We start from the raw sequence: 56,800 nt of genomic DNA, 5'->3' as shown, positions 1-56,800 counted from the left end.
GCGCCGGGAGGTTGACGGATTCGCTCATCGGGTGGACTCCTTCTCGCAGGCGTGGTTCTGGGTTGTGGTGTTCGTGGTGCGCACGACGGTGCTGCTCACAGCGCGTGGAGCGGCTTGCCCGCGAGGTGCAGGAAGGCTTCGCCGAGGGCTTCGTTCTGCGTCGGGTGCGCGTGCACGAGCGGCGCGACGTCCTCCGGGTGTGCTTCCCAGTTGACGGCGAGCTGTGCTTCTCCGATGAGCTCGCCGACGCGGGCGCCGATCATGCTGACGCCGACGACGGGGCCGTCGATGACCCGCACGACCTTGACCGCGCCGGACGTCCCGATGATGTGGCTCCTGCCGTTGCCGGCGAGGTTGTACTCGTACGTGTCGACCTTGTCGGCGCCGTACTGCTCTTCGGCCTTCGACTGCGAGAGACCGACCGAGGCGACCTCGGGGTCGGAGTAGGTGACCTTCGGGATGTTGTTGTCCGAGATGACGACCGGGTTGAGACCGGCGATCTCCTCGGCGACGAAGATGCCCTGCTGGAAGCCGCGGTGGGCGAGCTGCAGACCGGGGACGATGTCACCGACGGCGTAGACGTTCGGCAGGTTGGTGGCGAGCCGCTCGTTCGTCGTGACGAACCCGCGGTCCATGGCCACACCGACCTCGTCGTAGCCGACGTTCTGCGTGAGCGGGCCACGGCCGACGGCGACCAGGAGGACGTCGCCGTCGTAGGTCTTGCCGTTCTCGAGCGTCACGACGACGCCGTTCTCGTGCTGGTCGACGTGGTCGAACCGGACACCCAGAGAGAAGTCGATGCCGCGCTTGCGGAACGCGCGCTCGAGCTGCTTGGACATCGACTCGTCCTCGGCCGGGATCAGGTGCGGCAGGCCCTCGACGATCGTGACCTCGGCCCCGAACGACTTCCACACGCTGGCGAACTCGACGCCGATGACGCCACCACCGAGGATGACGACCTTGTTCGGGACGTAGTCCATGCGGAGGGCGGTCTCCGAGGTGATGACCCGGCCGCCGATCTCGAGACCGGGCAGCGACTTCGAGTACGAACCGGTGGCGAGCACGACGTTGCGACCGGTGACGGTCTGGTCACCGACCTGCACGGTGTTCTGCGAGGTCAGACGGCCCCAGCCCTCGACGACGGTGATCCCTCGCGCCTTGATGAGACCCTGGAGGCCCTTGTACTTCGAGTTGATGACGCCCTGCTGGTACTCGATGACCTTCGGCACGTCCACGCCGGCGAACTCGGCGACGACGCCGTACTTCTCGGCGTCACGGGTGGCGTCGGCGACCTCGGCCGAGTGCAGCAGTGCCTTCGTCGGGATGCAGCCGCGGTGCAGGCACGTCCCTCCGAGCTTGTCGCCCTCGATGAGCGCGACGCTCATCCCGAGTTCAGCGGCTCGGAGCGCTGCGGCGTAACCGCCGCTGCCGCCACCGAGGACCACGACGTCGTAAGTCTGTTCCGTCACCTGGTGCAACTCCCTCGTGCGTGTCGGGGGCGGCTTCGTGTCTCTTGGACGCCGTCCCGGTGGACACCGCGCGGCGGCGTCCGGCGGTCGGACCGTCTGTACCGGTCCCGTCCCGTCAGTTCCGGCGGGGGAGCGCGCGCGGACGCGGCGGCCCCGCCGGAACCCAACCTACTACTTGGACTGCAGGTCTTCTGCGAGTGCGACCAGGGTGCGGACCATCACACCGGTCGCGCCCTTGCCGAGCCAGCCGTACCCCGCGCCGCGGTTCTCCGACGGTCCGGCGATGTCGAGGTGCGCCCACGGGATCGTGGTGCCCTCGGCGGTCTGCCCGACGAAGCGCTCCAGGAACTTCGCGGCGAGCAGCATGCCGCCCGCGGTCTGTCCGACGGTGGCGTTCACCATGTCGGCGACGTCGCTGCTGAGACGGCCGTCGAGCTCCTCCGGCAACGGCATCGGCCAGATCGGCTCCGCGACCGCGTCGGCGAGCGCACGGACCTGTGTGACCAGGTCGTCGCTGCCCATCAGGCCGGTCGTGCGGTCTCCGAGGGCGACCATCTGCGCTCCGGTGAGGGTGGCGATGTCGACGATCGCGTCGGGCTGCTCGAGCGACGCGGCGGCCATGCCGTCACCGAGGACGAGTCGGCCCTCGGCGTCGGTGTTGGTGACCTCGACGGTCTTGCCGTTCTTCAACGTCAGGACGTCACCCGGGCGGATGGCCGACCCGGACGGCATGTTCTCGGCGAGGCAGAGCCAGGCGGTGACCTTCGTGTCGAGGCCCAGGCGAGCAGCCGCGACCGTCGCTGCGAGGACCGTCGCCGCACCGGTCATGTCGGTCTTCATACCGAGCATCGACGCTGCCGGCTTGAGGGACAGCCCGCCGGAGTCGAACGTGATGCCCTTGCCGACGAGCGCGAGGTGCTTGGTCGCGCCGGCCGGCTCGTACCGGACGACGACGAGTCGCGGCGGACGGACCGACCCCTGGCCGACGCCCGCGATCCCGCCGAAGCCCTGTTCGGCGAGAGCGGTCTCGTCGAGGACCTCGACGGTGAGGGGCAGTCCCTCGGCGATCGATCCCGCGACGTCGGCGACGTCGGACGGACCGAGGTCCCCGGCGGCGGTGTTCACCATGTCGCGGACCAGGGCCGCGGCGTCGGCGACAATCGCCGGGCGCACGGTGGCGTCGGCGCTGACAGAGGCCGGAGCGACGACCGTGATGCGCTGGTCACCACGGGTCGGGCCCGTGGTGCCGGCGCCCTTGTGTCGCGTGAACGAGTAGGCGCCGAGTGCGGCGCCCTCGAGTGCCGCGGCGACGGCGGAGTCGTCCTCCGTGGGCAGGGCCAGGGCGATGGCGGCGACGTGCGGCAGCTGGCGCACGGCGCTGCCGGCGGCGGTGCGGACGGCAGCCGGTCCGGTCGCACTGCCGAGACCGATGAGGGCGATGCCCGCGGCGGCGACGCCGACGGACGCCCCGCCTGGGATCCGGACGAGCTGGTCCTTCGCACCGGTCGCTCCGACCGCGGCGAGGTCGAGATCGGCGAGTCCGTCGACGGGGCCCGTGGCGGACGGCACGAGGGTGGCCGGGGCGCCGTCGGTGCCCGGGCGTACGCCCAGCACGAGGACGTCGGCGTCGACGGAGGAGGGGGACGAGGAAGAGGTGGAGAGCGTCGGTCGGACCATGCGATCAGCCTACTGACGGCCCACTGACGGCCCACCGACGGGCGGTGGACGGGCCTCCCGTCGGCCGGATGACGGGAGGCTCTGCACCTGTTCGCTGTCGGCGTCGCCGCCCGACCATGTGGCGTCGGCGGCCCCGCCTAGCATTGACCCGATGAACCACCCCGAGGACCTCTACACGCTCGACGTCTCCGCCCCGACGGTGCCTGCCGGGCTGCACCTCGTCGCTGCCCTGACGGGCTTCGCGGACGCGGGCTCGGCGGTGGCGCAGATCACGGCGTCGATCACCGGCTCGCTCGAGACCCAACTCGTGGCCGAGTTCGACCCGGACATCCTGCTCGACTGGCGCGCCCGTCGTCCGGTGATCACGTTCGAGCACGACCACATCACGGCCGTCGAGCCGCCGCGGCTGACGTTGCACCTCGTCCGTGACGAGCTCGGGCAGCCCTTCCTCTTCCTGTCAGGCTACGAGCCGGACTTCCAGTGGAACCGGTTCGTCCAGGCGGTCGTCGACCTGGCCGAGGACCTGCAGGTCGCCGACACGACGTGGGTCCAGGCGATCCCGATGCCGGTGCCGCACACGCGGTCGATCGGCGTCACGGTGTCCGGCACCCGTGCTGACCTCGTCGAGTCGATGAGCGTCTGGAAGCCCGAGACCCAGGCGCCGGCGAACGTCCTGCACCTGGTCGAGCACCGTCTGGCGGGGCTCGGACAGCAGGTCACCGGCCTGGTGCTGCTCGTCCCGCACTACCTCTCCGACACGGAGTTCCCGGACGCCGCGGTCGCGGCGCTCTCGGGCATCTCGGCCGCCACGGGTCTGATCTTCCCGACGGACGCGCTGCGTGAAGAGGGGCGCGAGTTCCTGGCGCGCGTGGCCGAACAGGTCGCGGGCAACGCCGAGCTGCAGCGCCTGGTCAGCACGCTCGAGCAGCGGCACGACACGTACATGGAGGGCAACCCGGTCGCATCGCCGCTCACCGGGGCGGACGGGCAGGTGCCGACCGCGGACTCGATCGCCGCGGAGCTCGAGCGGTTCCTGGCGGACCGCCGCAGCGCAGCTGAGGACGACTGACCGCAGAGCCTCCACCCGCGCGGGTACCCGTCGGCCGCTCGCTAGCCTGGTCGGGTGAACTCCCGCCGAGCCTTCGTCGTCTGGGGCGTCGCCGTCCTGGCCTACGTCCTGGCGGTCATGCAGCGGTCGTCCCTGGGGGTCTCCGGGGTGGACGCGCAGGACCGCTTCGCCGTGTCCGCTGCCGTCCTGTCCACACTCGCGGTCGTGCAGATCGCGGTGTACGCGGGGCTGCAGATCCCGGTGGGCATCGCCCTCGACCGGGTGGGACCACGTCGCCTGGTGCTCCTCGGTGCCCTGCTGCTGACGATCGGCCAGGCCGTCGTCGCGCTGTCGCCGACGATCGGGCCGGCGATCGTCGGGCGGGTGCTCGTCGGTGCCGGCGACGCCATGACGTTCATCTCGGTGATGCGTCTGCTGCCGATGTGGTTCAGCGGGTCCCTCCTGCCGCAGATCTCGCAGTGGACGGGCAACCTCGGGCAGGTCGGACAGATCGTCTCGGCGTTCCCGTTCGCCCTGCTCCTGCACACCGTCGGGTGGGACGCGGCGTTCGGGTTCGCGGCGATCGCCAGTGCCGTGGGGCTCGTCCTGGCGGCGGTGTTCGTGCGCGCGGGTCCGGTCGTGGTGCGCACCGACACGATCCCGCTCCCGCACTCGTGGGGCGCCGCGTTCCACACCTTCGGCCACGCCCTCCGCCGGCCAGGCACACAGCTCGGCTTCTGGTCGCACTACGTGACGCAGTCCTCCGGCACGGTGTTCAGCCTGCTCTGGGGCGTCCCGATGCTCCGCGGTCTGGGCTACTCGGCGACCGAGGCAGCCACTTTCCTCACCGTGATCGTCGTCGTCGGGTTCGTCGCCGGCCCGGTCCTCGGCCTGCTCTGCGCGCGGTTCCCGATGCGGCGTTCCAACCTGGTGCTCGGCATCGTCGCCGCGCTCGGTGTGGTGTGGACGGCGGTGTTGCTCTGGCCGGGCCAGCCGCCGACGTGGGTCCTCGTCCTGCTGGTCGTGGCGATGGGGGTCGGCGGGCCGGGCTCCCTCATCGGGTTCGACTTCGCCCGGTCCTTCAACCCGGTCGGCTCACTCGGGTCCGCGAACGGCGTGGTGAACGTCGGCGGGTTCCTCGCGGCCTTCGTGATGATGTTCGCGATCGGGTCGCTGCTCGACGTGCTCGCGGCGGCGTCCGGCACCGACACGTTCGCCTGGCAGAACTTCCGCGTCGCGATGACCGTCCAGTACGTGGTCGTCGGGTTCGGAGTGGTGATGCTGCTCCTGGCACGCCGTCGGACGCGGGCACGGCTGCACGCGGAGGACGGAATACGGGTGGCTCCACTGTGGGTTGCACTCGTTGCACGGTTCCGGAAAGGACGCGTGCAATAATGATCACGGACCCTTTCGGGTTCCCCGCGTTCAGCGTCGGGGGACTTGACATGGGTCCTAGTGCTGCCCGGAACGGTAGGACCAGACGACGCGGGGTACCGCGGCGGTGGCCCTGGGCGGCGAGGGAAGGCCACGACCCCAGGAACGTGGCACGACGAGGAAGGTGATCGCATGGCTGCCCGGAGCACGACGGTCGATCCCACGAAGGACACCACGCCCGACGGCGTCGTGGCGGAAGACGCCACGGACACGACGGAGGGCACGGCCGCGCCGAAGAAGCGCGCCACCAGGACCACCGCCGCCGCCAAGAAGGCCGCCCCGAAGAAGGCGGCTCCGAAGAAGGCGAGTGGCAAGAAGGCCGCCGCCTCGGAGGACGACGAAGAGGGCGCCGAGGACGAGACGCCGGTCGAGGTGGCCGAGGACGCCACCGAGACGACCGACGACGCGACCGAGGACTCGGACGACGACTCGGCTGCGAAGCCCGCGACGGACACCGCCGCGGTCGCCGCCGGCGCGCTCGTCATCTCACAGACCGACGACGACGAAGCGCCGGTCTACTCGACGACCATCACGGGTGCCACCGCCGACCCGGTGAAGGACTACCTCAAGCAGATCGGCAAGGTCGCGCTGCTCAACGCCGAGCAAGAGGTCGAGCTCGCGATGCGCATCGAGGCCGGCCTGTTCGCCGAGGACAAGCTGCAGCACTCGACGGGGCTGTCGAAGCCGGCCGAGCGCGAGCTGCGCTGGGTCGCCCGCGACGGTCAGCGCGCGAAGTCGCACCTGCTCGGTGCGAACCTCCGACTGGTCGTCTCGCTCGCGAAGCGCTACACGGGCCGTGGGATGCAGTTCCTCGACCTCATCCAGGAGGGCAACCTGGGCCTGATCCGTGCCGTCGAGAAGTTCGACTACACCAAGGGCTTCAAGTTCTCGACCTACGCGACCTGGTGGATCCGTCAGGCCATCACCCGCGCGATGGCCGACCAGGCCCGCACCATCCGCATCCCGGTGCACATGGTCGAGGTCATCAACAAGCTGGCCCGTGTCCAGCGGCAGATGCTGCAGGACCTCGGTCGCGAGCCCACGCCCGAAGAGCTCGCCCGAGAACTCGACATGACGCCCGAGAAGGTCGTCGAGGTCCAGAAGTACGGTCGCGAACCGATCTCCCTGCACACCCCGCTCGGTGAAGACGGCGACTCCGAGTTCGGTGACCTCATCGAGGACACCGAAGCGGTCGTCCCGGCCGACGCGGTGGGCTTCACGATGCTGCAGAAGCAGCTCGAGAGCCTGCTCGACTCCCTCTCCGAGCGCGAGGCCGGCGTGATCCGGATGCGTTTCGGCCTGGGCGACGGCCAGCCGAAGACCCTCGACCAGATCGGCGACACGTTCGGCGTCACGCGTGAGCGCATCCGCCAGATCGAGTCGAAGACGATGGCGAAGCTCCGCCACCCGTCCCGGTCGCAGTCGCTCCGCGACTACCTCGAGTAGGCCGACCGGTGCGTTTCGTGGTCCCGATCCTGGTCGGGCGGATCCTCCGTGCCCTCGCGCGAGCGCGGGGCGGCGGGTCCGCCTACCCGGGCTACATCGTCCTCAAGCTGGTGCCGGACTTCCTGCAGCACGTGACGCGGCAGTTCCCCAACGGTGTCGTCTTCGTGCTGGGGTCGAACGGCAAGTCGACGACGACCCACATGATCTCGGAGATCGTGCGGGCGCACGGTCTGCGGGTCTTCACGAACCCGTCCGGTGCCAACCTGCCGCAGGGCATCGCGTCGGCCCTGCTTTCCCAGGTCTCGCTTGGCGGCAAGCTCAAGGCGGACATCGGGATCCTCGAGGTCGACGAGGCCTTCGCCGTCGAACTCGCCGGCATCCTGTCGCCGTCCACGGTGACGATGCTCAACGTCCAGGTCGACCAGCTCTACCGGTTCTTCGAGACCGAGCGGGTCGCGACGATGATGCTCGACACGGCCGCGCTGTCGACCGCGAACGTCATCACGAACCACGACGACCAGTTCCTCGACGCCTACCTGGCCGTCGACGGGCAACGGGTCCTGCGGTTCGGCGCGAGCACCGAGGTGGTCGCTGCCGCCCCGAACGGCCTGCAGAACGCCGACGACTTCGTCGCCGCTGCTGACCGGGCACGGACGACCGCCGACGCCGAGGTCGTGGCCTTCACCGGGGACGGCGCCACCATCGCGTTCGCGGGTTCCGAGATCCCGGTCCGCCTGCCGGCCCGCGGCCTCCACTACGCGGTGGACGCCGCCGCTGCCGCTGCGACGGCCAGTGCCGCACTGGGCGACCAGTTCCGTCCGGCCGCCGTCACCAAGGCGTTCGAGCGGATGAAGCCGGCCTACGGTCGTGGCGAGCGACTGCCGATCGCCGGTGAGTCCGCCGAGTTCACGATGTTCAAGAACGCCGCGAGCCTGCAGCTCAACCTCGACGCCCTGCCGGCGCACCCGGAGCAGGTCCTCATGGCGATCGACGAGGGCACGCCCGACATCTCCTGGATCTACGACATCGACTTTTCGAAGCTCGACCACGTCGACGTCGTCTCGGGCGACAAGGCCTGGCAGATCGCGATCGCCCTCGAGCACACCGGTGTCCGCATCGGTCGTGTCGAGCCTGACGTCGAGTCGGCGATCCGGCACATGCAGGGCCTCGGCGCCACGACGACGGGCACGAAGAACTTCATCGTCAACTACGAGATCATGATGATCGCCCGGAAGGCCCTCGGCCACCCGGACATGGAGAAGACCGCATGACGGCCGATCGCCTGACCATCCTGCACGTCTACCCGCGGCAGATGGGGGTGTCGGGGGACCGCGGCAACGTCGCAGCCCTCGTCCGTCGCGCCGCCACCGCCGACATCGTCACCGAGGTCGTCGAGTACGCCCCGGGCGACGAGTTGCCCTCGGCGGCCGACGTGGTGGTGGTGGGCAACGGACCGCTCAGCGCGATGCGCTCGCTCGGTACGGACGTCACCCGGGTCGGTCCGGTCCTGCGCGACTTCGCGACCGCCGGGGTGCCGGTGGTGGCGGTCGGCGGCGGGTTCGACCTCGCCACGAACCAGGTCGTCCCGACCGACGGCGCCCCGATCGACGGCTTCGGCGTGTTCGACGCCCGAGCCGTTCGTGGGGCAGAGCGCCGTGTGAACTACCTCGTCCTGGAGTCGCGGTACCCGCTGCTGCCGGGAGCGTCGACCCGGCTGGCCGGCTTCGAGGACCACGCTGCACGCATCGAGCTCGCCGACGGCGTCTCGCCGTTCGCGGACGTCGTCTCCGGTGGGGGCAACCAGGCCGGTTCGCCGGTCGAGGGTGCCGTCACCGGCAACTCGTTCGGCACGCACACGCAGGGGCCGATCCTGCCGCTCAACCCGCAGCTGACCGACGCCGTGCTCGCCGCGGCGACGGCCCGACTCGGCCGCGACTACAAGCCGGACCCGGGTCGGACGGCGACGATCGACGAGTACGCACGTGAAGCCCGCGCCACGATCGACCGGTACGTCGACAAGGCGTTCAAGCGCATCGCGTAGCCGGTGGTCGACGGCGGCCGCCTGGAGGCCCGGCATCGGTGCGGGAGACCGGGGCCGGGCCTCCAGGCGGTTTCGTCCGTCACATGACGGATGCCAGGACGACGACGGGCCCGGATCCATGTGGATCCGGGCCCGTCGTGTGGTGCGTCGCGCTTACTTCGACTCGTGGAGTCGGCTGCTCTCGTCGTGCCACTCGATCGCGGTGGCGGCGAGCTTGTCCTTGAACTCAGCTCCGTGGTGGGCGCAGAAGAACAGTTCGCCGCTCGCCATGGTGGCTCGGATGTACGCCTGCGCTCCGCAGCTGTCACACCGGTCGGCAGCGGTGAGCTGGTGGTTGCTGACTTCGTCGATGGAGAGGTCCTGCACGGTCTGGGTCATTGCTGTGCTCCTCACGGATTGCAGGTGGTGCTTCTTGGTTGCACCATCTCAACACGTCCTGCCTGGATGTGCGGCATCCGGGGCGCCCATTTCGCTCAGCGCGGACCGATCATCCCCAGTACGAGTGTCGGGACGGCTGCGGAGCTGTTCGTGCTGCACCGCACGGCGCAGGCGGCGCGCCCGCGCCCGACGTTGCGCCGGTCGCTCGACGAGCAGACTGGACAGGTACCCCAAGCCGAGAGTCGACAGGATCTGCAGGATCAACAGGAGTGGGAACGGCAGCACCGGACCGAGTGCGAGGCAGGTGAGTTGTTGCACGGGCCAGGCGTAGACGTAGAAGCCGTACGAGGCGTCGAACCGTGACCCGAACCGATGCAGGGGTACTGCCGTGCTGAGCGGGAGCAGCAGGATGATGAACGGGAGCGGAGCGATGTCCGCACTCGTCCCGGTCACGACCGACGCCGCGATCACCGTGAGCAGCGGCATGACCGTGACTGCCGAGACACGGATCGCGCCGGCCCAGAAGTATGCGACGGCACCCGCTGCGAACGCGACACAGACGTCGATGGCAGAACCGAGGCCGGGGTACTCGATGATCCCGAGGGTGTTCGGGAGCGCCGCGATCGTCGCGACGGCGAGGGCGACGACCGAGGTCACGCGTCGGACCCGTACCGGGACCAGCGAGAAGGCGACAGCGACCACGACGTAGCAGGCGGCCTCCCAGAAGAGCGTCCACAGTGAGCCGTTCCAGATGCCTTCGTACGGCACGCCGACCAGGGTGTCGTCGATGCCCTCCTGCAGGAACCTCGGCGGGTAGAGCGGCGCGTTGTGGAGGACGTACCGGACGGCACTCGACGGGTCCCACCTCGCGTCGGGTTCGTAGCCGACCGAGATCGGGGCGAAGACGAAGGCGGTGACGAGGAGGGTGGCGAACAGTCCGGGGAGGATGCGAGCCGCGCGGGCCTCGGCGAAGTCGAGCATCGACCGCGTGTTGTCGCGACTCCGGCAGATGAGGTACCCCGACACGGTGAAGAAACCCATCACCCCCCAACGTCCCACGGTCATCCCGCCGAGCTCGGGCTCGGCGGACACCCCGGTCATCCCCACCGCATGCGACACGAGCACCAGTCCGGCGAACAGCAGTCGGGCGGCGTTCAAGGAGTTCGCGGCTGGGTCGAAGGTCGAGGCAAGCGTCCGCGGCGCCCGTGGCGGTTCCATACTGAAGTACTACATGATCTCCGCTTCTGCTGGTGAGCCATGTGTATTTCGCCCGCGCCTCCGTGCCGTGTCGGACATGCTCGGTACGCTCGTCAGGTGAGCTCCGACTACTCCGCACGGCATCTCTCCGTCCTCGAAGGACTCGAGGCGGTCCGGAAGCGTCCCGGCATGTACATCGGCTCGACGGACTCCCGCGGCCTGATGCACTGCCTGTGGGAGGTCATCGACAACTCGGTTGACGAAGCCCTCGCGGGGCACGGTGACGAGATCGGTGTCACGTTGCACGCGGACGGGTCGGTCGAGGTCTCCGACGTCGCTCGTGGCATCCCCGTCGACGTCGAACCGAAGACCGGCCTGACCGGGGTGGAGGTCGTGTTCACGAAGCTGCACGCCGGCGGCAAGTTCGGCTCGGGGTCGTACGCGGCCTCCGGCGGGTTGCACGGGGTCGGTGCCTCCGTCGTGAACGCGCTGTCGGAGCGCCTCGACGTCGAGGTCGACCGGGGCGGCAAGACCTACGCCATGTCGTTCCACCGTGGGGAGCCCGGCATCTTCGACGACGCGCAGGGCATCGGGCCTGACGCGCCGTTCGCGCCGTTCACCTCGGGCAGCGAACTCCGGGTCATCGGCAAGGTGAAGAAGGGCGTCACCGGCACCCGGGTGCGGTACTGGGCGGACCGGCAGATCTTCACGAAGGACGCCGCGTTCAGCACCGGCGACCTGGTGAACCGGGCACGTCAGACGGCGTTCCTGGTCCCCGGACTCGGGTTGACCATCACCGATGCCCGCCCCGCCTCGATGTCGGCCGCCGCGGAACGAGCCGCGCTGGCGGCGCCGCCCCTGGACGGCGAGCCGAGCGCCCGCGTGGAGCAGGGCCCGGTCGTCGAGCGCTTCCGCTACGAGGGCGGCATCGGCGAGTTCGTCGAGCACCTGGCGGTCGACGGCGCGAAGACCGACGTCTGGCGCATCCAGGGTTCCGGCACCTTCAAGGAGACCGTGCCGATGCTCGACGACAAGGGCCACATGGTCTCCACCGAGGTCGAGCGCACCTGTGAAGTCGACGTCGCTCTGCGGTGGGGCGACGGCTACGAGACGATGTTCCGCAGCTTCGTCAACATCATCGCCACGCCGAAGGGCGGGACGCACCAGACGGGTTTCGAAGCAGGTCTGGTCAAGGCGGTCCGCACCCAGGTCGAGGCGAACGCCCGCAAGCTGAAGGTCGGTCAGGACAAGCTCGAGAAGGACGATGTGCTCGCCGGTCTCACCGCCGTGCTGACCGTCCGGCTGCCCGAGCCGCAGTTCGAGGGACAGACCAAGGAGATCCTCGGCACGCCGGCGGTCCGACGCATCGTCGACTCGGTCGTGTCGAAGCGGATGACCGAGATCCTCACCTCGACGCAGCGCACCGAGAAGGCACAGGCAGCCGGACTCCTCGAGAAGGTCGTCGCCGAGATGAAGACGCGCATCTCGGCCCGTGCGCACAAGGAGACGCAACGCCGCAAGAACGCGCTCGAGAACTCCTCGCTGCCGACGAAGCTCGCGGACTGCCGGTCGAACGACGTCGAGGGCACCGAGCTGTTCATCGTCGAGGGTGACTCGGCCCTGGGTACCGCGAAGCTCGCCCGGAACAGCGAGTACCAGGCGCTCCTGCCGATCCGCGGCAAGATCCTCAACGTGCAGAAGGCGTCCGTGTCGGACATGCTCTCGAACGTCGAGTGCGCGTCGATCATCCAGGTGATCGGCGCCGGGTCCGGGCGCACGTTCGAGCTCGACCAGGCCCGGTACGGCAAGGTCATCATCATGTCCGACGCAGACGTCGACGGCGCCCACATCCGCACGCTCCTGTTGACGCTGTTCTTCCGCTACATGCGTCCGATGATCGAGCAGGGTCGGGTGTTCGCCGCAGTGCCACCGCTGCACCGGGTCGTCGTGGTGAACCGTGGCAAGCCGAACGACACGCTCTACACGTACTCCGAGCAGGAGCTCACGACGCTGCTGAAGAAGCTCGAGCGGTCGAACAAGAAGTACCTCGAGCCGATCCAGCGGTACAAGGGGCTGGGCGAGATGGACGCCGACCAGCTGGCCGAGACGACGATGGACCGTGCGCACCGGACGCTCCGTCGGGTGAACGTGTCGGACGCGGAGTCGGCGGCGAAGGTGTTCGAGCTGCTCATGGGCAACGACGTCGCGCCGCGCAAGGAGTTCATCCTGGCGGGCGAGGGACTGGACCGCGAGCGCATCGACGCCTGACCGGTGACGTCGAGACGCCGCCATGACGTCGAGACGCCGCCACGATGTCGGGACGCCGCCGAATCCGGCGGCGTCTCGCAGTCACGGCGGCGTCTCGCGGAGACGAAGGCGTGTCAGACCTCGCCCGGGGTCCCATCGACCGCGGCGGCGCTGCCACCGATGGTGACGACCTCGGCGTCGAGCGGACTGCCCGACCCGTCGCGCTTCGACAGCCAGTCCGGCAGGGTCCGGGCAGCACCGTCCGAGCCGACCGCATGCGGCGGCGCGACGCCGGCCCAGGCGACGGTGAGGCCGTCCTCGCCCTTGAGGAACGCGTGTGCCCGGATGCCCTGGGTGCCACGGCCCTTCGCCGGGAACTCGGTCAGGGCGGACACCTTGGCGCGACCGGCGTCGGTGCCCGGCAGGGCGCTCGAGGTGGTGGAGACGGTGGCGACGACGGTGTCCTCGGTGAGGGCGACGGAGCCGAACCAGACCACGGTGGCACCACCGGCGAGGGACACGCCCGCGACGCCGCCGGCCGGGAGGCCCTGCGGTCGGACTGCGGCGGCCGGGAACCGGAGCAGCTGGGCGTTCGAGGTGATGAACACCAGGTCGTCCGACTCGGGTGCCTGGGTGGCGCCGACGACGTGGTCGCCCGGCTTCAGCCCGATGGCGGGGAAGTCCGGCTTGTCGGGCCAGGCCGCCGGCACGACGCGCTTGACGATGCCCTGCGCGGTGCCGATGGCGACCGAGTCCGCGACGGACGCGTCGAGCGACACGAGGGCGACCACCGTCTCGCTCTTCGGGACACCGAGGTACTCGCTGACCCGGACTCCGGCATCGAGTCGCACCGACGCGGGCGGGACGGCCGGGACGTCCACGGGGGAGAACCGCACGACACGCCCGGTCGAGGTGAGCGCGCCGACCTGCCCGCGGACGGTGCTGACGACGGCGGAGCGCACGGCGTCGTGCTTCGAGCGCTTCGGCACGTGCACGATGCCGGACTCCGCTGCGGGGATGTCGACACGGACGAGTCGTCCGGTCGTCGAGAGCAGCACGCGGCAGGGGGCGTCGGCGACCTGGAGCGACTCCGGGTCCACCGTGGCCTTCCGACCACCGCGGACGGGCGCGTCGGCCTCGGTGAGCAGGGTGCGGCGGGGCGTGGCGAACTCCTCGGACACCGCGGTCAGCTCGGTCGCGACCTGGGCGCGCAGCCGTTCGTCGGACGCGAGCAGTTCCTCGAGCGCGGCGATGTCGGCGAGCAGCTGGTCGCGTTCGCCCTCGAGCTCCATGCGCGAGAACTTCGTCAGACGGCGCAGACGGAGCTCGAGGATGTACTCGGCCTGCACCTCGGACAGGTCGAAGACGTCGCGGAGCCGGTTCCGTGCGGCTTCGGAGTCGTCGGAGGTGCGGATGACCTGGATGACCTCGTCGATGTCGAGGATCGCGATGAGCAACCCCTCGACCAGGTGCAGGCGCTCACGACGTCGGGCCAGCCGGTACTGGGAGCGCCGGGTGACCACGGACAGGCGGTGCTTGACGTAGACGTCGAGCAGGTCGCGGAGCCCGAGTGTGCGGGGCGAGCCGTCGACCAGGGCGACGTTGTTGATCCCGAAGTTCTCTTCGAGCGGCGTGTGCTTGTAGAGCTGTTCGAGGACGGCCGTCGGGTTGAAGCCGGACTTGATGCCGATGACGAGCCGGAGGCCGTGGTTGCGGTCGGTCAGGTCGTTGACGTCCGAGATGCCGACGAGCTTCTTCGACTGCACCCCGTCCTTGATCTTCTCGATGACCCGCTCGGGCCCGACCAGGTAGGGCAGCTCGGTGACGACCAGCCCGGACTTGCGCGGGGTGAGGTTCTCGACCGAGACCTTCGCCCGGGTCCGGAAGGTCCCGCGTCCGGTCGCGTAGGCGTCGCGGACCCCGGAGAGCCCGACGATGGTCCCGCCGGAGGGCAGGTCCGGACCGGGGACGAACTCCATGAGCTCCTCGAGCGTGGCCCGCGGGTGCATGAGCAGGTGCTTCGCGGCCTCGACGACCTCGCCGAGGTTGTGCGGCGCCATGTTCGTCGCCATGCCGACCGCGATGCCGGAGGCGCCGTTGACGAGCAGGTTCGGGAAGGCCGCTGGCAGCACGCTCGGCTGCATGATCTGGTTGTCGTAGTTGGGCACGAAGTCGACGACGTCCTCGCCGAGCCCCTCCGTCATCGCCATCGACGGTTCGGCCAGGCGCGCCTCGGTGTACCGGGCAGCAGCCGGGCCGTCGTCGAGGGAGCCGAAGTTGCCGTGTCCGTCGATCAGCGGCACGCGCATGGTGAACGGCTGCGCGAGCCGGACGAGCGCGTCGTAGATCGCGCCGTCGCCGTGCGGGTGCAGCTTCCCCATCACCTCACCGGTGACGCGGGCGCTCTTCACGTGGCCGCGGTCCGGCCGCAGGCCCATCTCCGCCATCTGGTAGAGGATGCGGCGCTGCACGGGCTTCAGGCCGTCACGGGCGTCCGGGAGCGCGCGTGAGTAGATGACCGAGTACGCGTACTCCAGGAAGGAGCCCTGCATCTCCTCCGAGACGTCGACGTCCTCGATGCGCTCACCGTCGGGCAGTCCGACGACGTCCGTGCGTGCCATGGCACCTTCCTGCCGACCCAGCTCGATCTGGAAGACTCTGGGGGTGGGAACAAGCGTACCGACGGCCCCCGACGCCGTTGTGAACCTCGCCGACGTGCTGCCGAGTTGCCTCGTCGCGCTGGGCGCCGCCGACGAGGCCTGGTTGCGGGACACCGGCCGGGAGGCCCGGATCACCCTCCGTCCCGCCCGTTCCGCGATCGTCGTGCTGGTCGACGGCCTCGGCGCGAACGCCCTCGCGGCACGGGCCGGTCACGCGCGCTTCCTCACCGCGACGAAGAAGCGCCTGCGCAGCGGCTTCCCGACGACGACCGCCGCGGCGCTGACGACGCTCACGACCGGCCGGCCACCCGGTGCGCACGGTGTCGTCGGGTACAGCGGGTGGAACCCGGACGAGTCGCGGGTGATGAACCTGCTCAGTGGGTGGGACACCGAGGTCCCCGCGGGGTGGCTGCGCTGCGAGACGGTGTTCACCGCGGCGTCGGACCTCGGTGTGGACCCGGTCGTCGTCGCCCCGAGCCGCTACCGGTCCTCGGGCATGACGGCGAACGTCCTCGGTGGTGCGCGCTTCGTGGCCGGCGACACGATCCCGGCCCGCATCGACGCCGCGCTCGACGCGACCGCGACCGGGCAGCAGATCGTCTACCTCTACATCCCGGAGCTCGACTCGATCGGGCACAAGCACGGCTGGCAGTCCGACCGGTGGACCGCGGCGCTCGAGCTCGTGGACGCCGAGCTGTCCCGCCTCGCCGACCGCATCGCGCCCGACGTCGGGGTGCTCGTCACCGCGGACCACGGCGTGCTCGACGTGCCGCCGCACGCGAACGTCCCGATGGACCCGGAACTCCTGGTGGACGTCGTCGGCGTGGCGGGCGACCCGCGCTGCCGTCAGCTGACCGTTGCGCCGGGAACGGACGTGCCGGCGCTCGTCGAGGCGTTCCGGGCGTCGCTGGGCAAGCGTGCGGTGGTCGCCAGCCGGGCAGAGGCCGTGGCCGCCGGGTGGTTCGGGCCGGTCGACCCAGAGGTCCTGCCGCGGATCGGCGACGTGTTGCTCGTCGCGAAGGGGTCGTGGGCGTTCAACGACGACCGCGGGGTCCCGGAGGGCACGGAGCCCGGCCGGATGATCGGCCAGCACGGGGCGATGAGTGACGACGAACTGCTCGTCCCGCTGCGCCTGGCCGGCGCGTTCGCCCAGTAGCCCGCGCGCTGACGGACTGGAGCGCTGATCGACCGGGGCCCGGGCGGTCCGGACGCCGCAACCGACGGGGCCGGCACGGACCGAGGCCGGGACGGACAGGAGGCCCGCCCACGGACGCGGGACGGGCCTCCTGACCGGTCGGTCGGCAGGACGGGTCAGACGGTGTCGTCGTCCGGGCGGGTGCCGAAGACGATCTCGTCCCAGCTGGGCATGGCGCGACGGTTGCGCTTGCGGCGGTCGGACCGGCCGTCGGCGTCCGGGGCGGCCGTGGGGCGGGCCTCCGGCTGCGGGGCAGTGTCCGAGTCGTCGACGGGCGACACGGGCAGGTCGACGACGCCGACCGAGGTGCCGCGCGGGGCGTCCTGCTGGTCCGGGAAGGTCGCGGCTTCGCGCTCACCCCGGCGGCGGCGGAGGGCCTCCAGCAGGTCGGCGGTCTCGTTGCCGGGCGCGCGCTCCTCGACGTACGAGGTGCCGATGCGGGGGAGCGGCGGGCGCAGTGCGGTGCGCTCGACGGCTTCGGGGGCTGTGGGCTCCTCGGCGGCTGCGGCCTCCTCGACGTGGAAGGCGCCGGAGTCGAAGCGGGTGCCGTCCTCGTCCTGACGCTCGTACTCGACGGCGCGGAGACGCGGCGCGATGCCCTCGTCCTCGGTGTGCGACAGGCGGTGCGCGTCGCCGTTGTCCGGCACGAGCGTTGCGGTCTTCGGGTCGAAGCGCCACTGGGCGTCGTGCTCGACCTCGGCAGCGGTGTACCGGACCTGGACCTGCCAGCCGTTCTCGACGTGCTTCCAGCTCGACCAGGCGATGTCGGTGGCGTCCCCGGCCTCCAGGCGGGCCGTGATGGCTTCGCCGAAGGTGTCCGGCGACGCGTCGTCGACCGGGGTCACGCTGACCCGGCGGGCGGCGTCGAGCACGAACGCGCGCTCGGCGAGGACCGGACCCTCGAACCGGCGGACGTAGTCGACCTCGACGCCGAGGGACGCGGCGACGTCGGCGGCGTCGGAACCGCTGCGGATGCGCGCCTGCACGTCCTTCGGTGACACGCGCTTCTGCGGCCCGGAGTCGGGGTTCGCCTGCCGGACCTGGCCCGGGAGGGACGCGGTGACGGGTAGCCGGAACTCGGTCCCGCCGTCGGTCGCCAGGAGGAGTGACCCGGATTCGACTCCGATGACTCTCACGTCTTGCATGGTTCCGCCTTCCGCTGCCTGCGTACGGTCGTGCGTCGTACCCGAGGAGTATGCAGGCCGCTGCAGCACTTTCCGCGCAGGCGCACGGCGTGCCGTGCGTCTCGTCCCCGGCTTCGGGAATGGTCGGGATGCGCGCCGGGTTGCACGGCCAGGACGCACCGCTCGAGTACTCGGTTTGCACTCGGACGGGCCGTGGTGCAAACTGTCGCCGCCGAATCCGGCGACGACCTCTCGATACGAGAAATGGATGGGCATGGCCACCGATTACGACGCCCCCCGGAAGACCGACGACAACTCCGACTCGGAGTCGATCGAGGCCCTCAAGGAGCGCGTCCCCGACAAGATGTCGGGAGTCGTCGACGACGATTCTGACAACCCGGGCAGCTTCGAGCTCGCGGGCCAGGACCTCAGCGACGTCGACCTCGACGTCGTCGTCCTGCCCCCGCAGGTCGACGAGTTCACCTGTGTCGAGTGCTTCCTGGTGAAGCACCGCTCGCAGCTCGACCACGAGACGAAGCTCGGCCCCGTGTGCATGGAGTGCGCAGCACTCTGACGCACCGACCGAGCGCAGAACGGCCCGCATCCTCCTGGATGCGGGCCGTTCTGCGTGTGGGGTCCCGCGTCAGGCCGGTTCGGTCCGGTTCGTCCGCTCGGCGCCGGTCGTCAGGGCCCGGGTGACGGCCTCCGGGTCACGGACGCTCACCAGCCAGTACGGGGTGGGGTCGGCGGCGTCCCGGACCTCCACCTTGACGACGCCGTGCACGTAGCCGCGGAACAGGGTCCAGGCGCGGGCGTCGAGTTCCGGTCCACGCTGGCTGGTCGCGGCCGCACCGGTGAAGCCGGCGACCTCGCCGACGACCGAGCGGGGCAGATGGGCCCGGCCGGCGTGGAACTCGGTGTCCGTCACCTCGATGACAGGTGCGAGAGCCCACAGGAGCACGAGCACAGCGAGCTCCATGCCGATGGCCACGGCGACCCCGGCCGTCGCGCTGATGGGGAGGAAGACGAGCAGGCTCGCGGGGATGACGAGCGCCGTCGCCAGGTACAGGGCGGGCGGAGCCCACAGTCGTTCGCGGTACACGGTCACCCCTCCATTCGACCACGAGCCGCTGCGTGCTCCGAGCAGGTCACGGATCGGTCACGGTCTGCACTACCCTCGACTCGTGACCGAAGCAGTCGACGTCCTCTGGACCGGCAACGCCGCTCCCGCCTTCGCCAAGCCCGGCGACGCCGGAGCGGACCTCGTGTCGGCCGAGTCCTTCGTGCTCGCGCCCGGGGAACGCCGCCTGGTCGGCACCGGGCTGGCGATCGCCCTGCCGGACCAGCACGTCGGCTTCGTCGTGCCCCGCAGCGGTCTGGCCGCGAAGCACGGCATCACCATCGTGAACGCACCCGGCACGATCGACTCGGGGTACCGCGGCGAAGTGAAGGTCGCGTTGCTCAACACGGACGCCACGGAGCCGTACGAGGTCCGGGTCGGCGACCGGATCGCACAGCTGATCGTCATGCCGGTGCCCCGCGTGACGTTCACGCAGGTCGCCGAGCTGCCGCAGAGCGCTCGCGGCCAGGGCGGGTTCGGGTCGTCGGGCTACGGTGACCGGACCGGTCACGAGGTGTCCTCCGTCGTCGTCGGCGCCGGACAGGACGCCGATCGGAACGACGGAGCGGTGACGCCCGTCGACATGCACGAGCAGGGTCTGGAAGGGACGCGGTCATGAGGATCGGACGACGCAAGCGCGACGAGGTCGAGGTCGCCGAGGCCGTGGTGGACGACGTCGAGGTCGCCGGGCCCTCGCCCGAGATCGAGCTCGCGGACGACGCCGACGCGGGCTTCGACGAGGTCCTGGCCACCGAGTCGACCGACAAGTCGGCTCCGCTGGACCGTGGCGACAACGGTCCCCTCGACGAGACCGAGGCGAACCTGGTCCGTCCGTACGTCGACCTCGGCGGCGTGAAGATCCTGCCGCGCGAGGGTCTGCACCTCCGTCTCGAGGTCGAAGAGGACTCGCAGCGTGTGGTCGCCGTCGGCCTGGACTACGACGAGTCGACCCTGCAGGTGCAGCCGTTCGCCGCGCCGCGCTCGACCGGCCTCTGGCACGAGATCCGTGCGCAGATCGCCGAGCAGATCCAGCAGCAGGGCGGTGTCGTCACGGAGGTCGACGGCCCGTTCGGTCCGGAACTCCGCGCGCAGGTGCCCGTCGTGGGCGGCGCTGGCGTCACCGACGGGGTCCGAGCGGCCCGCTTCGTCGGGGTCGACGGCCCGCGCTGGTTCCTCCGTGGGGTCATCGCCGGCAAGGCCGCCGAGCAGCCCGAGGACGCCGCCGACATCGAGGAGCTCTTCCGCAGCGTCGTCGTCGTTCGTGGAACGACCCCGATGCCGCCGCGCGACCTCATCCCGCTGCACATGCCGAAGTCGACCCAGTCGACCATCTGACGCGGCTGCGGCCGACCCCGACGAACCAGCCTGGAGGCCCGGTGACGGACCACGACGACCGCTCCCGTCCCGACGGGGTCACCCCGACCACCGGCTCCGCCGCGTCGGATCCCTTCGTCGAGGAGCGCGCTGAGCCGCTGTCACTGCAGGCCCAGCTGCGGGACGCGGTGCGCAACGCCGGCATCGGTCAGGTCGCCCCGGGCGAGGCGCCGTCCGGCAAGGCCCTGCTGACCGCGGTCGGGGGTGTCCGCGGGCTCGCCGAGTCGGTGCTGCCGGGCTTCGCCTTCCTGATCGTCTACGCGATCACGAAGGAGGTCGTGCCGAGCGTCGTCGTCCCGGTCGCGATCGGGCTCGTCTTCGTGGTGCTCCGGCTGCTCCAGCGGCAGTCGATCATGATGTCCTTCGCGGGCATCTTCGGCGTCGCGATCTCGGCGGGCCTCGCCCTGCTGACGGGTCGGGCCGAGAGCAACTTCATCCCCGGCATCGTCATCAACGCCGTCTTCCTGGCGGTCATCCTCGTCACGCTGGCGATCCGTCGGCCACTGATCGGCCTGGTCGTCGGGCTGCTCGTGCCGGGCGACGACGACGGTCACGACTGGCGGGACGACCCGGCGAAGCGTCGCGTCCTGACCGTCGCGACCTGGATGTGGGCCGGGCTCTTCGCCTTCCGGCTCGCGTTCGAGATCCCGCTCTGGCTGGCGGCGCAGGTCGAGCTGCTCGCCGGCATCAAGCTGATCACCGGCGTCCCGCTCTACGCAGCCCTGCTCTGGGTGACGTGGCTGCTCGTCCGGGCCGTCTTCGTCCGGGACGAACCCGCCGCGGTGTAGAGTTGTCTCGACGTCAAGAGACTTTCCTCCGGGCACGACGGAGTCCCCGGGTTTAGGTTCACCTTGCTGGTGGGACGTCCCGCGGCCCGCGAGGATGAGGGCACACCGATCAACCCAGGAGGCGGCACAGTGGCTGCAGTCAACAGCTTCGGATCGAAGGACACGCTCTCGGTCGGGGGTGTCGACTACGCCATCCACCGGATCGACGCCGTGCCCGGGCACGAGAAGCTCCCGTACAGCCTCAAGGTGCTGCTCGAGAACCTCCTGCGCACCGAGGACGGCGCGAACGTCACCGAAGGCCAGATCCGCGCCCTCGGCTCGTGGAAGCCGGAGGCCGATCCGGACACCGAGATCCAGTTCTCCCCGGCCCGCGTGGTCATGCAGGACTTCACCGGTGTCCCGTGCATCGTCGACCTCGCCACCATGCGCGAGGCGATGGCCGAGATCGGCGGCGACCCGAACAAGATCAACCCGCTGTCCCCGGCCGAGATGGTCATCGACCACTCGGTGATCGCGGACCTCTTCGGCAGCTCCGACGCCCTGCAGCGCAACACCGACCTCGAGTACGAGCGGAACGGGGAGCGCTACCAGTTCCTCCGATGGGGCCAGACGGCGTTCGAGGACTTCAAGGTCGTCCCGCCGGGCACCGGCATCGTCCACCAGGTGAACATCGAGTACCTGGCGAAGGTCACCTACACGCGTGACTTCGACGGCGAGACCTACGCCTACCCGGACACCCTCGTCGGCACCGACTCGCACACCACGATGGTCAACGGCCTCGGCGTGCTGGGCTGGGGCGTCGGCGGCATCGAGGCCGAGGCGGCGATGCTCGGTCAGCCGGTCTCCATGCTCATCCCGAAGGTCGTCGGCTTCAAGCTCTCGGGTGCGATCCCCGCCGGTGTGACCGCGACCGACGTGGTGCTCACGATCACTGAGCAGCTCCGCAAGCACGGTGTGGTCGGCAAGTTCGTCGAGTTCTACGGCGAGGGTGTCGGCGCGGTGCCGCTCGCGAACCGCGCGACCATCGGCAACATGAGCCCCGAGTTCGGCTCGACGGCCGCGATCTTCCCGGTCGACGACGTCACGCTCGACTACCTGCGGCTGACCGGTCGCGACGAGGCGCAGATCGCCCTGGTCGAGGCTTACTCGAAGACGCAGGGTCTGTGGCACGACCCCTCGGTCGAGCCGGCGTACTCGGAGTACCTCGAGCTCGACCTCTCGACGGTCGTCCCCTCGATCTCCGGCCCGAAGCGCCCGCAGGACCGCATCGTCCTGTCCGAGGCGAAGGACCAGTTCGAGGTCGACCTCGCCAACTACGCGAGCATCGAGCACACCGAAGAGGACAAGGCCGTCGCGGACACGTTCCCGGCGTCCGACCCGGTCGCCGCTGCCCCCGGTGACGAGCACGCCGTCGACGACCTGCAGGACGCTCCGGCGTCCGAGGTCCCGGTCCACGCGTCCAGTGCGCCCGGCACGGTCTCGAAGCCGACCTCGGTCGCGATCGCCGAAGGTGACCCCTTCACGATCGACCACGGTGCCGTCGCGATCGCCGCGATCACGTCGTGCACCAACACGTCGAACCCGTCGGTGATGATGGCCGCGGGCATCCTCGCGCGCAACGCGTCGAAGAAGGGCCTGAAGGCCAAGCCGTGGGTCAAGACCACCCTCGCGCCGGGCTCCAAGGTCGTCACGGACTACTACGAGAAGGCCGGTCTGACGACCTACCTCGAGGACCTCGGCTTCTACACGGTCGGCTACGGCTGCACCACCTGCATCGGCAACTCGGGCCCGCTGCCCGAGGAGATCTCGCAGGCCGTGCAGGACAACGACCTCGCCGTGACCGCGGTGCTCTCGGGCAACCGCAACTTCGAGGGTCGCATCAACCCGGACGTGAAGATGAACTACCTGGCGTCCCCGCCGCTGGTCATCGCGTACGCCCTCGCCGGCTCGATGCACTTCGACTTCGACACCGACGCGCTCGGTACCGACACCGAAGGCAACGACGTCTTCCTCAAGGACATCTGGCCCGACACGGCCGAGGTCCAGCAGGTCATCGACTCGTCGATCGACACCGAGATGTTCACCCACGAGTACGGCTCCGTGTTCGAGGGCGACGACCGGTGGAAGAACCTGCCGACCCCGACCGGTGACACGTTCGAGTGGGACGCGCAGTCGACCTACGTGCGGAAGCCCCCGTACTTCGAGGGCATGACGATGACGCCCGACGCCGTGTCGGACATCTCCGGTGCCCGCGTGCTCGCCAAGCTCGGCGACTCGGTCACGACCGACCACATCTCCCCGGCCGGATCGATCAAGGCCGACAGCCCGGCGGGCAAGTACCTCGCCGAGCACGGCGTCGACCGCAAGGACTTCAACTCCTACGGCTCGCGCCGCGGCAACCACGAGGTGATGATCCGCGGCACGTTCGCGAACATCCGACTCCGCAACCAGCTCCTGGACGGCGTCGAGGGTGGCTACACCCGCGACTTCACCACGCCCGACGGTGCGCAGTCGTTCATCTACGACGCGTCCGAGCACTACCAGGCGCAGGGCACCCCGCTCGTCGTCCTGGGCGGCAAGGAGTACGGCTCCGGTTCCTCCCGTGACTGGGCGGCGAAGGGCACGAGCCTCCTGGGCGTCAAGGCGGTCATCACCGAGAGCTTCGAGCGGATCCACCGGTCGAACCTCATCGGCATGGGCGTCGTCCCGCTGCAGTTCCCGGCGGGGGAGTCGATCGAGTCCCTCGGGCTCGACGGCACCGAGTCCATCTCGATCTCCGGTCTGACCGCGCTCAACGAGGGCACCACGCCGAAGACCGTGCACGTCACGGCGGAGCCGACCGAGCACTCGCCCGCCGGCAAGCAGCCGATCGAGTTCGACGCGGTCGTCCGCATCGACACCCCGGGCGAGGCCGACTACTACCGCAACGGCGGCATCCTGCAGTACGTCCTCCGTTCGCTCGTCTGACCCCTTCCGCAAAACGCAACCTGGGCGGCTCCCCGCAGCGGTACTCCGTTGCGGGGAGCCGCTCTCGTTGCGTTTCGCGGAGGACGGGAGGCGCGTGGCGGGCTGCCACCGCGCCTCCAGTCCGTCCGCTGGTCGCGCGCATAGAGTGGGCCGACCGCCGTACGAAAGGAGCGCCCGTGAGCCTGCTCGCCAGCATCACGTCGCCGCGCGACCTGAAGCGTCTCTCCGACGCGCAGATGACCGACCTCGCCGCGGAGATCCGCACCTTCCTGGTCGCCGAGGTCGCCAAGACCGGCGGGCACCTCGGGCCGAACCTGGGCGTCGTCGAGCTGACCCTCGCCATGCACCGGGTCTTCGACTCGCCGCACGACCCGTTCGTCTTCGACACCGGTCACCAGTCGTACGTGCACAAGCTCGTCACCGGCCGGCAGGACTTCTCGCGTCTGCGGGAGCGTGGGGGCATCGCCGGCTACCCGCAGCGGAGCGAGTCGGAGCACGACATCGTCGAGTCGTCGCACGCGTCCTCGTCGCTGTCCTGGGCGGACGGCATCTCCCGTGCCTTCCAGCAGACCGGGCAGTCCGGCCGCACGGTCGTCGCCGTGGTCGGGGACGGCGCCCTCACGGGTGGCATGACGTGGGAGGCGCTCAACAACATCTCGGACCAGAACGACCGCCGACTGGTGATCGTGGTCAACGACAACGGCCGCTCCTACGCGCCGACGATCGGCGGGATGGCCCGCTTCCTCAGCTCCGTCCGGACCCGTCGCGAGTACCGCACCCTGTACGAGAAGAGCCGGGCCGCAGCCGACCACTTCGGTGCGCCCGGACGGGCGGTGTACCGCGGGCTCCGCGGCGGGCTGCACGGTTTCCTGTCGCGCTTCACCAACAACGAGGCGCTGTACTCGAACCTCGACATCAAGTACGTCGGACCCGTCGACGGGCACGACCAGCAGGCGATGGAGGCGGCGCTCCGGCAGGCGAAGGGCTACGGCTCGCCCGTCATCGTGCACGCGATCACCGAGAAGGGCCACGGCTTCGAGCCCGCCCTCCGCGACCAGGCGGACCAGTTCCACGCCGTCGGGCACATCGACCCGGAGACGGGCGAGTCGCTCGACAAGGCCTCGGGTCCGTCGTGGACCTCCGTCTTCGCCGCGACGCTCGCCGAGGTCGGCCACGAGGACCCGCGGATCATGGCCATCACCGCCGCGATGCTCCGTCCGACCGGACTGCACCTGTTCCAGCAGGCGCACCCGGACCGGGTCATCGACGTCGGCATCGCCGAGCAGCATGCCGTCACCACGGCCGCAGGGCTGGCGTACGGGGGACTCCACCCCGTCGTGGCGCTCTACGCGACGTTCCTCAACCGGGCGTTCGACCAGGTGCTCATGGACGTCGCCCTGCACCGGGCCGGCGTCACCTTCGTGCTCGACCGTGCCGGCATCACCGGCCCCGACGGGCCCTCGCACCACGGCATGTGGGACCTGGCGCTGCTGCAGGTCGTCCCCGGCATCCGGATCGCCGCCCCGCGCGACGCCATCACCCTGCGTGAGGAGTTCCGGGAGGCCGTGGCGGTCGATGACGCGCCGACGGTCCTCCGGTGGTCCAAGGGTCAGGTCGGGCCGGACATCCCCGCACTCCGACGGCTCGGCGACGGTGTCGACGTGCTGCACGAGCCCACCTCGGCCGAGGACGTCCTGATCGTGGCCGTCGGGTCGATGGTGCCGACGGCGCTCGAGGCCGCCGCGCTGCTCGAGGCGCAGGGCATCGGTGTGACCGTCGTCGACCCGCGCTGGGTGGTGCCCATCCCGGCGTCGCTCATCGACCTGTCCCGCGACCACCGGTTGGTCATCACGATCGAGGACGGCGTCCGTGTCGGTGGTGTCGGGACCCGGCTGCGGCAGGACCTCCGCGCTGCCGGGGTCGACACCGGCGTCAACGAGCTCGGGCTGCCGGACGCGTTCATCGACCACGCCAGCCGGAGTCAGATCCTCAGCGATGCGGGGCTGACCGCGCAGGCGATCACCCGCGACGTCATCGACCAGGTCGTCGGCACGAAGGTGCCCCAGGCGAAGCCGGCGCGGTCGCGGGAGTCCGCCGAGCGCTGACGCCCGTCGCGCCCGGTGCACTTCGGCGTCGCACAACAGGAACCGCCCCGAACCACGGGATCCCGTGGTTCGGGGCGGTTCCTGTTGTGCGGAGCCAGTCAGCGCCGTGCGCCGGGCAGCGCCGTGCGGGCTAGCGGGAGGCGGGGCCGACGATCGGCGGCTCGTGGAACGTGCCGCCGAAGACGCGCTCGGACGCACCGGAGCGGTCGAGGTACGGGCTGATGCCACCGGCCTGGAACGGGTAGCCCGCGCCGAGGATCAGCCCGAGGTCGATCTCCTCGACGTGCTGGACGACCCCGTTCTCGAGCATGCGGTGCACCTCGTCGGCCAGGGCGTCCTCGAACCGGCGCTGCATCTCGGCAGCGTCGACCGGCTTCGCGTCCTTCTTCGCCGGTGCGACGAGCTTCACGGCAGCGGGGTCGTACCCGCTCGCGTTGCCCTTCTTGTCGCGGGTGAGGATCGTGCCGTGCTCCGCGATCCGCTTCAGCCCGTCGCCCGGGTAGAAGCGCTCCGGCCACGCAGCGTGGTGCGAGTCGAGCACGTGCGCACCGACCGGCAGACCGACGAGCTCGAGCAGTTCGAACGGTGACATCGGCAGGCCCAGGGGAGCGGCACCGTCGGCGACGATCTCGAACGAGGTGCCCTCCTCGACGCCACGCATCGCTTCACCGAGGACGCGTGCGAGGACCCGGTTGACGACGAAGCCCGGCTGGTCGGCCGTGACGATGGCGGTCTTCTTCAGCGTCTTCGCGACGGCGAGGGCGGTGGCGACGGCCTCGTCGGAGGTCTTCGCCGCCCGCACGACCTCGAGCAGCGGCATCACCGCGACCGGGTTGAAGAAGTGGAAGCCGACCAGGCGTTCCGGGTTCGTCAGCACCGAGGCCATCTCGTCGACGGAGAGCGACGAGGTGTTCGTGGCGAGGATCGCGTCCGGAGCGATGACCTGCTCGATCTTGCGGAACACGTCCTGCTTGACGCTCATCTCCTCGAACACGGCCTCGATCACCCAGTCGGCGTCGGCGAAGGCGTCGTAGGACACCGAACCGCTGACGAGTGCGGTGATGCGGTTGGCGTCGTCCTGCGAGACCCGGCCCTTGGCGAGCATCTCGTCGACGGACTGGCGGATCCGGGCGACACCGGCGTCGACGCGCTCCTGCGAGACGTCGGTGATGACGACCGGCACGCCGAGACGACGGGCGAAGAGCAGCGCGAACTGGGACGCCATGAGTCCGGCGCCGAGGACGCCCACCTTGGTGATCTTCTTCGCGTCGACGCCCTCGGGAGCGCCGACCGGACGCTTCGCCCGCTTCTGCACGAGGTCGAACGCGTACATCGACGCGGCGAACTGGTCCCCGGCGAGCAGGTCGGCCAGGGCGTCGTCCTCACCGGCGAAGCGCTCCTCCAACGATCCGCTACGAGCGGCGGCGACGAGGTCGAGCGCGCGGAACGGTGACTTCGGCACGGTGCCGATCTTCGACGCGACCTGTCCACGGGCGACCTTGACGACGGTGCCCCAGGCGGCCTTCTCGATCAGTCCGGGCTCGTTCTTGCGGACGACCTTCGTGCGGCCGGACACGACGCCGTCGGCCCAGGCGACCGCGGACGGCAGGAACGTCACCGAGGGGATCAGCACATCGCCGATGCCGAGGTCGACCGCGGCCGGGCCGTCCATCAGGCGGTTGTTCTTCAGCGGGTTCTCGACGATGACCCGCAGGGCCTTCTCCGGACCGATGAGCCGGGGGAGCAGGGTCGCACCACCCCATCCCGGGATGATCCCGAGGAAGACCTCGGGCAGCCCGATGCCCTGGGCAGCGGACGAGAACACGCGGTAGGTGCAGTGCAGCGCGACCTCGAGCCCGCCGCCGAGCGCGATGCCGTTGACGAACGCGAACGACGGCACACCGAGCTCGCTGAACTTCCGGAGCGTCGCGTGGCCGAGCACGCCGAGCTCGTGTGCGACCTCGCGGGAGGGGAGCGCCGCCGCCTGGGAGAGATCGGCACCGGCCGCGAAGCAGTACTCCTTGCCGGTGATCGCGACGGCCTGGATCGTGCCCGTCGACGCGGCGTCACGCAGCGCGTCGAGCACGTCCGACAGCTCGCGCATCGTGCGCGGGCCGAGCGTCGAGGGCCGCTTGTAGTCCTTGCCGTTGTCGAGCGTGATCAGCGCGAGCGTGCCACCCGAGGGCAGCGCGACGTGCTTGACGTACGAATGCGTGACGACCTCGTCCTCGCTCAGGGCGGTCAGCTGGTCGATCGGGGTGGTGGTCATGGTCAGGCCGCCTTCCGTGCCGCGGACTTGCTGAAGTTCGGGTTCTCCCAGATGACGGTGCCGCCCTGGCCGAGCCCGATGCACATCGTGGTGATGCCGTACCTGACGTCCGGGCGCTCGGCGAACTGGGCTGCGAGCTGGTTCATCAGGCGGACGCCGCTCGACGCGAGAGGGTGCCCGACGGCGATCGCGCCGCCCCAGGCGTTCACGTTCGGGGAGTCCTGCGCGATGCCGTAGTTGTCCAGGTAGGCCAGGACCTGCACGGCGAAGGCCTCGTTGATCTCGAACAGACCGATGTCGTCGATCGACAGCCCGGCCTTCCGCAGCGCCTTGTCGGTAGCGGGGATCGGGCCGACGCCCATGACCTCGGGGTCCACGCCCATGAAGGCGAAGGAGACCATGCGCATCTTCGTCGGCAGACCGTGCTGCTTCGCGCCGTCCTCGGACGCGAGGAGGCTCATCGTCGCGCCGTCGTTGAGCCCGGCGGCGTTGCCGGCGGTGACCCGTCCGTGGGGCCGGAACGGCGTCTTCAACGCGGCCAGGGCCTCCAGGGTGGTGCCGGGTCGCGGCGGCTCGTCGGCCGAGACGATGTCCCAGCCTGCTCCGGTGTTGACCTCGACCGGGATGACGTCCGGCTGCAGCTTGCCGGCACCCCAGGCGGCGGCGTAGCGCTGCTGGGACTGCACGGCGAAGGCGTCGGTGCGGTCCTTCGTGATGGCGGGGAAGCGGTCGTGCAGACGCTCGGCGGTGGCGCCCATGACGAGGGCGTCGCTGGAGACCATGCGCTCCGCGACGAAGCGGGGGTTCGGGTCGGCGTTGAAGCCCATCGGGTGGCGTCCCATGTGCTCGACGCCGCCGGCGATGGCGATGTCGGCGGCACCGAAGGCGATGGCACCGGCGAGCGTCGTGACGCTCGTCATCGCACCCGCGCACATGCGGTCGATGGCGTACCCGGGGACGGTCTTCGGCAGGCCGGCAAGCATGCCCACCGTGCGGCCGAGGGTCAGGCCCTGGTCGCCCTGCTGGGTGGTCGCGGCGACGGCGACGTCGTCCACGGCGGCACCGTCGAGCGAGCTGTTCCGGTCGAGCAGGCCACGCATCGCGTGCACGGCGAGGTCGTCGGCGCGGGTCCGCCAGAACACCCCCTTCTCACCGGCGCGGCCGAACGGGGTACGGACACCGTCCACGAACACGACGTCTGATGTCTTCGGCAATGCGAGCCTCCAGATCCACAACGATCGGGCCGGAGCGACGTGTCACCCCGACCGGCCGGGCCTCGCCCGGCGACGCTCCGACGCTAGTACCCCCGGCTGGGCGGGGGCACGTCGGTTGGGCGGTTCCTACGAGCCGGTCGTCCCGGTCGTGGCGTCGGTCTGTCCGTCTGCGACAAGACCGACCGCACCGGGCGCGCCGGCGTCGGGCGTCGCGTGGTCGGCGTCCGCCGTCGTCTCGTCCGGACGGGAGGCCGTGGTCGCCGTGACCGCGGCCGCCGGGTCCTCGACGGACCGGTCCGCGGCGACCTCGAACGCGTGCGCGATGACCGACGCGGTCTCCTCGACCTGCCACGGCCGGGCGTCGTGCGATGCGAGCGTCGCACCGACGGTCTCGGTCGCGACGGTCTTCGGCGGGTTCCACGACACCAGACGGAGCGTCTCCGGCGTCAGCAGGTTCTCCACGGGGAGGTCGAGCTCCGCCGCACGCGCCGTGACGGCCGCGCGGGCCGCACGGTACCGACGGTCGGCGGCCGGGTTGCGTTCGGCCCAGGCGCGGGGTGGTGGGAGGCTCGGCTCGCTCCCGCCTCGCAGGCGTGGCAGGTCCTCGGTGGTCTGGCCCGCTTCCACGGCGGCCCACCAGCGGTCGAGCTCGGAGCGGCTGGCGCGGCCGGTGAAGGCCTTCAGCGCACCGAGTTCGGCACGTGAAGCCGGGGCAGCAGCGGCGGCGGCGACGATCGCCGAGTCCGGGATGGTGCGTCCCGGGGCGATGTCGGTCTCCTGCGCGTAGGCGTCCCGCGCCTCCCAGAGCGACCGGGCGATCGCGAGGGCCCGGGCGCCGCGGAGCACGTTCATGCCGGACAGTCGACGCCACGGTTCGGCACGCGGGGGCTTCGGGCCGCGAGCGAGGACGGCCGCGAACTCCTCTTCCGCGATCCGCGTCTTGCCGGCGGCGTCCAGGACCTCGGCGAGCGAGTCGCGGAGGTCGGGCAGCAGTTCGACGTCCAGTGCGGCGTAGACGAGCCACGCCTGCGGGAGCGGGCGGGTCGACCAGTCGGCGGCGGAGTGCGCCTTCGCGAGCGTGATGCCGAGCAGTTGCTCGACGACCGCGCCGAGGCCGACACGGGGGAACCCGGCGATGCGGGCACCGAGCTCGGTGTCGAAGATCTTGGTCGGGACCAGGCCGACCTCGCGGAGGCAGGGCAGGTCCTGGGACGCGGCGTGGAACACCCACTCCTCGTCGACGAGTGCGGCCTGCAGGTCGCTGAAGTCACCGATCGCGATCGGGTCGAACAGGAACGAGCCGGACCCGCGGCGGAACATCTGGATCAGGTAGGCGCGCTGCGAGTAGCGGTAGCCGCTGGCGCGCTCGGCGTCGACCGCGACCGGGCCGGTACCGGCGGCGAGCCGTGCGACGGCGTCGAGGTACTCGTCGCGTTCCTCGATGACGTGGACGGCGGCGTGCGCGTCCTCGTATGCGGGATCGGCGTCAGTCACGGGCGAGCCTCCGGGGGGCCAGGAGCGAGACACCGTCCGAGGCCGGGGGGAGTCCGGCGAGCATCGCCACGATCTCCTCCCAGGCCTGCACGTGCGGCGTCAGGTCGTCGTCGAGGGGCGTCCACGACGCCCGCAGTTCCAGCTGGGCGCCGTCGCCCTGAGCCGCGAGTTCGCCGTAGCCGCGGGAGATGATCTTCGTCGCGGTGCCGGACGCGTTGCCGTACCGGGCACCGTGCGCCTCGAGGGCGTCGACGAGCCAGCTCCAGGTGACGTCGGCGACGAACTCGTCGACGCCGATCTCCGGCTCGAGCGGGGCCTGCGCGAATGTGACGATGCGGTAAGCGCCGCCCCACCCCTCTGGCTCCGCGGGGTCGTGCAGGGCGATGAAGCGTCCGGTGCCGAGGTCCGAGTCCACACCGTGCACGACGCCCGACACGTCCGCCGCCAGGGCGAGTGAGAAGGGTGCGATGCGGCTCGGCGACGGGATCTCGGTGACCGTGGTCTCGGTGCGGGTCCTGCCACTCGACACGAACGCGCGGAGACGCGCGAACGCCTCCGGTTCGGCGTCGGGGTCTCGGGATTCGGGCACGGATGCAGACTAGGCTCCGGACCGAGCACCGGCGCGGGCGGCACGCCGTTCCGCGCGCAGTCGTGCTGCCCGCAGTCGTCCTCGTCCTGGAAGGCCCGCATGGCCCGCCGTCCCGATGCCGTCCGGTCCGTCGGCCTCCTCGCGCTGGGTGCCGGCATCACCACCGCCGCGGTCGGCGTCGCCGTCGTCGCCGGGTCGGTCGCGGCCGTCGCACGGGCCGTGGTCACCCCGGACCGCAAGCGCGCCGAGCGGGTGCCGATCACCGCCGTCGACCTGGAGGCACGCACCGTCTCCCTGGGACGCAGTCCCGACACCGAGTCCCCGGGTCGGTACAGCCTGTGGTTCGGCGGCGCGACCGGGCACATGCGCGTCGGCGAGGTGCTCGACATGACGGACACGACCGTCACCCGTCGGGTCATCGCCGTCGACGCCGGCGACCCCAGCGTGGCCCGACGCGGCCGGTGGGGCGGTTGGTTCTACCTGACCCCGGGGGAGCTCGGGGTGCCGGTCGAGGACGTCGACGTGCAGACCCCGAACGGCCCGGCGCCCGCCTGGGTGGTCCGCGCCGACGACCCGGCCGCGCCCTGGGCCGTTCTGGTGCACGGACGGGGCGTGACCCGGGCCGAGACGATCCGCGCGGTGCCGGTGTTCCGCGCCGCCGGCTACTCGGTGCTGCTGGTGTCGTGGCGGAACGACGGGGTCGCACCACCGAGTGCCGACGGTCGTTACGGTCTGGGCTCGACCGAGTGGGAGGACGTCGACGCCGCCCTGGACTGGGTCGCGCAGCAGGGCGCCACGAGCGTCGTGCTGATGGGCTGGTCGATGGGCGGTGCCGTGGTCCTGCAGACCCTGGTTCGTTCGGGGCTCGCAGGACTCGTCAGCGGCGTCGTGCTGGAGTCGGCGGTCGTCGACTGGCACGCGGTCCTGAAGTCGCAGAGCCGTGCGCTCCGGCTGCCCCGGCCGGTGCGGAAGGTGGCGCAGTGGGTGCTCCGCACGCCCGTGCTGCACCGGGTCGCCGGACTCGACCAGCCGATCGACCTGCGGGAACTCGACATGGTCGCCCGCGCCGACGAACTGCGGGTGCCGATCCTGCTGCTGCACAGCGACGACGACGGGTTCGTGCCTGCATCGGCGTCCTACGCCCTCGCCGCTGCCCGACCGGACCTGGTGCGGCTCGAGGTCGCGCACGTCGCCCGGCACACCAAGCTCTGGAACCACGACGCGGACTGGTTCGACGCGCGGATCCTGGCGTGGCTCACCGAGGTGGTGGCGTCGCGGCCGGCGGCCGACGCGCGGTGACGCGCGTGCGGTGACCGACGTCGGACGGGAGGCGCGGGACCAGCGGTGACGGGCCTCCCGTCCGACGGGTGGTCATCACCCGCCGTCGGTGGCGGCCTGTCCGGCTTCAGCGCGTGCCCGGATCAGCGCGCGGGGAAGAGGTCGACGGAGCGCGGGGTGGAGCGGTAGCGGAGGTGCTCGAAGTCCGGGTGCCAGTCGACGAGGCCGACCACGGCGCGGACGGCGATGTCGATGAAGTACGGCGACACGACGACGCGGCGGGGGATCGTCGTCGCCTCGATCTCGGTCGCGGGTCGGGAACGCGACCCGTCGAAGTCGGTGACGTGCACGCCGTCGAGGTCCGTGCCCCAGGTGTACGCGGGCAGCAGGCGGGCGGTGTCGGGGGCGACGTTGCCGACGACCTCCCACATGCCCGGCTGGAACCGCGCCGGCAGGGTCAGCCCGGCCACCACCGGCTGCGTGGCGAGCACGACGAGCGGGTCGGCGGGGCGCGGCAGGTCCTCGGGGCGCTGGAAGACCGCGAGGTAGACGGCGTCGTGCAGCGTCGCGAGGACGTGCCCGAGCAGCACCCGGCCGCCGCCGTCCGGGATGAAGAAGACGTCACCGGTCTCGGCGGTGAAGGGCTCGCGGCTGAGCGGGAGCAGCTCGTCGGCGGGCGTCTCGGCGGTCCCGGACTCGGAGTGCGACGACGACCGTGGCGGGACACCCTCGGCGGGGGACGGCCGCGTCATCGTCACGCCCGCGTGGCGGAGTCGCTTCAGACGATCGTCGAGGTCGCGGCCAGGGTTGCCACGATCGATCATCTCGATCGTGAACAGCTTCTCCGGGTCGGCCCGGGTCTCGGCCAACAACTGCGCGAAGAGCTGCTGCTCACTGTTGGTCTGGTGGAACTCGGAGCCCGATGGCTGGTCCTTCTTGCGCTTGCCGAACACGTCGTCCGTTCCCCTCGTCCGATGACACCCTCATCGTGGCACGACTGGTCAGTCGGACGTTGCTGGTGGTCCGGAGACTGCCAGGCCACCGCCGGGCATGGCGATCATCATCCGCCGCTCCGGCCCGGCACCGTGGTAGTTCCAGGACTCGTACGACTCGTCGGGCCAGGCCTCGAGGACCGTCCCGGATGCGAAGTGGAGCCGGAGGTCGGCGCCGTCGAGTGTCGCGTTCGTGACCGTGTCGCCGGGCAGGGCCAGGACGGGTGCGAGCGACGTCGGGTCCGTCGGGTCCACGAGCCGGCGTTCCCCGTCCGGACCGGTGATCGCGAACTCGGCCTCGAACTGCACCGTCGTGCCGTTCGAGAACCCGATGGTGGTCTGGAAGGTGACGGTCAGGACGTCCACCCGGGCGGCGGCGAACTCGAGAACGGGATCGTCGGTCATGGTGCCTCCTCCGTCGGTCGGATGGGCGATCTGGTGATCACCGAACGGTCGTACGCCGTCGCGGAGAGGAACCCCCGGTCGGCAGCACGGAGGAGGACGGTGATGATCTCCGGCCCGGACTCGACCTGGCACACGAGGACGAGCGCGTCCCCGAGCGGCTCGAGTGGTTCGACCAGTGGCAGCAGGTTGGGTTCGTCCTGCGCGTAGCTGCGCCGGACGACCTCGGTGAAGGAGCGTGCCGGCACGTCGTAGGTGAGGACCTCGGCATCGTCGGCGACAGCGGACAACACCTCGTGCACCCGGCCCGGGACGAGCGGGTCGGACGCCGGTAGGCGTCGGCGCAGGTCGTCGACCGACAGGTCGTCCGTCATGACGCCGTTCCTCCCGGCAGCGTTCGAGCGACGACCTCGCCGCCGGTCAGGACGTCGATGTCCAGGCGCGCTCGTCCTGGTTCGGACCAGTGCCACGAGGGCCGGTCGCGGTGGGACCACCCCTCCAGCAACTCGCCCGTTGCGAAGCGGACGGCGATGCGGGCGCCGGTGACGGTGCCGTGTTCCACTACCTTCGCGTGGAGGGCGAGGAGCGGCAGGAGCGAGGGCGGATCACCGGGTTCCATGAAGGTGTGCGTGCCGTCGGTCTCGGTGAGCGAGAAGGCAGTCTCGAACCGGAGGGTCGCCCCGCTCGAGAAGCGGACGGTGACAGCGGTGTCGATCACGATGGCGTCGAGCGTGTCGCCGGCGACGTGCAGTTGGATGGGGGCCGACGTGGTGTTGGTCACGGTGTCCTCTCGCCGTCTCCGGCGTCTCGCTCTGCGGGGAAGACGAGCTGATCGAGACGCGGCAGTTCGGTCGGCATCTCGTCGGTGAACCACGGGAGCTCGACCATCTGGATCCTGCCGTCGTGCGCCCAGATGAGCAACTCGCCCCCGACTGCCTCGGCGTCGGTTCGGTAACTGGCGGCTTCCGGCAGTGGTCCGTCGGGGAGGTCGACGCGGGGTGCCTCGGCGAGTTCGAGCGCGAGCGCCCACGCGCGCGGCCCGGACGGCGTGACGTCGACCACTGCGCCGAGCTGGGTGAGGAGCGCCGGCGCCTCGTCGATCCGAGCGTTCTGGAGGCACGCGCGGACGAGTGCGCGGATCTGCTGACCGTCGCGTGCCTCCTGTGCGTGGCGCTGCTCGTCCGCGATCTCCTCGTCGCGGCTCCCGATGCCGGACGCGGGAACGCCGGGTCCGAGGAACAGTTCGAACTCCCAGGAGGTCCCGATCACCGAACGATCCAGGGTGACCGTGACCGTCGTGCTGTCGAAGAAGTCGATGCGGGTCACGGCCTGCGAAGCGTCCGTCGTGGTGCTGCCGACCGGTGAGCCGAAGAACTCGCCGTCGATCATCTGGTGGTTGTCCCGGACGAAGCGCCGCATGTCGTCGTCGGTGATCCACAGTCCGGCGCCGCTGCTGTCGCGCAGCTTCTGCTCCCACTCGAGGACGTTGATGTCCGAGTCCGGCAGCGCGACCATGTCCAGGTCGGTGACGAGCCAGCGCAGCGGGGGGATGGTCATCCCGTTGACGATGTTTCGGAACGTCAGGACGCCCATCGGTTGCGAGCCGATCAAGCGGTGGTACGTCACGAAGTCGGGCTGGGGTCTCCTGGTTGCCGGGTGGCCTGATCTCCTGCGGAACGACATGGTCTTCGCTCGCTCACTCTCACGGATCGCTTCCTGCTGCCTCGTGAAGCGGTTCGCGAGTCTGCCGGAGCTTGCCGACCAACTCGATCACTTCGTCGAGGAGCGCGGGCGAGCGCTCATCTCGTGGGCGTGCGCGTCTGCCTCGGTCTTGTAGATCTCGCCCCATGCGATGCTCGAAGGCATGGCATGGACAGGCGGATCGACGTCGGGGAGACAGATCTGCACGAAGTGCGGGAAGGCGGGGAAGGTCCAGAGGTCTTCGTCTTCGAAGCGACTCCAGAGCAACAGCTCCCCGATGCCCAGCGGGTGGCCGAGCTCCTGACCGTTCAGCGGCGGATCGCAGCTGACCATCAGTGCATGGTGACCGTTCGGGAGCTCGATCGGTCGTTCCACTTCGCACCGGAAGACGGACGAGAACCGCTTGCTGTCGATGGAGGAGAGAAAAAAGACCTCTTGCATGTCAGAACTCCGGATTGATTCCGCTGACGCGATCGAACTGGATCGCGCCCTTCTCGATGCCGTTCGGGACGATGTACTCGTCAAGTCCGCCTCGGTTGCCGTCCAGGGGAACCGGTGCCTTCGTCTCACCGCCGCGCTGGGGTGTTCTCGACCCAGTCGAAGACGACCACGGGCCTTCCTTCAGGCGTCGTGTGGCCGGCGGGACATGGCCGCCGCCGGTGTCCCTTCCCCGAAGATCGAAGTGAACCCGTCTTGCACTCCGACTCGATCCAGGTCGAGGATCCCCGTCCACCACGCTCCGTCCACCACATCGATGACGATGACGGCTTTGTCGAGCTGACCGACATCGGCTTCCTCGAAGCCGATGAACTCGCCCTCGATGAACTGCACCGTGGCTGCAACGAGACGAGTGAACGTGGCGTGGTCGAGCACTGGATTCGGAAGACCTGGCGTGCTGGACACTCGTTCGAGTTCACCAATCTCCAATCCGGAACCAGGGGAGACGTTGACGAAGATGTCCTCGGCTGTCCAAGAGAGTTCGGGGAGACACAGAGATCCCAAGATGTCGTCGAGTTCGACATCCACGTCTTCGTTCTGGATCAAGTCGAGAGTGAAGAGGCGCAGCATCGGTAACCTATCTGCTCAAGGGGAGACAGGGCGATCCTGCTGTGACAGCTGGTGTCTGTTCGTTGCATGGGCCCCGTGCGTGCAGGCGGCGATGCGCGATCGGAATCAGGAGCCGAACAGCTCGGCTGATGTCGGCGTCTTCGTGTAACGGATCTCGTCGAACACCGGGTACCAGGGGTCGAGGCCTGCGTGAGCCCGCACGGCCCTCTCGAGAAGCATCGGACTCCGATAAATCTCGGGTGAGATGGTCTGCATCTCCGCCGGGGATGCTGATCGGCTGGTCGTCCCGGTGAAGTTGGAGACTCGTGCTCCTCCGGTTTCTGGGGATCCGTAGCAGAACGCTGGTAGGAAGCGGTCCGGCTCCGGAGTTCTCTGCCCGATGATCTTCCAGTCGCCGTGGTAGAAGCGGGCATCGAACGTGAGCACAGCGAAGAGCGGATCGACCGTGAAGTTCCAGGAGGACGCGTTCCCACTGCTGTGCAATGGAAGGGTTTGGTCGTACACGAGGACGTAGAGGCTGGCGTTTCGTTCTGCAACCACCACGCCTGGGTAGCCCCGGCTGCTGTCCACGGGGATGAGGAACACGTCGCCGGCATTCGCGAGATTCCCCGGTTCCGTCATGTCCAATGCGGGCCTCCTCCTGCAAATCGGTGACGTTGCTCGCGCATGTGGTGTCCTCTGCTCGCCAACCAGCCATTTGTGTCATGCGCCGAAGAGCTCTGCAGAAGTAGGCGTTTTCTTGTATCGGATGCCGTCGAAAGCTGGAAGCCACGGTTCCAAGCCAGCCTGCGCACGAACGGCCATCTCGAGCAGTAGCGAAGAGCGAGTGATCATGTGTGGGACAGTTGCTGACTCTTCCGGCGTCGCGAGGCGTTCTCGAGTGCCGCTGAAATCGGTGACGCGCACCCCTCCGGTCTCCACGAGGCCGTGCGTGAAGGCCGGAAGGAAGCGTACACGGTCCGGCTCAGCGTGGCCGATCACTTGCCATGCTCCTTCGTCGAATCTCCCATCGAAGGTCTGGATGGCGAACAACGGTTCCGTATCGAGCGGCCATGAGCGACTGTCACTAAGTGCATTGATCTGCACGACCTGGTCGAACACGATCATGTAGAGGCTGACGCCGCGTTCCGCGATCACCTGTCCCAGATGCGCCGATGAGTCGCTGATCGGGATCATGAAGACATCGCCTGCTGTGACATTCAGCGCCTTGCTCGTACTCAATAGGGGTCCTCCGCTGCTGTCGAGTGACACCACGATAGGGCTTTCCGGTCGTCAGTCGAACAGTTCTGCATGGTGATGCCGGCCTTGGAACGGTATGCCGAACACGTCTCCCGGCCGTGCTTCGTACGGCTGTTTCCTGCTGCTCAAGCTGCGTCGCCTCCTCCGGGCCACTTCGGCAATCATCGGGCGGGGGAAGTGCGTCCGGCCGGGGGCAGGAAATCAGTGATGTAGAGCACGCCGACGATCTGACGAGTAGTCGCGTCCAGGGCTGCGGTCACCAATGATTCCTGTAGCCAGATCGAGCCCAGCAGAACGTCCATGGATCCAGCATCAGAGAGGTCCTTCGTGAACTGTTCGAGTCCGACCACCGCGACCCCCTTCTCGCGCGCCAGGTTGTACTTCGTCCACAGCGTCCTCGCGATGCTGGCGGCCTCGGTCTCGCCGAGGCGGAGGAGCCGGTCGTCGGGCAGCGCTTCGATCGCGGACCGGGCGCGGGCTGCGGCCGGGAGTGTCGACGCCCGAAGGAGCCCGCGGAAGTCCCCGACCGAGATTGTCCTCGCCGTCCGAGATCGATCGAGGTAGGTCACAGCGAGCACCTCGTGCTCGTGCTCGTCGAGCACGAGCGACACCACCTCCTCGCCGGACTCCACCTGGCAGAAGAGGACCGGAGCGCTGCCCAGGCCTCCGAGCGGCTCGATCAGCTCCTGGAGGTTCGGTTCGCGGGCCAGGTACCGGGTGCGCACCATGGTCACGAACTCCGCTGCGCTGAAGCGGTCGGCGAAGACCTCGTCGCCCTTCTCAGCGCGAGCCAGCACCGACCCGACCTCCGGTGGTACGGGAACCGTCGAGTGCGCGAGGATCCGGTCGAGATCCCGGACGGTCAGGACACCCATCAGTCGCCGTACCTCTCCACTTTCGTATCGCGGATCACTCCGCGGGTGAGGGCTTCAGATTCGTTCTCGTTCCATCCGCGCCGGACACCCACGTTCAGCCTCGATTCTGGTGCGCACCCCGGAACGCGACGATCCGCTCCTGCTCAACCCGCCAGGTGACGTCGAACTCGCGGGTCGACGCGTCGACGAGGTCGACCTCCTTCCCGGGATCGCGGGCGTTCACGACAAAGCTGTCCAGGATGAGCCGGCTCACGCCGTCCGAGATCGACTCATTGCCGAGCAAGGTTCTCAGCAGGCATCAGTTCAAGGCCCCGGTGTCCAGGAGGGGCGGCGACCACAGACGTGAGTCAACCCAGCAGCAAATTCCCCTACCTTCGCGGCCCCGCTGGTCGCGACAAATTTGAACGGAACCCTCGATCAGGTGCTCGGCCCTTCGGGTGGCACATCGCCGCGGAGGAGATCAGAGCCGTGCGTCTCGAAGTGTTCGGGAAGCTCAGCGAGTTCCTCTGGCCACTCTTGCAAGAGACGTTTGATGTCCTCGACGATCCACATGGGAACCTTGAGGTTGCGCTCCGCGATGAGCCCTGCTGCGATACTCAGACCGAGAGGGGCTTCGTTGCATTCAACGAGATCGCGCGCATCCTCCAGCGCTTGAATACCGAGCCGCTCTTCGAGCCCGCTAATGATGCGGAGTGCCTGATTTCGGTAATTGCCAAGGTCGCACATCGTGAGTATTTCGGTGTGTTGGTAGGGAATCCGGAAATGATCTCATCGTTTCTGATGACGACGTTGCGGAACTCCAGGGCGCCCGTCGGTTGCGAACCGATGAAGCGGTGGTAGGTGACGAATCCCGGCTCCGGCCGCCTGGTGGTCGGACTGCCTGATCTCCTTCGGAACGACATGACCTTCACTCGCTCGCTCGCTCGCTCGCACGGATCGCTTCTTGCTGCCTCGTAGAGCGGTTCGCGAGTCTGCGGGAGCTTGCCGACCAACTCGATCACGTCGGGGAGGGACGCGTGCGAGCGCTCATCTCGTGGGCATGCGCGTCGGCCTCGGTCTTGTAGATCTCGCCCCATGCGATGCTCGGAGGCATGGCATGGGCAGGCAGATCGACGTCAGGGAGACAGATCTGCACGAAGTGCGGGAAGGCGGGGAAGGTCCAGAGGTCTTCGTCCTCGAACCGACTCCAGAGCAACAACTCCCCGATGCCGAGTGGATGGCCGAGCTCCTGACCGTTCAGCGGCGGATCGCAGCTGACCATCAGTGCATGGTGACCGTTCGGGAGCTCGATCGGTCGTTCCACTTCGCACCGGAAGACGGACGAGAACCGCTTGCTGTCCATGGACGAGAGGAAGAAGACTTCTTGCATGTCAGAACTCCGGATTGATGCCGCTGACGCGATCGAGCTGGATCGCGCCCTTGTCGATGCCGTTCGGGATGATGTACTCGTCTAGTCCGCCTCGGTTGCCGTCCAGGGGAAGCGCTGCCCTCGTCTTCACCACCGCGCTGGGGTCGCGCAACGTCCCTTCGAGCAGGAACCGCCCCGAGTTCACGCTGTAATCGGGCCCGGTCTTCCCTGACGGTAGTCCTGCGACGTCGCGGTAGTTGGCAACAGACCCAGGGTGGGACGGCGACCATGAGGCACCGGTCGGCTGAGCATCTCCGCCGTAGACACGGTAGATCTTCTGACCTTCGAAGGGCGTCGGGAGCTCGTCGCCGAGCTTGTTCACCGCTGTCGGCAGATGCACCTTGTTGAGCACCCCGCCGGTGGCTGCCGACGTCGCGGCGCCCTCGGTAGCGTTCCGCAGCAGGCTGCCCGGTGTGACCGGCTGCCCACTGACGACGGTGTTCGCGACGTTCTCGACAGCACCCTCGACCGCGTTCCCGACGAAGTGCTTCCCGATCGCCGCACCGAAGCCGCCGCCGACGGCGCCGAACGCCCCGCTGACCGCGACCTGCCCCCAGTTGACCTCGCCGGTGGTGGCCTTCTGGATGATGGTGTCCGCGCCGGCGCTGATGAGCATCATGCCGACCGGGCCGCCGACCCCGGTGGCCATGAGGAGCCCACCGCCGACGACCATCGCGCCACCGGCGACGTACTCCCAGTTGTCCTTGAACCATTCGCCCGTGGCCGCTGCAGCCCGGGCCAGGGGACCCTGCTCACTGGCGGCGTAGGCCTCGAGCTCGGCGTCGGTGATCGGCGCGAGCCCGAGCGGGTCGAGCGCGTGCAGCGGGTCGTTCCCGGCGAACGAGTACGGGTTGCCACCCCACGCGGCTCCGGCGGGCGGAGCGAGCGGGTCGACGGAGAGGAACCCGCGCGTGGTCGGGTCGTAGGCGCGGGCGCCCATCCACTCCAGGCCGGCGACCTGCAGCGTGCCGTCGGCACCCAGACCGAGGGCTGCGGGCAGGGACGCGCCTCCGACGTCGGCGAGGACCTGCCACGGGTCCGCTTCCGATGCGGCACGAGCGCTGCGCCAACCGGCGGTCGTCCAGGCGTCACCGACTCCGGTGATGCCACCGGGAGCACGGAGGACCGGAGCGTCGCCGACAGCGAGGAGCGTCGGCGTGGCCGCCGCGGTGTCCCAGGCGATCGGGACACCGTCGACATCGGCGAGTTCGCCGAGGGCATCGACCGTCAGGTTGGTCGACGCTGAGCCATCCGGACCCTGTGTCCGGGTGCCCGTGAGCCACCCGCGGGCGTCCCAGAGTGAGTCGGTGGTGCTGCCGTCGCTCCGGAGTTCGCGCGTGCGCTGGCCGCGCCCGTCGTACTCGTAGGTGACGGACGCGTCACCGTCCTCGACCCGGAGGAGTCGACCTGCCGCGTCGTGGTGGAACCGGCGGACTCGATCATCGGTGCGTTCCTCGACGAGCCGTCCGGCTGCGTCGTAGACCCAGTCGGACCGGTGGTCAGAACCCATAGCTGACACGAGTTCGGCGGAGACCAGCTGTGCCCCGTCGTCGTGGCCGTACCTGGTCCGTCCGGCGGGGCCGTCCACCGACAGGATCCGCCCGTCGGGGTCCCGCTCGATGCGGGTCACGTCGGACCCGTCGGCGTCGGTCGTCGTGTGCTCGACGAGCTGGCCGTCCGCGTAGCGCCAGGACTGCAGCTGGTCACCGGCCCGGAGGCCCGTCAGGCGTCCGGCAGGGTCGTGGTCGTACCGGACCTCGCCGAAGGCGGTGTGCTCGACACGGCTGACACGACCCACGGCATCGCGGTCGTACCGGGTGACCGTGCCGTCGGGGGAGTACACGGCGGTGCGGAGGCCGTCGGCGTCGTGGCTCCACCGGGTCTCACGGGAGCCGGTGCTGCGACGGACGAGCTGTCCGAGCCGGCTGTAATCCAGCGTGTGGTCCACCGGATCCCCGCCACGGGTGTGGTCGGTGATCGTGACGGTCCGGGAGCGCGGGTCGCGGTCGATGCGGGCGAGCAGTGCGTCGTCGGCGTACTGGGCGACCTCGAGCCCGGCGGCGTCGTGCTCCCATCGCAGGGTCCTGCCGTCGGGGTCGGTCTGGGTCAGCTGGCGGCCGGCCGCGTCGTAGGTCGCGGTGGTCGTTCGTCCCACGCACCACGCTGACGTACGACGCCGATTCGCGGATCACGGCGCGGACGATGGGGGTCGATCGTCGCGGTGACCCGGCCGCACGGACCGTGTTCGTACCGCCACACGCCGCCGTCGGGCTCCTCACGCGAGGTCAACAGTCCGGAGGCGTCGTACCGGTAGCGCGTGCGGTGGCCGAGGGGCGTCCGGGCTTCGACAACACGACCGGCGTCGTCGCGCTCGAGTCGTGCGACCGCGCCGTCGGCGTTCTCGATGCCGACGACGTCGCCGAACCGGTCGTGGTGGAAGGTGACGGTCACCCCGGTCGGGTCGGTGCACCGGACGAGCACACCGCCGCGCCACTCGAGCTCGGTCCGACCGCCGACGGGGTCGACGACGACCGACGGGTTGCGGTCCGCTGCGTCGGCGTACTCGTACTCGACGACGCCACCGGCCGCCGTGACGATCGTCGTGACGCGGTCCTGCTCGTCGTGGCCGTACGTCAGGTCGGCGCCCTCCGGCGTCACGGTGCGGACGCGTCGGCCACGGTCGTCGTACCCGTGGACGGTCGTCTGGCCGTCGCGCTCCGTGACCGAGACCAGGTTGCCGTGCGGGTCGTACGACATCGACTGACGGCGGCCGTCGGCGTCGACGATCCCGACGACGCGGCCCTTCCGGTCCGAGATCCAGGTGTTCGTGGCGGTTCCGTCAGTGTCCGACACCGAGGTCACCCGGCCCTGCAGGTACGCGAACCGGACGGTGCGTCCGAACGGGGTGCGCTGCTCGACCACGCGGCCCTGCGCGTCGTACACGTTGACGCACTCGACGACGCCGGAGGCCGCGGTCACCTGGTCGACCAGGCCCGCGTCGTCCCACCGGTAGCGTCGCGTGCCGACCGCGTCCTGCGCGGCGACGAGGCGTCGGGCGTGGTCGTACCGGTACTCGACGCGGCGGCCGTCCGACGCCGAGACGGAGGCGACGCGGTCGTCCTGGTACTCGACGTGGAGCGCGCGGCCGAGCTCGTGCTCGAGCCGGGTGATCCGGTCGTCGCCGTCCCGGACGACCGAGACGCCGGTGCCCGGCCCCCGGTCGGTGCCGAGCCAGAGCCCGGCGGGCGTGAACGTCCATCGGCCGCCGGCGTTGTCGGCGACGACGAGCACGGCGTCCTCGCGGCGGAGCCAGAGGTCCTCGCCGACCCCGCGTGCCCAGCCGTCGTCGTCCCGGGGGAAGTCGACCTGGCGCCCGTCCTCGAGCACGATCGACGCGACCTCGTCCCCGAGCTCCAACCGGACGTCGAGCACCGACGACCACCCGATGCCGAACCAGCCCACCCGAGTGTCGAGCGAGTTGTACATCCGTGAGAAGTGCAGCGCTGCCGCGGCCCCGCCGAAGCGCAGATCGGTCTCCGGCTCGAGGAAGTTCCCCGTCGCGGTGTTCACCGGGTCGTCGGCGAAGCCGTTCGTCGGCGGGGTGCCCATCGCCGAGAACGGGCCGATGGTCAGGTCGTCGCGGGTGGCGTCGATGCCGGCCGCCGCCAGGGCCGCCGAGATCGAGGCGTCCGACAGCGTGGCGGGTCCGGTGCCACCGCCTGCGGCCTCGAACTGCGCCGCGACGGTGCCCGCCCAGGCGGCGTCCTGCCCGTTCGCGGTCAGCCAGTCGTTCACGGCGGTCACGAGCGACTGCGCGTTGAGCGTGCCCCAGCACGGGTTGCAGCCGGACTCGTAGTCGGTCAGCGCGTTGCGGAAGGTCGAGACCGCACCAGCGAGTGACTCGTCGCACGACCGGATGCCGGACTGGAACGACCGGAGGTCTGCGGGCACCGCCGACGACGTGCCGCCGCCTCCGCCGCCCCCACCGGCCGGGATGGTCCGGCCGCTCACCGTCACGGCGTCGGCCTGGCGGTGCGGCTCTGGCTCCGGCTCCGGTGGCTTCGGGTCGTCGTCGGCGCCGAACCACGTCCCGACCTCGTGGGTCGCGGCGACGAACAAGTTGTCCTCGCGCTCCTTCTTGCGCGCCGCCCAGGCCTTCGCCTTCGCCCGCCGGTCGTCCTCCTGCTTCGCGGCCTCACGCAGCTGCTCGACGAAGCCCGACAGACTCTGCAGCGCGTCGACGAGCTCGGACGCCCCGCGTGAGGCGACATCGGCGTTGTCCGCGAAGACCTGGGAGAAGTACCCCCGGAACTCCCGGCTCGCGGTCGTGACGTACGACGCCCGCGACCCCTTCTGGCCGCTGATCGCGCTCGCGAGCCCCGTCGCAGCGGACTTCAGTCCGTCGGCGTCTCCGTAGGAGTACCCCGTCGGGTCGTTGCCGTGGATCTTCCCCATGTCGTCCCGTTCCCCTCGTCGGTTGACGGGCCCATCCTGCCACGTGTACCGCTCGTTCCGCCGGGACGTTCTGCGGGCAGATGGGGGGACGACGGACGGGAGGCGCGGCACCAGCTGGCACCGTCCTCCCTCGCAGGCTCGGTCGGCGCGGCCCGCGTGACGCTGGCGTCACCGCTGAGCGGGCCGCGCCCGTCCGGAACGAGGCGGCTACGCGACCGCCGCCGTGACCTGCCGCTGCACCCGGCCGAGCATGCCGACCATGCCGCGGATCCGCAGCGGACTGACCGCCTCGGACAGCCCGATCGTGAGCGGGTAGTCGGACGGCACGGCGAGCACCTGCTCGGCGGTGAGGCCGGAGAGCCCCTGCGCCAGGATCGAGGCGAACCCCCGGGTGGTGGGGGACTCGCGCGGCGCCGTGGCGTGCATCCGGACGACGTCGGGTGCGTCGCCGTCCGCACCGACCGTGACGGAGATGAAGACCGGGGACTGGCACTCCTCGACACGTTCGAGTTCGTCCTCGTGTCCCTGCAGGCGCGGCGGGAGGGCAGGCAGCTCGTCGGAGAACTCGAGCAGGAGCTGCAGGCGGTCGTTCAACGAGAGCGCGAGGAAGTCGTCGCGGATCTCGGCGAGGGGCTGGGGGAGTGCTGCGTCCGTCATCGAGCAGGCAGCGTACCCGGCTCGGATCCCACCGCGATCGGGACGCGGACCGCGCTGCCCCACTCGGTCCAGGATCCGTCGTAGTTGCGGACGTTCTCGTAGCCGAGCAGGTGCTGCAGCACGAACCAGGTGTGGCTCGAGCGCTCACCGATGCGGCAGTAGGCGATGACCTCGTCCGCGTCGCCGATGCCGGCGCCGTCGCGGTAGACGGCGTCGAGCTCGTCCCGCGACTTGAACGTGCCGTCCGGGGCGGCGGCGGTCGCCCACGGGATGTTCACGGCGGTGGGGATGTGGCCGCCGCGGAGGGCGCCCTCTTCCGGGTAGTCCGGCGCGGTGGTCCGGTCACCGGAGTACTCCGGGGCACTGCGGACGTCGATGAGGGGCTTGCCGAGGTGGGCGAGGACGTCGTCCTTGAAGGCGCGGACCGGCTCGTCGTGGCGCTCCACGACGGGGTACTCGACCGGCTCGACGGTCGTCCGGTCGGTGGTCATCGCGCGGCCCTCGGCGATCCACTTCGCCCGGCCGCCGTCGAGCAGGCGGACGTCCTCGTGCCCGAAGAGCGTGAAGACCCAGAGGGCGTAGGCCGCCCACCAGTTGTTCTTGTCGCCGTGGATGACGACGGTGGTGTCGCGGCCGATCCCCTTGCCGCCGACGAGTCGCGCGAACGCCTCGCCGTCGATGTAGTCGCGCTGCACCGGGTCGTTGAGGTCGGTGTGCCAGTCGATCTTCACCGAGCCCGGGATGTGCCCGGTCTCGTAGAGCAGGACGTCCTCGTCGGACTCCACCACGACGAGCTCCGGCGATCCGGCTCCGGCGTCGAGTTGCTCCTGCAGCCACTCGGTGGACACCAGGCGCTCGGGGTGCGCGTAGGAGCGGAACTTCTCGGACGGGTCGACCGGTGCGGTCATCGGGGGTACCTCCTGGGGATCGGTGGCGCGCGGACTACGATCGGTCCTTGCGCGTCGACGGCAACGGTACGCGGACGGGCCGAGTCCCCGCCGCACCGTGACACTCCACGACGTACAGACACGCACGACGTACACGACACGCACGCACGCACGCTCCGCACCGGAAGGCCGTCTTGCCCGAACTCGCTCCCGTCGCCCACCTCGTGGACCGCGACCCGCAGGTGACCCCGCAGCAGATGGCCGACTCCCTGGTGCCGCCGCTGCAGTTCACCACCGCGTCGTTCGCCTCCTACCGGCCCGACCCGGAGTACGCCTCGCAAGCCGAGGTCCGGGACGCGGTCGAAGCGTTCGTCGCCACACAGCCGGAGCCCGCCAAGCGCGGCCTGTTCGGCCGGAAGCGCAAGGAGCCCGAGACCCCGGCGCGATCGGGCGTGTACCTGGACGGCGGGTTCGGCGTCGGCAAGACCCACCTGCTCGCCGCCGCCTACCACGCCGCGTCCGGCCGGAAGACGTTCGGCACCTTCATCGAGTACACCGCCCTCGTCGGCGCACTCGGTTTCCAGGGGACCGTCGACCTGCTCCGCGGCACCTCGCTGGTCTGCATCGACGAGTTCGAGCTCGACGACCCGGGCGACACGATGGTGATGACGCGGCTCATCAAGGAGCTGTCCGAGTCCGGTACCCGCTTCGCCGCGACGTCGAACACCCCGCCAGGAGCGCTCGGCGAGGGCCGGTTCGCGGCGCAGGACTTCCTGCGGGAGATCCAGGCGATGTCGGACCGGTTCGACACGATGCGGATCGACGGCCTCGACTTCCGTCGCCGCGCCGTCGACGAGTCCGCCTCGGTGGTCGACGACGTCCCGTCCGTCCTGGCGACCCTGTCCTCGGTGACGACGTCCCGGACGGGAGGCCCGGCCCGCGTCACGCAGGACGACTTCCGCTCCGTCGTGGCCCACCTGGCGTCGGTGCACCCGTCGAAGTACGTCGCGCTGGTCGACGGCCTCGACGCCGTCGGCCTGACCGACGTGCAGGCGTTCACCGACCAGACCGATGCGCTCCGCTGGGTGGCGCTCGTCGACCGGCTCTACGACGCGCAGGTGCGGATCGTCGCGTCCGGCATCCCGCTCGACACTGTCTACCCCGAGGTGATGCTCGAGGGCGGGTACCGCAAGAAGTACCTGCGCGCGGCCAGCCGTGTCGTGGCGCTGACGCGCGCGGAGACCGAAGCCAGCGCGGAGACCGAGCCCCGGGCCTCCTGACCGTCCTCGCACGTCGCTCGGGGCACCTGCACACCGCGCTGACCGGTCCACGAAACACAGCGTTCACAGAACGCGCCGTGACGTTACCTCCGCGAAACAGACCGAGCGCTCCGGTGAAACACGTCGTCGCCAGACTCGGTCGCACCCGAGGCGGACGAGAGCCGCACAGCGACGAGAGGTGCACACATGCTTGATCAGGGCAACACGACGTTCGTGTTGGTCATGGCGGCCCTGGTGTTGTTCATGACACCCGGCCTGGCCTTCTTCTACGGCGGACTGGTGAAGGCGAAGTCCGTCATCAGCATGATGATGATGTCGTTCGGAGCGATCGCCCTGGTGAGCGTCCTCTGGGTGCTCTACGGCTACGCGATCGCCTTCGCGAACCCCGGCGACCACACGGCGATCTCCGGCGTCGTCGGCTTCTTCAGCATCGACTGGAACCAGCTCGGCCTCGGCCAGGCGTTCGAGGAGGCCACGGCCTCGAAGATCGACGCGTCCTACCCGTCGATGGCCTTCGTCGGCTTCCAGGCGACGTTCGCGATCATCACCGTCGCCCTCATCTCCGGCGCGATCGCCGACCGCGCCAAGTTCGGCGCGTGGATGGTCTTCGCCGGCGTCTGGGTCACGGTCGTGTACTTCCCGGTCGCCTCCTGGGTGTTCAACCTGACCTCCGGCTGGGCCGCCACCTGGGGCGTCATCGACTTCGCCGGTGGCACCGCGGTGCACATCAACGCGGGTGCCGCGGGCCTCGCCCTGGCGCTGGTGCTCGGCAAGCGTGTCGGGTTCGCCAAGGGTGCGCACAAGCCGCACAACCCGCCCTTCGTCCTGCTCGGTGCCGCCATCCTCTGGTTCGGCTGGTTCGGCTTCAACGCCGGCTCCGAGGGTGCCGCTGACGGCATCGCCTCGATCGCCTGGGTGAACACGCTCGCCGCCCCGGCTGCCGCGATCCTCGGCTGGCTGCTCGTCGAGAAGCTCAAGGACGGCAAGGCCACCTCCGTCGGAGCCGCCTCGGGTGCCGTCACCGGTCTCGTCGCGATCACCCCGGCCTGCGCCAACCTGACGCCCGGATGGGGCCTGGTGCTCGGCTTCCTCGCCGGCATCGTCTGCTGCTTCGCGATCGACTGGAAGTACCGCCTGGGCTTCGACGACTCGCTCGACGTGGTCGGCGTGCACCTGGTGGGCGGCATCTTCGGCACGCTGTTCCTCGGCTTCTTCGCCAACGACACCGGCCTGATCTACTCCGGCTCGTTCGAGCAGCTCGGCAAGCAGGCCGCGGCCGCCGCAGCCGTCGGTGTCTACTCCTTCGTCCTGGCCTTCGTCATCGGTTTCATCATCGAGAAGACGATCGGCTTCCGTGTCAAGACCGAGGACGAGGTCGCCGGCATCGACACCGCGGTCCACGGCGAAGAGGGCTACGTCCTCTACGACGAGGAGGACAAGAGCCCGGTCGGCGTCCGCTGACACGCGTTCCCGCACGACGACGGCCCCCGCTCACCCGAGCGGGGGCCGTCGTCGTCGTGTGGGCGTCCGCAAAACGCAACGTGGGCGACGCCCCGCAACGGAGTACCGCTGCGCGGTGCCGCCGCGGTTGCGTTTCGCGGGGCTGGACGGGACGAGGTCAGTCCGTGTCGGCGCCACGCTCGCGCGAGCCGCCCGGTGCTGCCTGGTCGTCGGTCTGGGTGCCGGCGGAGGTGTCGCCGAGGTCGTCGCCGCCGCCGACGAGGGCGTCGCCACCACGGGCGTCGTTCCCCAGGGCGGCCAGAGCGGACTGCTCCTGGTCCCCACGGTCCTCCAGGTCGAGGCCGGAGCGGTCGTCGTCTGCGCGCTCCTCGACGTGGGTGCTGCCGCCTGCGGTGTCCCCGGTGGTCGCAGCCTCGTGCTGCATCGCCTCACCGAGCTCGGTGTTGCCGCCGTTGCCGCCGTGGTCATTGAGCATCGAGGTGGTCATCGTGCGTGTCCCTTCGTCGGTGGTTCCGTCGAGCCATCCGTAGCCCCGGGTGGCTGGACCCGCACCCGAGCCGTCCGGGAAACGCAACGTGGGCGGCACCGCGCAACGGAACACCGTTGCGTGACACCGCCCACGTTGCGTCTTGCGGGAGGTCAGGTCACCAGGCGTAGTCCTCGGGGGACGTCTTGTGGCCGGGGAAGAGCTCGTCGAGGCGGTCGAGCGCCGACTGGTCGAGGCGCACGTCGACGGCACGGACCGCGGACTCCCACTGCTCCATCGTGCGGGGGCCCGTGATCGGCGCGGTGACGCCCGGCTGGTGCAGCAGCCACGCGAGCGCGACCTCACCCGGCGTGTGTCCGAGCTCCTTCGCGAACGACTCGTACGCGGTCAGCTGGTCACGGTGCGCGTCGACGTACTCGGCGCTGCGGCCGGACAGGCGGCGGGACCCGTTCTCGGTCTTCTCGATGACACCACCGAGCAGACCGCCCTGCAACGGCGACCACGGGATGACCCCGAGGCCGTAGTGCTGTGCGGCCGGCAGGACCTCGCGCTCGATGTCCCGGACGACCAGGTTGTAGATCGACTGCTCGCTGACGAGCCCGAAGAAGTTCCGGTGCTTCGCGGCCTCCTGCGCCTGGGCGATGTGCCACCCGGCGAAGTTCGACGAGCCGACGTAGAGGATCTTCCCCTGGCCGACCGCGATCTCCATCGCCTGCCAGATCTCGTCCCAGGGCGTGTCCCGGTCGACGTGGTGCATCTGGTACAGGTCGATGTGGTCGGTCTGCAGGCGTCGGAGCGAGGCGTCGATCGACTGGCGGATGTTGTACGCGCTGAGCTTCTCGCCGTTCGGCCAGCCGGTCATGTCGCCGTAGACCTTCGTGGCGAGGATCGTCTTCTCGCGGCGTCCGCCGCCCCGGGCGAACCACCGTCCGATGATCTCCTCGGTGGCGCCCTTGCCCACCGAGCCGCCGTACGCGTTGGCGGTGTCGAAGAAGTTGACGCCGAGTTCGTGGGCCCGGTCCATGATCGCGTGCGAGTCGTCCTCGCCGGTCTCCGGTCCGAAGTTCATCGTGCCGAGCACTGCCCGTGACACCGACAGCCCTGTCCGTCCGAGGTGTGTGTAGTCCATGGTCCAGGTCTACGCCCCTGCCTCGATGCCCTGCCAGGCACTGGGAGTACCCGTGAGGAGCCGGACCAGCGCGCAACGAAGGAGCGACCATGCCCGCCGACGACGACCTCCCCAGCACCCTGCAGCGGTCCCCGGAGCACGCGCAGGAGATCTACCGCGCCGCCCGGGAGTCCGCCGAGGCCGAGTACGGCGACGGGCAGCGCGCCGGCCGCACGGCCTGGGCCGCGGTGAAGCACGAGTACGAGAAGGTCGGCGACCACTGGGAGGAGAAGGGCTCCTCCGGCCCGTCGGACTCCGGCGCCGCAGGGTCCCGCGGCTCCGGCACGACCGAGGAGGGCGTGGACGCGAACGCCTCGAAGGCGCACCTGCTCGACGTCGCGAAGCGTCTGGACGTCAGCGGCCGTTCCGGCATGACGAAGGACGAGCTCGTGGACGCGATCAAGAAGGCGAACCGTCGTGCGACGGCGAAGGCCCGGGAGTGAGCATGCCGTGCCGGGCATGCGGCGCTGGACGACAGGCGTAGCGTGCCGGGTGTGAACATCCCAGCACTCCGAGGCAGCCGGATCATCGGGTTCGGCCACCACCAGCCCGACCGGATCCTCACCAACGACGAACTGTCGACCATGGTCGACACGAACGACGAGTGGATCACCACCCGCACCGGCATCAAGACGCGGCACATCGCCGGGCCCGACGACAGCGTCACGTCGATGGCGACCGAGGCAGCGCGCAACGCCCTGGGGGACGCCGGCGTCGCGCCGACCGACGTGGACCTGGTGGTGGTCGCATCGACCACCCACCGGGACCGCTCGCCGTACACGGCCGGCCGGGTCGCGGCGGCACTCGGCATGTCGAACGGTCCCGCGCCGATCGACATCAACACCGCGTGCAGCGGCTTCGAGTACGCCATGGCGACGGCCGACCAGGCGATCCGCACCGGTGCCGCCGACAGCGCACTCGTGATCGGCTCCGAGACGCTCTCCCGGATCGCCGACTGGACCGACCGTTCGACCTGTGTCCTGGTCGGTGACGGCGCGGGCGCAGCGGTCCTCGGCGTGTCCGACGAGCCGCAGATCAGCTCCGTGTCGTGGGGCAGCGTGCCGCACCTGCAGGACGCCGTCCGCGTCACGCACGACCCCGAGATCTTCCAGCAGGAGGGCCGCTCGATCTACCGGTGGGCGATCACCGAGGCCGAGGGGCACGCCCGCGCCGTCGTCGAGCGCGCCGGCCTGACGCTCGACGACATCGGGGTGTTCGCGTTCCACCAGGCGAACCTCCGGATCATCGAGCCGCTCGTCACCGCGCTCGGCGGCGAGGGCAAGTACGTCGTCCGCGACGTCGTCGAGTCCGGCAACACCTCGGCCGCGAGCGTCCCGCTCGGGCTGTCGAAGGCCTGGCACCGCGGGGAGCTCCCCGAGGGCGTCCCGGCACTGCTGTTCGGCTTCGGCGGCGGGTTCGCGCACGCCGGTCAGGTCGTCATGACGCCGGTCCGGCGCTGACGCGCCGCCGGTCGCGACCGCACGACGGACGGGAGGCCCGCCACCAGTTGGTGGCGGGCCTCACGCCTCGTCTGCGTCAGCGGCCGCGTCCGCGGTCCAGGGCGCGCTGCTGCCGCTTGCTCAGCGGCTTCGTGTCCTTCGGTACGCCGCCGGCCTGCGGCGGCAGCACGACGGTGAAGTGTGCGGGCGGCGGACCGAAGGCGCTGCGGGAGGTCTGCACGACCTTGCGGCCGAGCGCGTGGTTGCCGAGCCCGCCGACGACCGCACCGATGCCGAACGGGATCGCGCGGCCGAGGATCGACGTGCCCTGACGGGTCAGGAACCGCTTCACGAAGGACGCGCGGAGTCGGCCGCCGATGCCGCTGACGGCCTGCTTCGGCAGGGACGACGTGACGAGTTCACCCCAGAAGGCGGTCCGACCCTGCCCGCCGCCGGCCTGCCCGGCGAGCTGCTTGACGAGCTGCGAGCCGGGCGCGCCGAGCATCATCGCCATGACCAGGGCGCGGGCCCGCTCGGGGTCCTCGACGGTGATGCCGTGCACCTCGGTGACGGACTGGGCGAAGAGCGCGCTGGCCTCGAGGAACCCGACGGTCTCGGCGCCGCTCAGCCCGAGGCTCGCGATCATGCCGACGCCCGGGATGACCGCGCTGGCACCGACCGCGGCCCCGCCGGACGTGACCGCGGTCAGGTACTGGCGCTCCAGGATCTCGATGACCTGCGCGGGGGTCGCGTCCGGGTGCCGGCGACGGACACGGGCGACGTGCGCGACGACGGCCGGACGCTGGACCGAGATGGCCCGGTCGAGCCAGCCGTTCCAGGCGGGGGCGTCGGGCTGCAGGTGCCCGCCATCGGGGGAGGGAGCGGACTGGACGGGTGCTGCGGGCGTCGGCACGAGTGCGTCGTGGTCACGAGGGGTGCTGGACATGCCGACGACGCTACGCCGGGGGTGCCCGGGGACGCTGGGCGTCAGTGGCGCGCGAGCTCCGCGCGGAGCGGCAGGTCCTGGTCCTCGAGGATGAACTGCGCGCCGACACCGGTGCGGGCGTTCACGACGACGGGTGCCAGGAGGTTCACCGTCGTGCCCGACGCGTCGGGGTTCGCGACGACGAGCAGCATCGCCTCCTCGGCGCGGGTCAGCCCGATGACGTCGGCCTGCTCGTCGGACAGACGCGGCGCGTAGTCGGGCAGGTGCACCGCGGCGTCGAGCAGGTACAGCCGCGGGGCGTCCACCCCGGAGGCCGTGGTGCCGGAACCGACCAGGGCGAACAGGCCCTCGGCACCCTCCACCAGGTCGAGCGTGAACGCGCGCAGCGGCTCGAGGCCGAACGGTGCGACGAGGAAGGTCAGGTCGATGCTCATCGGAGGTAGTCCATCAGGGTCGGCTGCAGGACCTTCGCGGTGACGGCGAGGGCTGCCTGGTAGTTGGTGCTCTGGACCTGCAGGTCCAGGACGGCCTGGGCGAGGGCCTTGTCCTCGACACCGGACCGGCGTCCCTCCAGCGTGGTGGACAGGGTCTTCAGCGAGTCCTGCGCGGACAGCGCGGCCGAGTGCCGGACGCCGACGTCGGCCTGAGCCCCGCGGACGGCGAGCTGGGCGGCATCGATCTGGTTGAGTCGTGGGTTCACGTTCGTGCCTGCCTGCAGGTCGGCGACGATGCCGTCGAGGAGTGCGAAGACCGACGAGTTGCCGGTCCCGAAGACGGCGCTGCCGTCGGTGTCGACGCGGACCTGCTCGCCGGTGCCGATGGTGCGGGTGACGCTCGAGCTCGAGCTGCCGGCCCACGTGGTGTCGTCGGCGTAGGCGGTGCCGGCGGGCGAGGACCCGGCGAAGACCGAGCGGGTGCCGTACTTCGTGTTCGCGGTGCTGAGCAGGTCGGCCTTCAGCCCCTGCAACTCCTTCACGAACGCGTCGCGGGCGGTGGGGTTCATGGTGCCGTCGCTCGCCGCCTGCACGGTGAGGTCGCGGACCTTGCCGAGGACGTCGCCGACGTCGGCGAGGGCGGAGTCGGTCGTGGCCAGCCAACCGGCGGCGTCGTCCGCGTTCCGGGCGTGCTGGGCGGCCTGCGCCTGCTCCTTGCGCACCTGCATCGCGGTGGCCGTGCCGGCCGGGTCGTCGGAGGGCTTCCGGATCGCCTTGAGCGTGGTCGCCTGGTCGGTCAGGTCGGCGACCTTCGCGGCACCGGCCTGCAGCCGCGCCTGCGCCGCCGCCATGGTCATCTGGGTGGTCACACGGGCGATCACGGTCAGCTCCTCCCGACGAGGCCGAGGCGGTTGATGATGGTGTCGAGCATCTCGTCGACGGCGGTGAGGACCCGCGCCGCACCCTGGTAGGCGTGCTGGTAGGCGAGCAGCGAGACGTTCTCCTCGTCCATGTCGACGCCGGCGCTGGACTGCTGTTGCGTCCGCGCGTTGGTCAGGGCGAGTCCGGTGAGCGTCGATTCCGACGAGGCCGTCCGGGAGGCGCTGCCCACCCCCGTCACGAACGTCGCCCAGGTCGTGTCCGGCGCTCCGGCGCCGGAGCCGATGCCCGCGATCGCGGTGAGTACCGACGCATCGAACTGTCCGGTCGCGCTCCGGGTCGGCAGGCCGCCGGGGTCGGTGGGGACGACGGACAGACCCTGGGCGGCGGGGACGCCGGTCGCGAGGGCGAAGAACGCGGTGCCGGTCGCACCCGAGGGGGTCGTGCCGGTGGCGTGCAGGGCGTTGACCTTCGTGGCGAGGTCGGTGGCGACGCGGTCGTACGCGGCAGAGGCTTCGGCGAGGGTGCCGCCGGTTTGGGCGTCGTCCGCCGGTGCGAGCAGCGACAGGCCGCCGGCGATCGAGCCACCGTCGAGGGCGACCGGGCCGACCGAGCCGCCGACCCACTCGAGGGACAGCGCCGACGGCTGCCCGGTGCTCGTCGTCGTGTTCATGGCGTCGAGGGTGGGTGGTCCGTCGAGCGTGACGCCGCGCGCGGTGGTGCCCTGCACGAGCGGGTTGCCGCCGATCACGACGTCGACCGTGCCGTCGCCGTTGTCGCGGACGGCCGCGCCGGTCAGGGTCGCGATCTTCTCGGTCAGCTGGTCGCGCTGGTCGAGGAGCTCGTTCGCCGTACCGCCGGATGCCACCGCGGTGCGGATCGCTCCGTTGAGGTCAGCGACCTGCTTCGCGGCGTCGTTGAGCTGGCCGACCTGCGTCGCGAGGGCCGAGCGGGTGGCGGACCACTGCGCGTCGATCGCGGACGAGCCGGCGGACAGGGCGGTGGCGACGGTCTTCGCCGCGCCGATCAGCGCGCTGGCCGAGCCCGGGTCGTCGATGTGCGTCGCGAGGTCGCTCCAGGCGGACCAGAGCCCGTCGAGCTTCGCGGAGAGGCCGCCGGCGCCGGGCTCGTGCAGACCGGTCTCGAGCTGGTCGAGCGCGGCGCTCCGGGTGTCGGCGTACGCGGCGGCGCCGGCCGAGAACCGGACACGGGTGTCCAGGGTCGAGGACGCCAGCCGGGCGATCGCGTCGACGGACACACCCTGACCCGCGAGCGCCGCGGTGCCGCGGACGAACCCGGTCTGGGCGGGAGCGCCGACCTCGGTCTGCACGATCCGCTGCCGGGTGTAGCCGGTGGTGCCGACGTTCGCCATGTTCTGGCCGGTGACGTCGAGGCCCGCGCGGGCGGCGGCGAGACCCGAGTAGGCGGTCTGGAGGGAGCCGAAGGTGCTCACCATCGCTACAGGTTCCCGTCGAAGAGTCGTGCGCCGTCGGTGGCGTTGCCGGACGACCCACTGGCGTCGTAGGTGTCGGCATCGGTCACGGTGCCGGCGAGGGTCTCCTGCGTCGCCTGCACGGCGACGCGGAGGAAGCGGTCGTTCTCGTCGCGCAGGGACCCGATGTGCGTGGTGAGCTCGAGCATCGCGGCGAGGTGCGACGCGAGGATCTCGCCCCAGGGGCCGGACGGTGCGGCGGCGACGACCTCACGCAGGGGAGCGTCGGAGGGCATGCCCCACTCCTCGGCGACGGCGGCGCTCTGGGCGCTGCGCTCGAGGCCGGTGGTGCGGAGCCGGTCGAGGACCTGCTCGACCTCACGGCTGGCGTGCGAGATCCAGCGGGAGCGCCCGGCGGCGAGCAGGAGCTGCTCCTCCTCGAGCTTGAACGTGAGCAGTTCGAGCAATTCGCGTTC

54 protein-coding genes (2 of these 54 cut by a window edge) are annotated in these 56,800 nt (G+C 70.2%); 19 read left to right on the top strand and 35 right to left on the bottom strand.

All coding sequences use genetic code 11. The features are described from left to right. The 3 genes from sucB to DEI89_RS02670 form a co-directional block, all read right to left on the bottom strand. On the bottom strand, positions 1-28 hold the start of the coding sequence (gene sucB, locus DEI89_RS02680) for a 2-oxoglutarate dehydrogenase, E2 component, dihydrolipoamide succinyltransferase (protein ID WP_110902449.1). 1,508 nt of this gene lie to the left of the window's left edge; the window shows 28 of its 1,536 coding nt (coding positions 1-28); the start codon lies at positions 26-28; its stop codon lies off the left edge, out of view. A gap of 67 nt (positions 29-95) precedes the next feature. Then, positions 96-1,469 (bottom strand): dihydrolipoyl dehydrogenase, encoded by a 1,374-nt coding sequence (gene lpdA, locus DEI89_RS02675; protein ID WP_110902448.1) that lies wholly within the window; start codon positions 1,467-1,469, stop codon positions 96-98. Positions 1,470-1,640: 171 nt separating this feature from the next. Continuing rightward, positions 1,641-3,146: a leucyl aminopeptidase gene (locus DEI89_RS02670; protein WP_110902447.1), complete on the bottom strand. Its 1,506-nt coding sequence runs from the start codon at positions 3,144-3,146 to the stop codon at positions 1,641-1,643. A gap of 151 nt (positions 3,147-3,297) precedes the next feature. Between DEI89_RS02670 and DEI89_RS02665 the strand changes: the two genes are divergently transcribed. From DEI89_RS02665 to DEI89_RS02645, 5 genes are all read left to right on the top strand, one after another. Further along, complete coding sequence (locus tag DEI89_RS02665) at positions 3,298-4,215, top strand: proteasome assembly chaperone family protein (protein ID WP_110902446.1); 918 nt, start codon at positions 3,298-3,300, stop codon at positions 4,213-4,215. Between the two features lie 54 nt (positions 4,216-4,269). After that, positions 4,270-5,589: a nitrate/nitrite transporter gene (locus DEI89_RS02660; protein WP_110902445.1), complete on the top strand. Its 1,320-nt coding sequence runs from the start codon at positions 4,270-4,272 to the stop codon at positions 5,587-5,589. A gap of 171 nt (positions 5,590-5,760) precedes the next feature. Then, entirely contained in the window at positions 5,761-7,074 is a 1,314-nt protein-coding gene (locus DEI89_RS02655) for an RNA polymerase sigma factor (RefSeq protein WP_110902444.1), read from the top strand. An 8-nt stretch (positions 7,075-7,082) separates the two neighbouring features. After that, positions 7,083-8,345, top strand: a complete 1,263-nt coding sequence (locus tag DEI89_RS02650) for a MurT ligase domain-containing protein (protein ID WP_110902443.1) — start codon at positions 7,083-7,085, stop codon at positions 8,343-8,345. Beyond that, positions 8,342-9,115 (top strand): type 1 glutamine amidotransferase, encoded by a 774-nt coding sequence (locus DEI89_RS02645; protein ID WP_110902442.1) that lies wholly within the window; start codon positions 8,342-8,344, stop codon positions 9,113-9,115. Before DEI89_RS02650 ends, DEI89_RS02645 begins: the two co-directional genes overlap by 4 nt. Positions 9,116-9,268: 153 nt before the next feature. On the opposite strand, the gene DEI89_RS02640 is transcribed toward DEI89_RS02645, so the two are convergent. Together DEI89_RS02640 and DEI89_RS02635 are read right to left on the bottom strand one after the other, a co-directional pair. Continuing rightward, on the bottom strand, positions 9,269-9,493 hold the full coding sequence (locus DEI89_RS02640; RefSeq protein WP_110902441.1) for a hypothetical protein: 225 nt from the start codon (positions 9,491-9,493) through the stop codon (positions 9,269-9,271). A 48-nt stretch (positions 9,494-9,541) separates the two neighbouring features. After that, positions 9,542-10,711 (bottom strand): acyltransferase, encoded by a 1,170-nt coding sequence (locus tag DEI89_RS02635; RefSeq protein WP_110902440.1) that lies wholly within the window; start codon positions 10,709-10,711, stop codon positions 9,542-9,544. 39 nt (positions 10,712-10,750) lie between these two features. Between DEI89_RS02635 and DEI89_RS02630 the strand changes: the two genes are divergently transcribed. Beyond that, entirely contained in the window at positions 10,751-12,958 is a 2,208-nt protein-coding gene (locus DEI89_RS02630) for a type IIA DNA topoisomerase subunit B (RefSeq protein ID WP_110902439.1), read from the top strand. 113 nt (positions 12,959-13,071) lie between these two features. On the opposite strand, the gene DEI89_RS02625 is transcribed toward DEI89_RS02630, so the two are convergent. Continuing rightward, on the bottom strand, positions 13,072-15,558 hold the full coding sequence (locus DEI89_RS02625; RefSeq protein WP_110902438.1) for a DNA topoisomerase (ATP-hydrolyzing) subunit A: 2,487 nt from the start codon (positions 15,556-15,558) through the stop codon (positions 13,072-13,074). 43 nt (positions 15,559-15,601) lie between these two features. On the opposite strand from DEI89_RS02625, the gene DEI89_RS02620 reads away from it, so the two are divergent. Continuing rightward, the gene (locus DEI89_RS02620) at positions 15,602-16,753 is read left to right on the top strand and encodes an alkaline phosphatase family protein (RefSeq protein ID WP_181421463.1); all 1,152 of its coding nucleotides are present in this window, start codon (positions 15,602-15,604) and stop codon (positions 16,751-16,753) included. Positions 16,754-16,908: 155 nt separating this feature from the next. On the opposite strand, the gene sepH is transcribed toward DEI89_RS02620, so the two are convergent. Continuing rightward, positions 16,909-17,928: a septation protein SepH gene (sepH, locus tag DEI89_RS02615; RefSeq protein WP_181421462.1), complete on the bottom strand. Its 1,020-nt coding sequence runs from the start codon at positions 17,926-17,928 to the stop codon at positions 16,909-16,911. A 262-nt stretch (positions 17,929-18,190) separates the two neighbouring features. Here sepH and DEI89_RS02610 point away from each other — a divergent pair, with 262 nt between their 5' ends. Continuing rightward, the gene (locus DEI89_RS02610) at positions 18,191-18,490 is read left to right on the top strand and encodes a DUF4193 domain-containing protein (protein ID WP_110825450.1); all 300 of its coding nucleotides are present in this window, start codon (positions 18,191-18,193) and stop codon (positions 18,488-18,490) included. Positions 18,491-18,559: 69 nt separating this feature from the next. On the opposite strand, the gene DEI89_RS02605 is transcribed toward DEI89_RS02610, so the two are convergent. After that, positions 18,560-19,024, bottom strand: coding sequence for a DUF3093 domain-containing protein (locus tag DEI89_RS02605; RefSeq protein ID WP_110902436.1), 465 nt, complete (start codon positions 19,022-19,024; stop codon positions 18,560-18,562). Between the two features lie 76 nt (positions 19,025-19,100). Here DEI89_RS02605 and dut point away from each other — a divergent pair, with 76 nt between their 5' ends. From dut to dxs, 5 genes are all read left to right on the top strand, one after another. Further along, positions 19,101-19,655, top strand: coding sequence for a dUTP diphosphatase (dut, locus tag DEI89_RS18005; RefSeq protein WP_375537760.1), 555 nt, complete (start codon positions 19,101-19,103; stop codon positions 19,653-19,655). Then, the gene (locus tag DEI89_RS02595; RefSeq protein ID WP_110902434.1) at positions 19,652-20,371 is read left to right on the top strand and encodes a DUF3710 domain-containing protein; all 720 of its coding nucleotides are present in this window, start codon (positions 19,652-19,654) and stop codon (positions 20,369-20,371) included. The genes dut and DEI89_RS02595 overlap by 4 nt, the downstream gene beginning before the upstream one ends. Positions 20,372-20,412: 41 nt before the next feature. Continuing rightward, the gene (locus DEI89_RS02590) at positions 20,413-21,198 is read left to right on the top strand and encodes a DUF3159 domain-containing protein (protein ID WP_258368652.1); all 786 of its coding nucleotides are present in this window, start codon (positions 20,413-20,415) and stop codon (positions 21,196-21,198) included. A gap of 129 nt (positions 21,199-21,327) precedes the next feature. Then, positions 21,328-24,165 carry an aconitate hydratase gene (locus tag DEI89_RS02585; RefSeq protein WP_110902433.1) on the top strand — a complete coding sequence of 946 codons (2,838 nt, stop codon included), beginning with the start codon at positions 21,328-21,330 and terminating at the stop codon, positions 24,163-24,165. Between the two features lie 176 nt (positions 24,166-24,341). Further along, a complete protein-coding gene (gene dxs, locus DEI89_RS02580; RefSeq protein ID WP_110902432.1) occupies positions 24,342-26,270 on the top strand; it encodes a 1-deoxy-D-xylulose-5-phosphate synthase in 1,929 nt (642 codons plus the stop codon). Positions 26,271-26,400: 130 nt separating this feature from the next. Here the strand turns inward: dxs and DEI89_RS02575 are convergent, their stop codons facing one another. The 4 genes from DEI89_RS02575 to DEI89_RS02560 all read right to left on the bottom strand — a co-directional run bounded on the left by DEI89_RS02575 (position 26,401) and on the right by DEI89_RS02560 (position 31,836). Continuing rightward, positions 26,401-28,539, bottom strand: a complete 2,139-nt coding sequence (locus DEI89_RS02575; protein WP_110902431.1) for a 3-hydroxyacyl-CoA dehydrogenase NAD-binding domain-containing protein — start codon at positions 28,537-28,539, stop codon at positions 26,401-26,403. Positions 28,540-28,541: 2 nt separating this feature from the next. Continuing rightward, on the bottom strand, positions 28,542-29,753 hold the full coding sequence (locus DEI89_RS02570; RefSeq protein WP_110902430.1) for a thiolase family protein: 1,212 nt from the start codon (positions 29,751-29,753) through the stop codon (positions 28,542-28,544). 126 nt (positions 29,754-29,879) lie between these two features. After that, positions 29,880-31,247, bottom strand: a complete 1,368-nt coding sequence (locus DEI89_RS02565) for an HRDC domain-containing protein (protein ID WP_110902429.1) — start codon at positions 31,245-31,247, stop codon at positions 29,880-29,882. Beyond that, on the bottom strand, positions 31,240-31,836 hold the full coding sequence (locus tag DEI89_RS02560; protein ID WP_110902428.1) for a DUF3000 domain-containing protein: 597 nt from the start codon (positions 31,834-31,836) through the stop codon (positions 31,240-31,242). Before DEI89_RS02560 ends, DEI89_RS02565 begins: the two co-directional genes overlap by 8 nt. A gap of 99 nt (positions 31,837-31,935) precedes the next feature. On the opposite strand from DEI89_RS02560, the gene DEI89_RS02555 reads away from it, so the two are divergent. Then, positions 31,936-33,135 (top strand): S9 family peptidase, encoded by a 1,200-nt coding sequence (locus tag DEI89_RS02555; protein WP_110902427.1) that lies wholly within the window; start codon positions 31,936-31,938, stop codon positions 33,133-33,135. A gap of 122 nt (positions 33,136-33,257) precedes the next feature. Here DEI89_RS02555 and DEI89_RS02550 read toward each other — a convergent pair whose 3' ends face one another. From DEI89_RS02550 to DEI89_RS17545, 11 genes are all read right to left on the bottom strand, one after another. Further along, entirely contained in the window at positions 33,258-34,067 is an 810-nt protein-coding gene (locus DEI89_RS02550) for a hypothetical protein (protein WP_110902426.1), read from the bottom strand. Positions 34,068-34,115: 48 nt separating this feature from the next. Next, a complete protein-coding gene (locus tag DEI89_RS02545; protein WP_110902425.1) occupies positions 34,116-34,511 on the bottom strand; it encodes a DUF6188 family protein in 396 nt (131 codons plus the stop codon). Beyond that, positions 34,508-34,882: a hypothetical protein gene (locus DEI89_RS02540; RefSeq protein ID WP_110902424.1), complete on the bottom strand. Its 375-nt coding sequence runs from the start codon at positions 34,880-34,882 to the stop codon at positions 34,508-34,510. The genes DEI89_RS02545 and DEI89_RS02540 overlap by 4 nt, the downstream gene beginning before the upstream one ends. Then, positions 34,879-35,289, bottom strand: a complete 411-nt coding sequence (locus DEI89_RS02535) for a DUF6188 family protein (RefSeq protein ID WP_110902423.1) — start codon at positions 35,287-35,289, stop codon at positions 34,879-34,881. Before DEI89_RS02535 ends, DEI89_RS02540 begins: the two co-directional genes overlap by 4 nt. Continuing rightward, positions 35,286-36,065, bottom strand: coding sequence for a hypothetical protein (locus tag DEI89_RS02530; RefSeq protein ID WP_146236661.1), 780 nt, complete (start codon positions 36,063-36,065; stop codon positions 35,286-35,288). Before DEI89_RS02530 ends, DEI89_RS02535 begins: the two co-directional genes overlap by 4 nt. Positions 36,066-36,278: 213 nt before the next feature. Then, positions 36,279-36,650 (bottom strand): hypothetical protein, encoded by a 372-nt coding sequence (locus DEI89_RS02525; RefSeq protein WP_110902421.1) that lies wholly within the window; start codon positions 36,648-36,650, stop codon positions 36,279-36,281. A 180-nt stretch (positions 36,651-36,830) separates the two neighbouring features. Continuing rightward, positions 36,831-37,277, bottom strand: a complete 447-nt coding sequence (locus DEI89_RS02520) for a hypothetical protein (protein ID WP_110902420.1) — start codon at positions 37,275-37,277, stop codon at positions 36,831-36,833. Between the two features lie 105 nt (positions 37,278-37,382). Next, positions 37,383-37,898: an Imm26 family immunity protein gene (locus tag DEI89_RS02515; protein WP_110902419.1), complete on the bottom strand. Its 516-nt coding sequence runs from the start codon at positions 37,896-37,898 to the stop codon at positions 37,383-37,385. A gap of 81 nt (positions 37,899-37,979) precedes the next feature. Beyond that, on the bottom strand, positions 37,980-38,498 hold the full coding sequence (locus DEI89_RS02510) for a hypothetical protein (protein WP_110902418.1): 519 nt from the start codon (positions 38,496-38,498) through the stop codon (positions 37,980-37,982). A gap of 179 nt (positions 38,499-38,677) precedes the next feature. Continuing rightward, the gene (locus tag DEI89_RS02505; protein WP_110902417.1) at positions 38,678-39,391 is read right to left on the bottom strand and encodes a hypothetical protein; all 714 of its coding nucleotides are present in this window, start codon (positions 39,389-39,391) and stop codon (positions 38,678-38,680) included. 94 nt (positions 39,392-39,485) lie between these two features. Further along, the gene (locus DEI89_RS17545) at positions 39,486-39,644 is read right to left on the bottom strand and encodes a hypothetical protein (RefSeq protein ID WP_181421461.1); all 159 of its coding nucleotides are present in this window, start codon (positions 39,642-39,644) and stop codon (positions 39,486-39,488) included. 215 nt (positions 39,645-39,859) lie between these two features. Between DEI89_RS17545 and DEI89_RS02495 the strand changes: the two genes are divergently transcribed. Further along, a complete protein-coding gene (locus tag DEI89_RS02495; protein ID WP_110902415.1) occupies positions 39,860-40,231 on the top strand; it encodes a hypothetical protein in 372 nt (123 codons plus the stop codon). Positions 40,232-40,388: 157 nt separating this feature from the next. Here DEI89_RS02495 and DEI89_RS02490 read toward each other — a convergent pair whose 3' ends face one another. The 5 genes from DEI89_RS02490 to DEI89_RS02470 form a co-directional block, all read right to left on the bottom strand. Beyond that, complete coding sequence (locus tag DEI89_RS02490; RefSeq protein WP_110902414.1) at positions 40,389-40,760, bottom strand: hypothetical protein; 372 nt, start codon at positions 40,758-40,760, stop codon at positions 40,389-40,391. Between the two features lies 1 nt (position 40,761). After that, positions 40,762-42,954, bottom strand: a complete 2,193-nt coding sequence (locus DEI89_RS02485) for an RHS repeat-associated core domain-containing protein (protein WP_110902413.1) — start codon at positions 42,952-42,954, stop codon at positions 40,762-40,764. After that, complete coding sequence (locus tag DEI89_RS02480; protein ID WP_110902412.1) at positions 42,906-45,254, bottom strand: DUF6531 domain-containing protein; 2,349 nt, start codon at positions 45,252-45,254, stop codon at positions 42,906-42,908. Before DEI89_RS02480 ends, DEI89_RS02485 begins: the two co-directional genes overlap by 49 nt. A 207-nt stretch (positions 45,255-45,461) precedes the next feature. Next, on the bottom strand, positions 45,462-45,911 hold the full coding sequence (locus DEI89_RS02475) for a SufE family protein (RefSeq protein WP_110902411.1): 450 nt from the start codon (positions 45,909-45,911) through the stop codon (positions 45,462-45,464). Next, positions 45,908-46,819 (bottom strand): sulfurtransferase, encoded by a 912-nt coding sequence (locus tag DEI89_RS02470; RefSeq protein WP_110902410.1) that lies wholly within the window; start codon positions 46,817-46,819, stop codon positions 45,908-45,910. The genes DEI89_RS02475 and DEI89_RS02470 overlap by 4 nt, the downstream gene beginning before the upstream one ends. 173 nt (positions 46,820-46,992) lie before the next feature. Here DEI89_RS02470 and zapE point away from each other — a divergent pair, with 173 nt between their 5' ends. Together zapE and DEI89_RS02460 are read left to right on the top strand one after the other, a co-directional pair. Next, on the top strand, positions 46,993-48,078 hold the full coding sequence (gene zapE, locus DEI89_RS02465) for a cell division protein ZapE (protein ID WP_258368651.1): 1,086 nt from the start codon (positions 46,993-46,995) through the stop codon (positions 48,076-48,078). Positions 48,079-48,264: 186 nt separating this feature from the next. After that, positions 48,265-49,539, top strand: a complete 1,275-nt coding sequence (locus DEI89_RS02460; protein ID WP_110902409.1) for an ammonium transporter — start codon at positions 48,265-48,267, stop codon at positions 49,537-49,539. Between the two features lie 157 nt (positions 49,540-49,696). Here the strand turns inward: DEI89_RS02460 and DEI89_RS02455 are convergent, their stop codons facing one another. Together DEI89_RS02455 and DEI89_RS02450 are read right to left on the bottom strand one after the other, a co-directional pair. After that, positions 49,697-50,026: a hypothetical protein gene (locus tag DEI89_RS02455; protein WP_110902408.1), complete on the bottom strand. Its 330-nt coding sequence runs from the start codon at positions 50,024-50,026 to the stop codon at positions 49,697-49,699. A gap of 157 nt (positions 50,027-50,183) precedes the next feature. After that, positions 50,184-51,155: an aldo/keto reductase gene (locus tag DEI89_RS02450; protein ID WP_110902407.1), complete on the bottom strand. Its 972-nt coding sequence runs from the start codon at positions 51,153-51,155 to the stop codon at positions 50,184-50,186. 89 nt (positions 51,156-51,244) lie between these two features. Between DEI89_RS02450 and DEI89_RS02445 the strand changes: the two genes are divergently transcribed. Together DEI89_RS02445 and DEI89_RS02440 are read left to right on the top strand one after the other, a co-directional pair. Beyond that, positions 51,245-51,637, top strand: a complete 393-nt coding sequence (locus DEI89_RS02445; RefSeq protein ID WP_110902406.1) for a ChaB family protein — start codon at positions 51,245-51,247, stop codon at positions 51,635-51,637. 51 nt (positions 51,638-51,688) lie between these two features. Next, the gene (locus DEI89_RS02440) at positions 51,689-52,654 is read left to right on the top strand and encodes a beta-ketoacyl-ACP synthase III (RefSeq protein ID WP_110902405.1); all 966 of its coding nucleotides are present in this window, start codon (positions 51,689-51,691) and stop codon (positions 52,652-52,654) included. 76 nt (positions 52,655-52,730) lie between these two features. On the opposite strand, the gene DEI89_RS02435 is transcribed toward DEI89_RS02440, so the two are convergent. The 5 genes in view from DEI89_RS02435 to DEI89_RS02415 are tightly spaced (at most 41 nt apart) and all read right to left on the bottom strand, a layout consistent with a single transcriptional unit that may run on beyond the window. Further along, the gene (locus DEI89_RS02435) at positions 52,731-53,579 is read right to left on the bottom strand and encodes a hypothetical protein (protein WP_181421460.1); all 849 of its coding nucleotides are present in this window, start codon (positions 53,577-53,579) and stop codon (positions 52,731-52,733) included. Between the two features lie 41 nt (positions 53,580-53,620). After that, positions 53,621-54,013: a flagellar assembly protein FliW gene (gene fliW / locus DEI89_RS02430; protein ID WP_110902404.1), complete on the bottom strand. Its 393-nt coding sequence runs from the start codon at positions 54,011-54,013 to the stop codon at positions 53,621-53,623. After that, positions 54,010-54,894 (bottom strand): flagellar hook-associated protein FlgL, encoded by an 885-nt coding sequence (gene flgL / locus DEI89_RS02425; RefSeq protein WP_110902403.1) that lies wholly within the window; start codon positions 54,892-54,894, stop codon positions 54,010-54,012. Before flgL ends, fliW begins: the two co-directional genes overlap by 4 nt. A 2-nt stretch (positions 54,895-54,896) precedes the next feature. Next, positions 54,897-56,348 (bottom strand): flagellar hook-associated protein FlgK, encoded by a 1,452-nt coding sequence (gene flgK, locus DEI89_RS02420; RefSeq protein WP_181421459.1) that lies wholly within the window; start codon positions 56,346-56,348, stop codon positions 54,897-54,899. A 2-nt stretch (positions 56,349-56,350) separates the two neighbouring features. Further along, positions 56,351-56,800, bottom strand: the 3' portion of a protein-coding gene (locus DEI89_RS02415) for a flagellar protein FlgN (RefSeq protein WP_110902402.1). Its footprint extends 36 nt past the window's final position; only the last 450 of its 486 coding nucleotides appear in the window; its start codon lies off the right edge, out of view; the stop codon is at positions 56,351-56,353.

The organism is Curtobacterium sp. MCBD17_030 (assembly GCF_003224255.1).
Classification (GTDB): Bacteria; Actinomycetota; Actinomycetes; order Actinomycetales; family Microbacteriaceae; genus Curtobacterium.
The sequence above is the reverse complement of the archived record's forward strand: the minus strand, read 5'-3'. Positions and strand labels throughout refer to the sequence as shown.

What these genes read in the sequence shown, in the direction of transcription:
- DEI89_RS02645 (WP_110902442.1), top strand. Translation starts at nt 8,342, where the DNA reads ATGACGGCCGATCGCCTGACCATCCTGCACGTCTACCCGCGGCAGATG.
- DEI89_RS02490 (WP_110902414.1), bottom strand. Translation starts at nt 40,760, where the DNA reads ATGCAAGAAGTCTTCTTCCTCTCGTCCATGGACAGCAAGCGGTTCTCG.
- DEI89_RS02610 (WP_110825450.1), top strand. Translation starts at nt 18,191, where the DNA reads ATGGCCACCGATTACGACGCCCCCCGGAAGACCGACGACAACTCCGAC.
- DEI89_RS02630 (WP_110902439.1), top strand. Translation starts at nt 10,751, where the DNA reads ATGTGTATTTCGCCCGCGCCTCCGTGCCGTGTCGGACATGCTCGGTAC.
- DEI89_RS02665 (WP_110902446.1), top strand. Translation starts at nt 3,298, where the DNA reads ATGAACCACCCCGAGGACCTCTACACGCTCGACGTCTCCGCCCCGACG.
- DEI89_RS02520 (WP_110902420.1), bottom strand. Translation starts at nt 37,277, where the DNA reads ATGCTGCGCCTCTTCACTCTCGACTTGATCCAGAACGAAGACGTGGAT.
- DEI89_RS02625 (WP_110902438.1), bottom strand. Translation starts at nt 15,558, where the DNA reads ATGGCACGCACGGACGTCGTCGGACTGCCCGACGGTGAGCGCATCGAG.
- DEI89_RS02515 (WP_110902419.1), bottom strand. Translation starts at nt 37,898, where the DNA reads ATGACGGAACCGGGGAATCTCGCGAATGCCGGCGACGTGTTCCTCATC.
- DEI89_RS02530 (WP_146236661.1), bottom strand. Translation starts at nt 36,065, where the DNA reads ATGACCATCCCCCCGCTGCGCTGGCTCGTCACCGACCTGGACATGGTC.
- DEI89_RS02470 (WP_110902410.1), bottom strand. Translation starts at nt 46,819, where the DNA reads ATGACCGCACCGGTCGACCCGTCCGAGAAGTTCCGCTCCTACGCGCAC.
- DEI89_RS02435 (WP_181421460.1), bottom strand. Translation starts at nt 53,579, where the DNA reads ATGTCCAGCACCCCTCGTGACCACGACGCACTCGTGCCGACGCCCGCA.
- DEI89_RS02575 (WP_110902431.1), bottom strand. Translation starts at nt 28,539, where the DNA reads ATGACCACCACCCCGATCGACCAGCTGACCGCCCTGAGCGAGGACGAG.
- DEI89_RS02455 (WP_110902408.1), bottom strand. Translation starts at nt 50,026, where the DNA reads ATGACCACCTCGATGCTCAATGACCACGGCGGCAACGGCGGCAACACC.
- DEI89_RS02540 (WP_110902424.1), bottom strand. Translation starts at nt 34,882, where the DNA reads ATGACGGACGACCTGTCGGTCGACGACCTGCGCCGACGCCTACCGGCG.
- DEI89_RS02450 (WP_110902407.1), bottom strand. Translation starts at nt 51,155, where the DNA reads ATGGACTACACACACCTCGGACGGACAGGGCTGTCGGTGTCACGGGCA.
- DEI89_RS02445 (WP_110902406.1), top strand. Translation starts at nt 51,245, where the DNA reads ATGCCCGCCGACGACGACCTCCCCAGCACCCTGCAGCGGTCCCCGGAG.
- DEI89_RS02525 (WP_110902421.1), bottom strand. Translation starts at nt 36,650, where the DNA reads ATGCAAGAGGTCTTTTTTCTCTCCTCCATCGACAGCAAGCGGTTCTCG.
- DEI89_RS02475 (WP_110902411.1), bottom strand. Translation starts at nt 45,911, where the DNA reads ATGACGGACGCAGCACTCCCCCAGCCCCTCGCCGAGATCCGCGACGAC.
- DEI89_RS02595 (WP_110902434.1), top strand. Translation starts at nt 19,652, where the DNA reads ATGAGGATCGGACGACGCAAGCGCGACGAGGTCGAGGTCGCCGAGGCC.
- DEI89_RS02545 (WP_110902425.1), bottom strand. Translation starts at nt 34,511, where the DNA reads ATGACCGACGATCCCGTTCTCGAGTTCGCCGCCGCCCGGGTGGACGTC.
- DEI89_RS02480 (WP_110902412.1), bottom strand. Translation starts at nt 45,254, where the DNA reads ATGGGGAAGATCCACGGCAACGACCCGACGGGGTACTCCTACGGAGAC.
- DEI89_RS02555 (WP_110902427.1), top strand. Translation starts at nt 31,936, where the DNA reads ATGGCCCGCCGTCCCGATGCCGTCCGGTCCGTCGGCCTCCTCGCGCTG.
- DEI89_RS02670 (WP_110902447.1), bottom strand. Translation starts at nt 3,146, where the DNA reads ATGGTCCGACCGACGCTCTCCACCTCTTCCTCGTCCCCCTCCTCCGTC.
- DEI89_RS02505 (WP_110902417.1), bottom strand. Translation starts at nt 39,391, where the DNA reads ATGGGTGTCCTGACCGTCCGGGATCTCGACCGGATCCTCGCGCACTCG.
- DEI89_RS02655 (WP_110902444.1), top strand. Translation starts at nt 5,761, where the DNA reads ATGGCTGCCCGGAGCACGACGGTCGATCCCACGAAGGACACCACGCCC.
- fliW (WP_110902404.1), bottom strand. Translation starts at nt 54,013, where the DNA reads ATGAGCATCGACCTGACCTTCCTCGTCGCACCGTTCGGCCTCGAGCCG.
- flgK (WP_181421459.1), bottom strand. Translation starts at nt 56,348, where the DNA reads ATGGTGAGCACCTTCGGCTCCCTCCAGACCGCCTACTCGGGTCTCGCC.
- DEI89_RS02460 (WP_110902409.1), top strand. Translation starts at nt 48,265, where the DNA reads ATGCTTGATCAGGGCAACACGACGTTCGTGTTGGTCATGGCGGCCCTG.
- DEI89_RS02640 (WP_110902441.1), bottom strand. Translation starts at nt 9,493, where the DNA reads ATGACCCAGACCGTGCAGGACCTCTCCATCGACGAAGTCAGCAACCAC.
- DEI89_RS02635 (WP_110902440.1), bottom strand. Translation starts at nt 10,711, where the DNA reads ATGGAACCGCCACGGGCGCCGCGGACGCTTGCCTCGACCTTCGACCCA.